Raw genomic sequence first — 54823 nt, 5'->3', positions numbered from 1 at the left:
CCGTGGATCGACTCGATCTGGCACGGCCCGCCAAAGTCTCGTCGTTCGCGCTCAGCGAGCGCAGTGGCACGCCGCCGGCCGTCGCTGTGGCGCCGTCTCCGGGCCTCAAGCCCGACAGTTGCCTGGCCCGCCCCGCTGCCACGGAAGGCGCGGGTGGCGCAGCAGAGCGCCAGGTGCAGTTGGTCGCGACGCCCCAGTTCTACCGCAGCGATGCCGATGGGCAGAAAGCCTATCGCCTGCTGACGTTCTCGCTGCCCGACTGGACGCTGCGCCAGCAGGCGGACCTGGGAATGTTCGACGTGCTCAACGGCACACCGCCGCGCATGGTGCGTGGTCCGCAGGCCGGCCAGTGGGTGCCCCGCCCATCTGAGGGGGCGCCTGATGCCACGGCCGAGTTGGCCGGGTATGCGGGCGGCCAGGGCCTGGCCTTTGCACGCTTTACCCAATGGTCGGGCGATGTGTCCTTGGTGGAGTTCGCGGGTCCCGGCCCGTCCCAAGGCACGCCGCAGGCCCAGGCGGGCTTTGCCGATCGCGCCGCGCGTCGCTTCGTGCGGCTGGCCGACCCCACCGATACGGACAGCGGCCCCGTGCGGCTGGCGCCGGGAGGGCGGTTTGCAGTGCGCGAGGTCCAGCGGCCGCAGGCCCCCGCCCCCTCCGCCCAAGGCGCTGCCGACACCGCCCCTTTGCGAAACACCGGCGAACTGCGCGTGTACCGCACCGCCGATGGGCAGCAGGTGGCCAGCGTGGCGGACGCGCGCATCGCCGGCGCCTGGCATGGCATTGCCATCACGCCCGGCGGCTGGGCCGTTTACACCGACGGTCGGGGCGCATACCGCTTCGTGGCATTGGGGCGCACCTTCGGCACGGAGCCGGTGCAGGACGGCGAGACCGACGACCTTGATGGAACGCGCCCCGGGCTGGTGTACAGCGCGCAGTGAGCGCGGGGGGCGTCCCTAAAATGCGCAGACCACCGCCACGCCGCCACCACCAACGCCTGCGCTTCTAAGACCATGACGCCCTTCCCCTATCCGGTCCGCACCGAATGCCCGCCCGGCGCATGCGTGTGCGACCGCGATGCGCTGCTGCAGGCGCCGAGCGGCGACTTGCGCGTGCTGCGCCTCACGCGAGACGAGGAAAAGCGGCTCATCGACCGGCTGGAGAACCTGGGCAGCCTGGGCGAACTGCGCCGCATGCAGGACCGGCTGGAAGCGCAACTGGGCATCCGCCTGAGCATCACCACCAGCCCCAACGAGGTCCGCAGCCTGCGCGGCATCGCCATCCTGGTGCTGGAGCAGCGGGGGCTGTGCCGCAAGACCCGGCAGGCCATTCCTGCCGCGATCAAGAAGAGCATGGACCGGCACCCCGACATCGCCTATGAGTTGCTCAACGAAGGGGGGCTGTTTTCGGGCGAGTGACTGGCGGCGGTGCCCCGGCTGCCGCCGCTTCGGCGCCGAAACGAAAGGAAACCGTCCAGCGCTGGAAGAACACGCCACCGCCCCCCACATCGACACCGTGCAGGGCGCGCATTCCTGCCTTCCGCGCGCCCGCTCATCGACTCCCTGCCCTCCATGCAAGACGATCTTTTCGGCGACCTGCCCGCTCCCCCCGAGCCGCCCGCTGCGGCGCCCACCAAACGCCCTGCCCCATCGGCCGAGCCCACCAAGGCCAAGGCCCCTGCCGTGCGCCGCAGCGGCACGGTGCAACCGGCGGCCTGGGACGACGACCTGCGCGCACTGGCCGCGCGGCTGCCGCCCCGCTTGCGCATGGGCACGTCGTCGTGGACCTACCCCGGCTGGAAGGGCTTGCTGTGGGAAGGCGAACATTCGGAGCAGACGCTTTCCAAGAACGGCCTGCCGGTGTATGCCCAGCACCCGCTGATGCGCACAGTGAGCATCGACCGCAGCTTCTACCGGCCGCTCACGGTGAGCCAGTACGAGCGCTACGCCTCGCAGGTGCCGCATGACTTCCGCTTCGTGGTGAAGGCGCCCAGCCTGGTGACCGATGCGCTGGTGCGCGGCGAGGACGGGCGCGGGCGCCAGGCCAACCCGGCGTTCCTGGATGCCGCGCTGGCCACGCAGGAGTTCGTGGCGCCCGCGCTCGAAGGCCTGGGCGCGAAGGTGGGTGCGCTGGTGTTCCAGTTGAGCCCCCTGCCGCTGGCGCAGCTCGACCGGCTGCCGCAGGTGCTGGAGCGCCTGCGCACGATGCTGCTCGCGCAACCGCTGCTGGCACCCACCGCGCCGGACGGTGTGCTGGCCGTGGAAGTGCGCGACCCCGAGTGGCTGTCGCCCGAGTTCATGCCGCACTTTGCCGCCGTACTGCGCGAAGCCGGCGCCACCTACTGCGTGGGGCTGCACGCCAAGATGCCGCCGCTGGCGGAGCAACTGCACCTGCTGCGCCGGCTGTGGCCCGGACCGCTGGTGTGCCGCTGGAACCTGAACCCGGTGCACGGCGCCTATGGGTACGAAGACGCCGAAAAGCTCTACGCTCCCTATGACCGCATCCTGCACCCGGCCCCCGAGGTGCACGAAGTGCTGGCGCGCACGATCGCGGGGGTGACCGGGGCGGGCCAGAATGCCTTCGTCACGGTCAGCAACCATGCCGAAGGGTGCGCGCCCCTCACCCTGCGCACGCTGGCGGAGCAGGTGGCGCCCCTGGGTTAGCGCGACGGGCCTCAAGCGACCGACCATGCCCCAAAGGGAATGCTATTAATTCAATAGCAACATGCCCTAGTATCAATTGCGCTGGCGGCCTAAAAGGCCAAAACCGGATTCAGGCATGCACCGTGGCGCCGTGCCGCAGCCGCATCACGCTGCACACGCCCGCCAACGCCGCACAGCCGGCCGCCGCCATCAGCGCCACCGATTCGCCCTGCCCGTCGTGCTGGCCCCAGACCGCGAAGATACCCGCCAGCAGCACGGCGCCCAGGGTCTGCCCGGTCAGGCGCGCGGTGCCCAGCATGCCGCTGGCCGCGCCCGAACGGTGCAACGGCGCCGAGGCGACGATGGTGTGGTTGTTGGGCGACTGGAACAGCCCAAAGCCCGCCCCGCACAAAAGCATGCGCCACGCCACGTCGAACACGCCCGGTTGAGGCGGCAGCACAGCCAGCGCGACCAGCCCGCAGGCGAACACCGCCATGCCGACACCGCCCAGCAGGCCGTCCGCGAAGCGGCCGATGAGCCGTCCCGCGAACGGCGCCACCACCACGATGGCCAGCGGCCAGGCGGTGATGAGCAGGCCCGCCTCGAAATGCGACCGGCCCTGCGCCTCCAGCAGCAGGAACGGAAGCGACAGAAAGGCCAGCATCTGCGCGCAGAAGGCCCCGACCGACGCGCCCATCGACAGCGCGAACACGGGGATGCGCAGCAGGTCCACCGGAAACAGCGGCACGGCCACGCGCCGCTGCCGCCGCAGATACACCCAGCCCACCGCGACGCCGGCCAGCAGCAGCGCCCAGCCCAGCGGGGCCGCCGCACGCGAGGCCTCGCCCCGCACGCTGAGCTGCTCGCCACCGATGAAGATCAGCGCGAACATGAGGATGTTCAGCGTGACGTCCAGCACCGTCAGCCGCGCGCCGGTGTGCGTGCTGGGCGGATTGAACGGCAGCGCGCGCCGCCCCAGCCACAGCGTGAACAGGCCCAACGGCAGGTTCAGCGCGAACAGCCAGGGCCACGATGCGAACGACAAGATGGCCGCCGCCACCGATGGCCCGGCCATTGACGAGGTGGCCACGACCAGCGAGTTGATGGCCATGCCCCGGCCCAGGTGTGCGCGCGGATAGGTCAGGCGCACCAGCGCGGCATTCACGCTCATGATGCCCGCCGCACCCAGCCCCTGCACCGCGCGCGCCACCACCAGCGCGGGGAGTGATGTGGCCAGCATGGCCCCGAGCGACGAAACGGCGAACAGCGCCATGCCCAGTAGGTACACGCGCCGGTAGCCGATGCGCTCGCCCAGCGAGGCGAGCGGCAGCAGCATGACCAGCGTGGCGATCTGGTAGGCGTTGACGACCCAGATGGCCTGCGCCGCGCCCGCGTTCAGTTCGCGCGCGATGCCGGGCAGCGCGAGGTTGACGATGCTGCCGTCCAGCACCGCCACGGTCAGCCCGAGGATGATGACCAGCATGGCCCGCGCGCGGTCGCGCGGAGGCAGCCCGTCGGAGGCGGTGGGCGCGCCCTGCCCCACGGCGGCGGCGCCCGGACCGGGGCTCAAACCCGCGCCTCCACCGGCCCGGCGTCATGCGGGCCCGCCAGCGTGATCCAGGTCAGCGCCACGCCCACCAGCGCGCCTGCGGCCATGCCGATCACCATGGGCAAGGGCTGTCCATTGGCGAACAGGCCGACGATGCCCATGGCGGCCGCACCCGTCAGCATCTGCAGCGTGCCCAGCAGGGCCGAGGCGGTGCCGGCGATGGCGCCGTGCTGCTCCAGCGCCAGCACCGACGTGGTGGGAATCACCAGCCCCATGAAGGCGCTGGACACGAAATACAGCGCGATCAGCACCGCCAGCTGGTCACCGCCCAGCAGGTAGTAGGCCAGCAACAGCACCATGACCACGCCGGCCGCGCTGGCCGCCACCTTGACGAGCGGCACCAGGCCGAACCGTTGGCCGAGCAGGCCGGTGAACTGGGACGAGCCGATGAAGGCCGCCGCGTTCAGCGAGAACGCCAGGCTGTACTGCGTGGGCGTGAGCCCGTAGTGGTTGATGAGCACGAACGGCGAGCCCGCCAGGTACACGAAGAAGCCCGACATGGCACAGCCGCCGATGAAGACCAGGCCCAGGTAATGGCGATCGCGCAGCAGCATGCCGTAGGCCCGCAGGGCGCCGCCCAGGCTGCTTTCCACCCGGTCGGCGGCAGGACGCGTCTCGCGCAGCGCGCCATAGACGAGCGCCAGCCCCGCGATGGCGGCCACCGCCACCACCCAGAACACGCCGCGCCAGCCGGTGAGTGCGATGACCCCGCTGCCCGCGAGCGGCGCGAGGATGGGCGAAACACTGAACACCAGCATCAGCAGCGCCATCAGGCGCGCGGCATCGGTGCCGGTGTGCAGATCGCGCACCACGGCGCGCGGAATGGCCATCCCCGCGGCGGCGCCCAGGCCCTGCAGGAAGCGCAGCGCCACCAGCGTCTCGATCTCGGTCGCCAGGGCGCAACCCACGCTCGCCGCGGTGAACAGCAACAGCCCGAAATACAGCGGCGGCTTGCGCCCCACCATGTCGGATACGGGGCCGTAGAACAGCTGCCCCGCCCCCAGCGCCAGGAAGAACGCCGTCAGGCTCCACTGCACGGCGCCGACCTGCGCGCCCAGGCTGCGCCCGATGTCGGGAAGCGCCGGCAGGTACATGTCGATGGCAAAGGGGCCGATGGCCGAAAGAAGGCCCAGAACGAGGGCGGCGCGGAGGAAGGGCGAAGGAAACATGGGCCCGATTGTCGCCAACGGCGGCATCCGCCGCTCGGGCGCCCGATTGGCCGGCGGCCGGGCGCGGTCTTGCCCGGCGCACCCGGCCTATTTGAGGTAGGAGCGCAGCGCCGAGGCCACCGCCGCCACGTCCTGCGCGCGCTGCTGCGCGGGAGCTGCGGGGTCACCCAGGTGCTGAACGATGTGGCCTTCCAGCACCTGCGCCATCAGGCCGTTCACCGCGCCGCGGATGGCCGCGATTTGTTGCAGCACCGCCATGCAGTCTGCTTCTTGTTCGAGCGCCCGCTCCAGGGCCGCGGCCTGGCCCTGGATGCGCCGCACGCGGGCCAGGAGCTTCTTTTTTCCGTGGATGGTATGGGCCATGGCCGGATTGTACGAAGGGTTGAAAATATACTGGGGTACAGTATCTCTCACCATGACGGTCATGACCCAAAACCCTTCCGCCAACGCCCCCCTCGCAGCCGGCTGGCAGCACCCCCATGTCTTCAGCCAGGGCAATCCCCTGGCCGAGCGCAACACCCGCTGGGCGGTGGCGCTGACGGTCGCCATGATGGTGGCGGAGATCGTCGGCGGCTGGGCCTTCGGCTCGATGGCATTGCTGGCGGACGGCTGGCACATGGGCTCGCATGCCCTGGCGCTCGGGCTGTCCGCCGTGGCGTATGCCGCGGCCCGGCGCCACGCGAGCGATGGCCGCTTCGCCTTCGGCACCTGGAAGATCGAGGTGCTGGGCGGTTACACCAGCGCCATCCTGCTGCTGCTCGTGGCCGGGCTCATGGTCTACCAGTCGGTGCAGCGGCTCGTGGCCCCAGCGCCCATCCAGTATGAGCAGGCCGTATTCACGGCCGCGCTCGGACTGGCGGTCAACCTGGCGTGCGCCTGGCTGCTGCGGGGCGGGCATGCGCACCACGCACACCACTCGCACCACGAACACCCTGCGCATGAAGGCCACGGCCACGGCCACAGCCATGGGATGACGCCAGCCGATCTGAACCTGCGGTCGGCCTACCTGCACGTGGTGGCCGACGCTGCCACGTCGGTGCTGGCCATCGCCGCACTGTGCGGGGGGCTGCTGTGGGGCGCCGACTGGCTCGACCCGGCCGTGGGCCTGCTGGGCGCGGCCCTGGTCGCGGGCTGGGCCTGGGGGCTGCTGCGCGATACCGGGCGGGTGCTGCTGGACGCGGAAATGGACGCGCCCGTGGTGCAGGAAATCCGCGATGCGATCGCCGCCAGCCCCATTCCCGCCAGCGTGTGCAACCTTCACGTGTGGCGCGTCGGGACGGGCCTGTATGCCTGCATCCTGTCGCTGTCCACGGCCCATCCGTCCGTGGCGCCCGACTTCTTCAAGCGCCTGCTGAGCGTGCACGAGGAACTGGTACACGTCTCCATCGAGGTGAACCGGGCCGACACCTCCGGCCGACCCCACTGACCCGGCTGCGCACCAACGCGGGCATCCGCGACGGCACCGCCCATGCTCAAAGGTACTTGAGCCAGGCGATGTCTCGCCGCCGCGCCTTGAAGGCCCCGAAGGCCTTCACCGCTGGGTACAGCGCCACGGCCAGGACGGCCGTGCACAGCCAAACGGCCCACATGGCGTCGAACCCGAAATACGCGCCCTGGGTCTTGCCCCACACGGCCACCGCCGCGAGGTAAAGCAGCTTGAGCACGTACAGGTGCAGCAGGTAAAAGAACATGGGCGCGGCACCGAACCCCGCCAACACCCGCAGCCCGGCCCCGGGCCGCGCCCGCTCGAACGCCCGCAGCACCAGCAGGCCGACGCCGAGCGTGAGCGCGACGAACAGCAGCGAAGGCGGGTATTTGGTCACGTTGAGAAACGACATCGCGGTGGCCAGGGCCGTGTCGCCCGCCACCCAGGGCTTGTCGCCGTACACGTTCCACCAGCGCAACACGGCAAACCCGGCCAGCAGGCCCGTGCCCCAGGCCAGCAGGCGGCGCTGCCGCGCGCCCGCATCCGTGGACGCCAGGAACCAGGGTCCGGCCGCATAGCCCAGCGCGATCACACCGATCCAGGGCAGCAGCGGATAGGAAGTGCGCAGGCGCAGCGATTCGCCCACTTCGATCCAGCCGCGGTCGTGCAGCACCGCCCAGGGAATGTGCAGCGCATGGCCGACCGGAAAATGCAGCCCGTCGAGCAGGTTGTGCCCGGCCACGATCACCACGCCCAGGGCGATCAACACGGTGCGCGGCAGCCACAGCAGCGCGGCCAGGGCCAGCATGCTCAGGCCGATCACCCAGATCACCTGCAGGTACACCACCTGGGGCGGCCACTGGAAGGTCCAGGCAAAGTTCACCAGCGTGAGTTCCAGCGCGACCAGGAAGAACCCACGCTGGAGCAGGAACACCGAGGCCGCCCCCCGGCCTCCGCCCTGCCGTGAACCATACAGGCAGGCGGACAGCCCCGTGAGAAACACGAACACCGGCGCGCACACGTGGGCCAGCAGCCGGCTTGCGAACAGGTCGGGCGAGGTGGCCGCGACGACCATGGGGTCGCTGACCTGGTGGTGCAGGAAAAAGGTTTCGCGCACGTGGTCCAGCAGCATGAACAGGATGACGAGCCCGCGCAGCGCGTCGATGGACTGCAACCGCGCGGAGGCGGGGCCAGCGTTGGGGGAAGGCAGGGAGCGGTCGATGGGCATGGAAGGGGTGGTGCGATGCCGGCATGGCCCTGGACTGCCGAGCGGTGGCGCTGTGGCGGCAGGAGCGATCCTTTGACGGCAAGTGGGCGAAAAGGCGCGATTGTGCCCGTTCGGGACAGGCCCGCTGCAATGCGCCTTCCCTCGGGGCCAAAACAAAGGTGCGTTCTGTGGGCTCATCTAAGGGGTCCATCCGGCGGCAGTGCGATGCGCACCCGGATCGACAACATGTAAAGCCCTTTTTCAGACCAGGCCATCCGCTGGCATTGCAGCATTCTTATGAAGAGCCACTATTGATTGGTCCGGGACGGGTGGACAGATCCCACGCAGCGAAGCCGCCTCTCGCCACCAAAAACCAAAGAAAAAGCCCTCGCAAGCATTGCTTGCGAGGGCTTCCATTTGGCGGAGTGGACGGGACTCGAACCCGCGACCCCCGGCGTGACAGGCCGGTATTCTAACCAACTGAACTACCACTCCTGGCAGGCAGCGTTTGCTTGTGAAAAGACACAAGCCAAGTGCTACAAACTTGGCGACCCTACGGGGATTCGAACCCCGGTACTCACCGTGAAAGGGTGATGTCCTAGGCCTCTAGACGATAGGGTCAAAACCTGGGAACTAACCGTTCTCTAACTCTCAGTGGTGGAGGTAAACGGGATCGAACCGATGACCTCTTGCATGCCATGCAAGCGCTCTCCCAGCTGAGCTATACCCCCACTTTCTTCGGCATTCACCAAAGAAAAACCCTTGCACATCCAAGACCTGCAAGGGCTTTGACTGGCGGAGTGGACGGGACTCGAACCCGCGACCCCCGGCGTGACAGGCCGGTATTCTAACCAACTGAACTACCACTCCTGGCAGGCAGCGTTTGCTTGTGAAAAGACACAAGCCAAGTGCTACAAACTTGGCGACCCTACGGGGATTCGAACCCCGGTACTCACCGTGAAAGGGTGATGTCCTAGGCCTCTAGACGATAGGGTCAAAACCTGGGAACTAACCGTTCTCTAACTCTCAGTGGTGGAGGTAAACGGGATCGAACCGATGACCTCTTGCATGCCATGCAAGCGCTCTCCCAGCTGAGCTATACCCCCACTGAATGACCACATTCACACTGTGACTGTCATCATTTCCTGAGCCTTGAATTATAGACAGGTTTTTAAGGCTTCAGCAATCTCGCTGCGATTTTTTCGCGGCCTACGAGTTCGAGCACCGCATCGACCGATGGCGTGTGGGCCGTTCCCACGGTCAGCACGCGCACCGGCATGGCCAGTTGCGGCATCTTGAGCGAATGGGCGGCCAGCACTTCCTTGAAGGCGGCAGCGATCGCCACCTTGTCCCACGTGCAGGTGGCCAGGGCCTGCGCCAACGCGCCGATGGCAGGCCACACGGCTTCGGTCACGTGCTTGGCGTACTCCTCGGGGTTGGGCGCCACATCGCCGTAGAAGACGAAAGCCCAGTCCGCCAATGCCACGGTCGTGTCGCAACGGTCCTTGAAAAGCGCGCAGATGCGCGGAAGGCGACCATCAGCCAACTCTGCCGCAGAAACGCCCCGCTGTTCCAGCCGCGGCGCCACGAGGGCGGCCAGGGCGTCGTCCGCCATGGCTTTGAGATGCTGCGCGTTCACCCACCGCAGCTTGGCTTCGTCGAACTGGGCGGCGCTGCGCCCCAGATGGTCGAGATTGAACCACTGCAAGAATTGCTCGCGGCTGAAGATCTCGTCGTCGCCGTGGCTCCAGCCCAGGCGGGCCAGGTAGTTCACCATGGCTTCGGGCAGATAGCCTTCGTCCCGGTACTGGGTCACGGGCTTGGCGCCATTGCGCTTGCTCATCTTCTCGCCCTGCTCGTTGAGCACGGTGGGCAGGTGGGCATACACCGGCGGCTGCTTTCCGAGGGCCTCGAAAATGTTGATCTGGCGCGGTGTGTTGTTGACGTGGTCGTCCCCACGGATCACGTGGGTGATCGCCATGTCGATGTCATCGACCACCACGCAGAAGTTGTACGTGGGCGTGCCATCGGGCCGCGCGATCACCAGATCGTCGAGCTCGTCGTTGCGGATCTCGATGCGCCCCTTGACCTTGTCGTCCCAGACGACGGAGCCGCCCAGCGGATTGCGAAAACGCAGCACCGGCTGCACGCCCTGCGGCACGTCCGGCAGGGTCTTGCCGGGCTCGGGGCGCCACGTGCCGTCGTAGCGCGGCTTTTCCTTGGCCTGCATCTGCCGTTCGCGCAGCGCGTCGAGTTCCGGCACGCTCATGTAGCAGGGATAGACATGGCCGGCCTCCTGCAACTGGGCCAGCACTTCCTTGTAGCGGTCCATGCGCTGCATCTGGTAGAACGGGCCTTCGTCGGGCTGCATGCCGAGCCATTCCATACCTTCCAGAATCACGTCCACGGCGGCCTGGCTGGACCGCTCCAGGTCGGTGTCCTCGATGCGCAGGATGAAGTCGCCACCCGTTGCGCGGGCGAACGCCCAGGGGTACAGGGCGGAGCGGATGTTCCCCAGATGGATGAACCCCGTGGGCGAGGGAGCGAAACGCGTGCGAACGCGCTGGGTCAGGTTGGCTTCGGTCATTGCAGGGTATCCAGGCCGCGCGCGAGGTCGGCCTTCAAATCTTCGATGTGTTCCAGCCCGACCGCCACGCGGATCAGGCCTTGCCCCAGGCCGGCGGCCTGGCGCTGCTCTTCGGTCAGGCGGCCATGCGAGGTGCTGGCGGGATGGGTGATGGTGGTCTTGGTGTCGCCGAGATTGGCCGTGATGCTGCACACCCGCGTGCTGTCGATCACATGGAATGCCTGTGCACGGGCCGAGGCCGGATCGCCCTCTTTCACCTTGACGTCGAACGACAGCACGGCGCCGCCGAGGCCGGATTGCTGGTGCATGGCCAGCGCATGCTGGGGATGGGACGCCAGGCCCGGGTAGTACACGCGCGCCACATGTGGATGCGATTCGAGCCAGTCGGCCAGCTGCAGCGCGTTGGCGCTCTGCGCCTTCATGCGGATGGACAAGGTTTCCATGCCCTTCAGAACCACCCATGCATTGAAGGGCGACAGGTTCATGCCCGCGCTGCGGATCATGGGCGCGAGCTTGTCGTCGATGAGCGCGCGGGGTCCGCACACGGCCCCCGCCATCACCCGGCCCTGTCCGTCGAGGAACTTGGTGCCCGAGTGCAGGACCAGATCCGCCCCCCATTTGGCGGGCTGCTGCAAGGCGGGAGAGGCAAAGCAGTTGTCCACGGCAAGCAGCACGCCGGCTTCATGGGCGATGTCGGCCAGCGCCTGGATATCGCACAGATCGGTCAGCGGATTGGTGGGGGTTTCCGCAAACATGAGCCGCGTTTCCGGGCGCAGCGCGGCCTTCCATGCGGCCGCATCGGTCTGCGGCACGAACGTGGTCTGCACGCCGAAACGCGATAGCTCTCCGCCGATGAGCTTGATGGTCGAGCCGAACATCGACCTGGAGCAGATCACATGGTCGCCGGTCTTGAGCAGTGCCAGGCACATGAGCAGGATGGCCGACATGCCGGTGGCGGTGCCGATCGCGGATTCGGTGCCTTCCAGGGCGGCCAGGCGCCGCTCGAAGCTCGTGACCGTGGGATTGCCGGTCCGGGTGTAGGTGTAGCCCTCTTCCTCGCCGGCAAACCGGCGCGCCGCCGTCGCCGCGTCGGGCTGCACGAAGCTGCTGCTCAGGTACAGCGCCTCGGAATGCTCGCCATACACGCTGCGGGGAATGGCTTCGCGCACCGCCAGCGTGTCGGGGTGCAGGCCTTCGGGAAGGGTTCGGGCATTCAAGGGGGAGTTCATGGCGTGAAGATCCAAGCGAATAGCGGTCAGGCGTCCTGCGCGTTGGGCAGGGCCAGGCGGGAAGTGTCTTCCTCCTGCGGCTCCTCCACGCCTACACGCCCTTCGTTCAGCCGCGCGATGTCCTGCGCGGTGATGTCGCCTGTGACGTACACGCCGTCGAAGCACGAGGCGTCGAAGCCTTCGATGCGCCCGTTCAGGGCGCCGACCGCCTTCTTCATGCCGTTGACGTCCTGATAGATCAAGGCATCGCAGCCGATGGACTGCCGCACTTCTTCGACCGTGCGGCCATGGGCCACCAGTTCATTGCTCGTGGGCATGTCGATGCCGTACACGTTGGGATAGCGCACCGGCGGCGCGGCGCTGGCCAGGTAGACCTTGCGGGCGCCCGCGTCGCGCGCCATCTGCACGATCTCGCGCGAGGTGGTGCCACGCACGATGGAGTCGTCCACCAGCAGCACGTTGCGGCCCTTGAACTCGCTGGCGATGACGTTCAACTTTTGCCGCACGGACTTCTTGCGAACGCCCTGCCCCGGCATGATGAAGGTGCGCCCCACGTAGCGGTTCTTCACGAAGCCCTCGCGGTACGGAATGCCCAGCAAATGCGCCAGTTGCGTGGCGCTCGGGCGGCTCGATTCCGGGATGGGAATGATCACGTCGATCTCGCTGGGCGGCACCGTGGAGACCACGCGCTTGGCCAATGCCTCGCCCAGGTTCAGGCGGGCCTGATACACCGAGATGCCGTCCAGCACCGAATCCGGACGCGCCAGATAGACGAACTCGAAGATGCAAGGGTTGAGCTGCGGCGCATCGGCGCACTGCTGCGCATGCACCGTGCCGTCGTCCGTGATGAACACAGCCTCGCCCGGCTGGATATCGCGTTCGAACACGTGGTTGGTGCCTTCCAGGGCCACCGACTCGCTGCCGACCATCACGGTGCCTTCCGGGCTGCGGCCCATGCACAGCGGGCGGATGCCGTGGGGATCGCGGAAGGCGACCAGCCCGTGGCCGGCGATCAGCGCGATCACGGCGTAGGAGCCCTTGACGCGGCGGTGCACGGCACGCACGGCCGCAAACACGTCTTCGGTCTGCAGCGGCACACCGCGGGTGGCGCGCTCCAGCTCATGCGCGAACACGTTAAGCAGCACTTCGGAGTCGCTCTCGGTGTTGGTGTGGCGGTGGTCGGTCGAAAACAATTCGGCGCGCAGCGATTGCGCATTGGTCAGGTTGCCGTTGTGCACCAGCACCAGGCCGAAGGGGGCGTTCACGTAGAACGGCTGGGCCTCTTCCTCACTGTAGGCATTGCCCGCCGTGGGGTAGCGCACCTGACCCAGGCCGACCGTGCCCGGCAACGCACGCATGTTGCGCGTGCGAAACACGTCGCGCACCATGCCCTTGGCCTTGTGCATGAAGAACTTGCGCCCCTGCTGGGTGACGATGCCCGCCGCATCCTGGCCCCGGTGCTGCAGGAGCAGCAGAGCGTCATAGACCAGTTGGTTGACAGGAGCCGTGCTGACCACGCCGACGATTCCACACATATTCGCGTTCCATCCAAAGGCGGGCGATCCCGCAATAAAAAATCAGTGCAGCGCCACCGGGGTGGCGCCGCGTCCCTGTCATGAAGGCAGATGCCTTCCCAGCGCTGGCGGCAAAGCCGGCTTCAAAACTTCCAGCACACCCGTCAATATGGGGGCGGCCTGCGACTCTTTCCACCACAGCCCCTCCTGCAAGGGGGTCCACAGCACCACGAGCGATGCCGCCAGCAGCAGCACCATGCCCCGCAGGGCCCCGAACGCGGCCCCGAGCGTGCGGTCCACGGGGCGCAGGCCCACCGCCTCGATCAATTTTTTGGCCAGCCAGGCCAGGAATCCACAGGCAAACAGCGTGCCGATGAACGCCAGCGCAAAGCCCGCCGCATGCCGCACGGACTCGGCCGAATCGGAAATCGGCAGCCACCGCCCCACGTCCTCGGCCCACCACTGGGCCATGAAAAAGGCCATGACCCAGCCCGCCAGCGACAACACTTCATAAATCAGCCCGCGCCAGGCCCCCAGCACCAGGGACCCCAGCAGCACCGCCAAGAAAATCCAGTCCAGCGATGCCATGCACGCACGCGAGCCGTCGGCCGGCTACAGCGCCAGGACCGAAGCCGACAGGCCCAGGCCCTTCACGCGCGCAGCCGCCTTGTCCGCTTCGGCGCGGGAGGCATAGGGGCCGACCCTGACGCGGGTGCGTTTACCGTCCTTGGTGTCCACCACCTGGGTGTAGGTCTTGAGGCCGGCGCGCTCCAGCGACTGGCGCACTTCGCGGGCCTTGTCGGCATCGGCGAAGGCACCCACCTGCACGATCAGCCGGCCCTCTTCGCTTTTGGAGGCCGCCGCAGCCGGCGCCGGGGTATCGCGCCCTTCGAGCAAGGCCCGCGCACGCGCCGCGTCTTCCGAGCGCTGCGGTTTGGCCTCGGGCTTGGGTTCGGGTTTGGGTTCCGGCTTCGATTCGTGGACCTGAGGCTTGGGCTCCGGCCGGGGGGCCGGCTTGGGCTCGGCCCGCACCTCAGGCTTGGACGCCGCCGCAGGCGCGGGCGCAGGGGCATGCACCGGCGCAGACGCCGCCGGCTTGGGCGCGTTGCGGCTGGACGGCACGACCTCTTCGCCTTCGGCCAGGCCCCCGGCCGACGCTATGGCCGGGGCCGACGCTGCCGGACGGGCCGGCGCAGCCTCGGGCACCACCAGGGGCGCCACCTTGTTGCGATCAGGAATGTCGATGGGAATATCGACCGGAATGGGGCGCGGCTGGGTGTCGAACAGGATGGGGAAACCCACCACCCCCAGCAACACCAGCACCGCTGCGCCGATCAGCCGGTGCCGTGCGCGCCGACGCATGGCCTCGATGCTCTCGGCCTGGGCATTGCGCGAACGCTTGCCCGCGGGTTTATCGGGTTGCTCCTTGCTGCCGGGCCACCGAAACTTGAAAAATGCCATGGAGTGCAGAATCGTGCGGACCTTATGCGCCCAGATGCTTGGCCTGCAGGCGAGGCGTCCCGTTGGTCAGAACGCCGCCCACCGTGTAGAACGAGCCAAAGACCACGATTCTATCAGCCGGCTCCGCGGCATCGACGGCCGCCTGCAGTGCCTGCTGGGGGTCCACGTGCAGGCTGGTGGGCACGGTGCGGCGCCCCCCGGCCACGATCTGCAGGGCGTTCCATTTCTGCTGCAGGCCCGCGGCGCTCTCGGCGCGGGGCGTGGGCAGATCGGTGAAATACCAGCGGTCCACCAGCGGGCCGATCTTGGCCAGCATGGGGCCGAGGTCCTTGTCGGCCATGGCGCCCAGCACGGCATGCGTGGTGGGGAAGAACCCCATCGCGTCCAGGTTGGCGGTCAGCGCCGCCACCGAATGGGGGTTGTGCGCCACATCCAGAACCAGGGTCGGCTGGCCGGGAACGATCTGGAAGCGCCCGGGCAGCTCCACCATGGCCAGCCCGTTGCGCACCGCCTGCGCGGTGACCGGAAGCCGGTCGCGCAGGGCCTCGAGCGCTGCCAGGGCGCCGGAGGCATTGACGAGCTGGTTGGCGCCCCGCAAGGAGGGGTAGGCCATGCCGGCGTAGCGGCGGCCCCGCCCGGCCCAGCTCCACTGCTGCTTGTCGCCCGAAAAGTTGAAGTCATGGCCGAAGCGCCACAGGTCGGCGCCGATCTCCAGCGCATGGTCGAGCACGCTCTGCGGCGCCATGGGATCGCTCACCACCACGGGACGGCCCGTGCGCATGATGCCGGCCTTCTCGCGCCCGATGGTTTCGCGGTCGGGCCCCAGGAATTCGGTGTGGTCGATGTCGATGCTGGTGATGACGGCGCAGTCCGTGTCGATCACGTTGGTGGCATCGAGCCGCCCGCCCAGGCCGACCTCGAGGATGGCCACATCCAGCCGCGACAGGCTCATGAGCCGCAGGATCGCCAGGGTGGTGAACTCGAAGTACGACAGCGAGATGTCCTCGCCGTCCAGGGTCCTGGCGCTTTCCACGGCGGCGAAGTGCGCGATCAGATCCGAAGCGGCGACGATTTCGCCGTGGATGCGGCACCGCTCCTCGAAGTGCACCAGGTGCGGCGACGTGTACACCCCGGTGCGGTAGCCCGACTGCAGCGCCACCGCTTCGAGCATGGCGCAGGTGGAGCCCTTGCCGTTGGTGCCGGCCACGGTGATGACCGGGCAGTCGAACCGCAGATCCATGCGCCGGGCCACGGCACGCACGCGGTCCAGGCCCATGTCGATGTTCTTCGGGTGCAGGCGCTCGCAATGGCCGAGCCAGCCTTCCAGGGTGTCGAAATTGGTGTGCATACGGGGCCGGATTGTCGCCGAGCGCGGCTTGCACGATGATCTGCGCCATGAGTACCCCCACCCGTACCCCCGCCCACGCCGCCGCCCGCCTGGACACCACCGTGCTCTACGGCATTCCCAACTGCGACACCGTCAAGAAGGCCCGCGCCTGGCTCGCCGCCCAGGGCGTTGCGCACCAGTTCCACGACTTCAAGAAGCAGGGCGTGCCGGCCGATCGCCTGCCGCATTGGGCCGATGCGGTGGGCTGGGAAAAGCTGCTCAACCGCCAGGGAACGACCTGGCGCAAGCTGGATGCGGACACCCAGGCCGCCGTGCACGACGCGGGCAGCGCCACCGAGGTGATGAAGGCGCAGCCCAGCGTCATCAAGCGCCCGGTCGTGGAATGGGCGGACGGCCGCATCACCGTGGGTTTCAACGAAGCCGATTGGAACGAAGCCGCCACCGCGCGCTCCAAGCCCTGAAACGGCACAAATCTTTACCCAGATTTACGGCCCCCGGCTGCAGGCTTGACACGGCGACCCTAAACTTTTTCTCAGCCTGATGCGTTGTACACCGACCGAAAGGAGCTTCTCCATGAAGAAAATCATCTTGTTGACCGCGCTGGCTGCCGTTGCAGCCAGTGCCAGCGCCCAGGAGCAGGGCCGCGTCCTCTCCGCCACCCCCATCACCGAGCAGGTGGCCATTCCCCAGCAGGTGTGCGGTAACGAAACCATCTACGGCGAATCCCGGCCGACCGGCGCCGGAGCCGTGCTGGGTGCCATCGCCGGCGGGGCCACCGGCAACGCGATCGGCAAAGGCAGCGGCCGCGCCGCCGCCACCGCCATCGGGCTGATCGGCGGGGCCGTGCTGGGCAACAACATCGAGGGCACCCGGCCCGAGTACCAGAACGTGCAGCGCTGCTCCACCCAGACGTACTACGAGAACCGCACCATGGGCTACAACGTGCTCTACGAGTACGCGGGCCGCCAGTACACCACCCGCACGCAGCACGACCCGGGCGCCTGGATTCCCGTGAGCGTGCAGCCCATCGCCAGCGCGCCGCCGGCCCCCGCCTACTCCGGCGGCTACGCCCAGCCGGGCGTGGTGGTCTCCACCTACCCTGGCCCGCCCGCCTACGTGACGCCCCCGTCCACCACGGTCATCGAATACCACGACAGCTACGGCCGCCCCTACTACCCACCCCGCCCGCGCGATCCCTACTGGCGCTGAAGGGACCACCGGCCGGACGGCCAACGCATCCAGCAGGGAGCCTTCGGGCTCCCTTTTTCGTGGGGCGCGCCTTCGGCACGGCGTTTTGGGGCGCCGCCTCGCACGGGGAACGGGGGCCGGCCGCAGCGTTCAACCTAGAATCTTCGGTTTTCCCCCTTCCTCTTCCTTTCAAGCGCATCCATGACCACCGAAACCATCGACGGCGTGTCCGTCACCACCCAAGCCAACGTGTATTTCGACGGCAAATGCGTGAGCCACAACATCACGTTTCCGGACGGCACGAAGAAATCGGTGGGCGTGATCCTGCCCGCCACGCTGACCTTCAACACCGGCGCGCCCGAGATCATGGAATGCGTGGGCGGCGAGTGCGAGTACAAGCTGGACGGCACCGACGCCTGGGTGAAGTCCGGCGCGGGCGAGAAATTCAGCGTGCCCGGCCAGTCGAAGTTCGAGATCCGCGTCGCCAGCGCCTACCACTACATCTGCCACTTCGGCTGAACCGCAAGGCACCGCACATGGCCACCATCCTCCAGAACCTGCCCCTGAACCAGAAGGTCGGCATCGCCTTCTCCGGCGGTCTCGACACCAGCGCAGCGCTGCGCTGGATGAAGAACAAGGGCGCCCTGCCCTACGCCTACACGGCCAACCTGGGCCAGCCCGACGAGCCGGACTACGACGCCATCCCCGCCAAGGCGATGGAATACGGCGCCGAAAAAGCCCGCCTGGTGGACTGCCGCACGCAGCTCGCCCATGAAGGCATCGCCGCGCTGCAGGCCGGCGCCTTCCACATCAGCACGGCCGGCATCACCTACTTCAACACCACGCCGCTGGGCCGCGCCGTCACCGGCACCATGCTGGTGGCAGCCATGAAGGAAGACGACGTCCACATCTGGGGCGACGGATCGACCTTCAAGGGCAACGACATCGAGCGCTTTTACCGCTACGGACTGCTCACCAACCCTTCGCTCAAGATCTACAAGCCCTGGCTGGACCAGCTGTTCATCGACGAGCTGGGCGGTCGCGCCGAAATGTCGGCCTTCATGACGAAGGAAGGCTTCGGCTACAAGATGAGCGCCGAAAAGGCCTACAGCACCGACAGCAACATGCTGGGCGCGACGCACGAGGCCAAGGACCTGGAGTTCCTGAACAGCGGCATCCGCATCGTGAACCCCATCATGGGGGTGGCGTTCTGGAAGGACGATGTTCAGGTCAAGTCCGAGGAAGTGTCCGTGCGCTTCGAGGAAGGCCAGCCCGTCGCCCTGAACGGCGTCGAGTACAACGACCCCGTGGCGCTGATCCTGGAAGCCAACCGCATCGGCGGCCGCCATGGCCTGGGGATGAGCGACCAGATCGAGAACCGCATCATCGAAGCCAAGAGCCGCGGCATCTACGAAGCCCCGGGCCTGGCGCTGCTGCACATCGCCTACGAGCGTCTGGTGACCGGCATCCACAACGAAGACACCATCGAGCAGTACCGCATGAACGGCCTGAAGCTGGGCCGCCTGCTGTACCAGGGCCGCTGGTTCGACCCGCAGGCCATCATGCTGCGCGAGACCGCCCAGCGCTGGGTGGCGCGCGCCGTGACCGGCACGGTGACGCTGGAGCTGCGCCGCGGCAACGACTACTCGCTGCTCAACACCGAATCGCCCAACCTGACCTATGCGCCCGAGCGCCTGTCGATGGAAAAGGTGGAAGACGCGCCATTCAGCCCCGCCGACCGCATCGGCCAGCTGACCATGCGCAACCTGGACATCATCGACACGCGCCACAAGCTGGGCGTCTACGCCCAGTCCGGCCTGCTGTCGCTGGGCGGCAATGCCGCGCTGGCGCAACTGGGCGACGGCAGCGAGAAAAAGTAACGCCAGGCATCGAAAGGCCTCCAGCGCTACTGCCACATGCGCTGGCAGCTATGAAAACAAGAGCAACCGCCCCGCCACCCGGCCGGGCGGTTTTCTTTTTTTGGCAGGCGGCGCGGATTCCCGTCACAAACCGGCCCGGCCACCCGTCTTGAAGGCATGAACGCCGACACACCCCTCGCCCCGGACCCGCACATCGCCACGTTCCTTCAGCACCGCCCGCGCCTCATGGGCGTGGCCTACCGCATGCTGGGCAGCCGCGCCGATGCGCAGGACGTGCTGCAGGACGCCTGGCTGCGCTGGCAGTCCACGCCGGCCGAGCGCGTGCAGACGGCCGAAGCCTGGCTGGTGACCACCGTCACCCGCCTGTGCCTGGACCGGCTGCGCGCCACCCGCACCGAGCGCGAGGCCTACAGCGGCCCGTGGCTGCCCGAGCCCTGGCTGGACCGCGACGCCACCGCGCCGGCGGCCGATGCGCGCGCCGAACTGGCGTCCGATCTTTCCATCGCGCTGCTGGTAGTGCTGGAGCGCCTGTCGCCCGACGAGCGCGCCGCCTTCCTGCTGCACGACGTGTTCGACAGCGACTACGCCGAGATCGCCACCGTGCTGGACCGCAGCGAGGCCGCCTGCCGCCAACTGGTGCACCGCGCCCGCACCCAGGTGCGCCGCGAGAAGGTGCGCTTTTCGGCCACGCCGGACGCCGCGCGGGCCCTGCTGCACCGCTTCATGGACGCAATGCGCGCCCAGGACCACGGCGCCCTGCTCGCCCTGTTCGCGCCGGGCGCCACCTGGACGCCCGATGCGGGCGGCAAGGTCCAGGCCGCCACCAAGGTGGTGCGCGGCCCCCGGGCCCTGGCCCGGCTGGCGGCGGGCCTGTGGCGCGTGTACCTGGGCCACCTCGCCGTGCAGGAAGTGCAGATCAACGGCACGCCGGGCCTGGTGCTGCGTGAGGGCGGCACGCCGCGCGTGGCGCTGGCCTTGCAGACCGACGGCACGCACATCCACGGCATCTATGCCGTGCTGAACCCGGACAAGCTGCGCGGGCTGTAGGCCCCGCCGCCGCCCGGTCCCCTTTTCCCGCTCCGTTCCCGATGGCATGGCACCCGCGCCGGGTGCGGGCCGCGCCATGGGCCACGGTTTTCCCACCCGCTCCTTCCTTCAACCACCCACCGCCACGAAAGGCATCCCATGTCCCACGCCCGCATCGACCTCATGACAAACCATCCCGCCACCGCGAACGCCATGATGGCGCTGGAGAACCAGCTGCGCGCCGGCGCGCTGCCCCTCGCCCTCAAGGAACTGGTGAAGATGCGCGTGTCGCAGATCAACGGCTGCGCGTTCTGCATCGACCTGCACGTGGGCGTGGCCCGCCGGCATGGCGAGACCGACCGGCGCCTGCACCTGCTGGCGGCCTGGCGCGAGGCCGGCCTGTTCGATGCCCGCGAACGCGCGGCGCTGGCCTGGGCCGAATCGCTGACCCGCCTGGCCGCCACGCAGGACGTGCCGGACGCGGTCTATGACCTGGTGGCGGCGCAGTTCTCGGAGGCGGAGATCGTCGAGCTGTCGCTGGCCGTCGTCGCCATCAACGGCTGGAACCGGTTCCAGGTCGCCTTCCGCGCGCCACCGGCGGGCGGCGCCGGCGTCTGAGCGCCCCGTTCGGGCTTCCGCACCGGAAATCAGAGCCAAATCGGCTTGATGCCCTAGTCAAATATGCCACCAGTGCTATCAATAACATAGCAATTTCTCTGCGGCGGCCTTGCAGCCGCTTCGCGGCAGAACCGGCCGCACGCGCCGGGCCTAGACCACCACCGGCTCCGGCTCCAGCCGGATGCCGAAGCGCTCGTACACGCTGGTCTGGATGGCCTTGGCCAGCGTCATCACCTCGCCGCCGGTCACGCTGTCGGCGCCCCGGCCGCGGTTGACCAGCACCAGCGCCTGCTTTTCGTACACGCCGGCCTTGCCCACGCTCTTGCCCTTCCAGCCGCAGGCATCGATCAGCCAGCCCGCCGCCAGCTTGATGGTGCCGTCGGGCATGGGGTAGTGCACGATGCGCGGCTCGCGGGCGATGATGTCCGAGCACTGGTCGGGCGTCACCGTGGGGTTCTTGAAAAAGCTGCCGGCATTGCCCACCACGGCCGGGTCGGGCAGCTTGGCGCGGCGCACCTCGCACACCCATTCGAAGATCTGTTGCGCCGTGGGCTCGGCCACCCCGGCCTCGGCCCGCTTGCGCTCCAGGTCCAGGTAACCCAGCTCGGGCTTCCAGGGCTTGGGCAGGCGAAAGCGCACGTGCGTGATGGCCGCGCGCCCCGCCAGGCCCATGCCGCGCGGCGCGCTGCCCTCGGCGGCGCCCGCGGGGGCGGCGGGGGCCTGGTGCTTGAAGACGGAATCGCGGTAGCCGAACGCGCACTGGGCGGCATCGAGCGTGAACGGCTGGCCCGTCGCCAGGTCGATGGCATCCAGGGAATCAAAGCGGTCCTGCAGTTCGACGCCGTAGGCGCCGATGTTCTGCACGGGCGCCGCGCCCACGGTGCCGGGAATGAGCGCCAGGTTTTCCAGGCCGGGAAAGCCGTGCGCCAGGGTCCAGGCGACGGCGTCGTGCCAGGACTCGCCGGCACCGGCCTCCACGATGAAGGCCTGGGCGGTTTCCTGCACCAGCCGCAGGCCCTTGATCTCCATCTTGAGGACCACGGGCTTCACGTCGCCCGTGAGGACGATGTTGCTGCCGCCGCCCAGCACGAAGACGGGCGAGCCCGCCAGCTGCGGGTCGGACACCAGGGCGCGCACGTCCTCGACCGCGCGGGCGCGCACCAGCGTGTGGGCGCGGGCCACGATGCCGAAGGTATTGCAGTGCTGCAGGGGAGCGTTTTTCTCGACTAACATCGACCGGATTGTCGCACCCGGCCCCTTTTCGCGGCCGGGTTCTCCCCCAGTTTCCGAGAGTGATGCCATGCCTTCTTTTGACACCGTTTGTGAAGCCAACCTCGTAGAAGTGAAGAACGCGGTCGAAAACACCGCCAAGGAAATCGGCACGCGCTTCGACTTCAAGGGCACGTCCGCCGCCATCGAGATCAAGGACAAGGAGATCACGCTGTTCGGCGATGCCGACTTCCAGCTCACCCAGGTGGAAGACATCCTGCGCAACAAGCTCACCAAGCGCAACGTGGACGTGCGCTTTCTCGACATGGAAAAGCCGCAGAAGGTCGGCGGCGACAAGGTCAAGCAGGTCGTGAAGGTGCGCAACGGCATCGAGAGCGAGCTGGCCAAGAAGATCCAGAAGCTCATCAAGGAAAGCAAGCTCAAGGTGCAGGCCGCCATCCAGGAAGAGAAAGTGCGCGTGACCGGCGCCAAGCGCGACGACCTGCAGGCGGCCATGGCCCTGCTGCGCAAGGAAGTGGTGGACATTCCTCTGTCGTTCGACAACTTCCGCGACTGACATCCCGCCGCCCGCTCCCCCGTCACCCGTCACCGCCTCGCCCCCGGCTTTCCTGCGATGCTCCTGCGCGCCATCCCGCTCGCTGCCGCCCTGGCGCTTGCGCCATGGCAGGCGCACGCCCAGGCGGTGGCGCTCACCGGCATCCTGGGAGCCAAGGCGCTGCTCGTGGTCAACGGCGGTGCGCCGCGCGGCGTGGGGCCGGGCGAGAGCCACCAGGGTGTGAAGGTCGTCTCGGTGGGGCGCGACGAGGCCGTGGTCGAGCTGGCCGGCGTGCGCCGAACGCTCGTGCTGGGCGAGGCCCCGGTGAGCGTGGGCAGCCGGGGCGCCGCCCCGGGGCGGCGCGTGGTGCTCACGGCGGACAGCCGGGGGCATTTCGTGAACAGCGGCACCATCAACGGCCGACCGATGCAATACCTCGTGGACACCGGCGCCAGTACGGTGGCCATCGGCCAGCCCGAGGCGGACCGCATGGGCCTGGCGTACCGGGGCGGGCAGCCCGTGATGCTGGGCACCGCCAACGGCACGGCCCAGGGCTGGCGCATCAAGCTCGATTCGGTGCGCATCGGCGATGTCGAGGTGCTCGGCGTGGACGCGGTCGTCACGCCCCAGGCCATGCCTTTCGTGCTGCTGGGCAACAGTTTCCTGAACGAGTTCCAGATGAGCCGCGTCAACGACCAGATGGTGCTGGAAAAGCGCCCCTAGCCCGCGCCCCATGTCCCTCAGCCATCCCACCGCCGGCGAGCCGTCCGACAGCGAATACGAAGACCTGCTCGGCCTGTGGTCGGACCTGGAATCCGCCCTGGCGGTGATCCTCTCGCGGCCCCTGCAGGTGCACGACTTCCCCGCCAAGGTGCGCCAGTGCGACCGATGGCTGCAGGAGCTGGTCGAGCACGACATCGACGCCGCCCTGTACCTGATGTTCCAGCTGGCCTCCACTTCCACGGTGGGCTACAGCGCATCGCATGCGCTGGTGTGCGGCACCCTGTGCCACATCCTCGCACGCGAGCTGCAGTTGCCCTCCCTGGAGCGCGACAGCCTGGTGCGGGCCGCGATCACCATGAACATCGGCATGACCGCGCTGCAGGACGAGCTGGCCAGCCAGCGCGAGCGGCCCAGCCCCGCGCAGCAGGAGGCCATCGAGGCGCACCCGCTGCGCAGCATGACCCTGCTGGAGCAGCTGGACGTGAAGGATCCGCTGTGGCTGGACGTCGTGGGCCAGCACCATGCGCCGTTGGCCGAGACGCAGCCGCTGGCGGGCATGCCCGCCGAGGACCGGCTCAGCCGCATCCTGGGGACGATCGACCGCTACGCCGCGATGATCAGCCCGCGCAAGTCGCGTGCGGGCCGCAGCGCCACGGATTCGGTGCGCGCCATCGTGGGCCAGGACGTAGACCGGCGCGACGAAGTCACCTATGCGCTCGTGCGCGCCGTCGGACTGTGCCCGCCTGGCACCTTCGTGCGGCTGGACAACGGCGAGACCGCACTGGTGCTGCGCCGCAGCGAGAAGGTCAACTCCCCCTTGGTGGCCAGCCTGCTCGACCGCGATGGCGAGCACCTGGCCCAGCCCCGGCTGCACCAGACGGCCAGTGGCCGGCCGCGCATCCAGTCGGCGCTGGCTCGGCCCGCGGTGAAGGTGGAGATCAACCATCGCACGCTGGTGCGCCTGGGCCACTATGCGGCCCAGCACAGCAGCGGGCTGATGGGGTTGGTGAGCACGGCGGGCCGGCCCTGACCGGGGCCCCGCCCTGCTCCGTTCGATCAGGGCTTTTTCTTCTTCTGGCCCAGCCGGGATTCGGTGCCGGCCATGAGGCGGCGGATGTTTTCGCGGTGCCGCCACACCAGCAGCGCCGACATGGCGGCGATGGCCACGCCGATGGTCGCGTCGGTGTACCAGAGCACGCCGCCGAACATCACGTAATACAGCGGCGCGAACACCGCCGCCGCGAGCGACGCGCCCGACGAGTAGCGAAAGAAGAACGCGATGATGACCCAGGTCAGCAGCGTGGCCAGTCCCAGCCATGGGCTGATGCCGACCAGCACGCCCAGCGCCGTGGCCACGCCCTTGCCGCCCTCGAAGCGAAAGAACACGGGCCACAGATGCCCGAGGAATGCCGCCAGGCCCACCAGCGCCACGGTGCCGTCCTCCAGGCCATAGGGCTTGCCGAAGGCCTGCACCAGCACCACGGGCAGCCAGCCCTTGACCGCATCGAGCAGCAGCGTGATCACGGCCGCGGCCTTGGAACCGGAGCGCAGCACGTTGGTGGCGCCGGGGTTCTTGCTGCCATAGGTGCGGGGATCGTTCAGGCCCATGGTGCGGCTCACGATGACGGCGAACGACAGCGAGCCCAGCAGGTAGGCGGCCACGGTGGCCAGGAGGCAATAGACGGTGGTCAAGGTAGGAATTCCTTCAGGATGCGGGCGCTACGAGAAGCCGGTGGCCGGCGCCCCGAAGGCGCGGCCCCGGTTCGGCGGGGCGGCCTATTCTGCCAGCGCGCACTGCACCGGCTTGGCACCGAGCTGCTGCACGCACACCTGCGGATCGATCTGCACCAGAAAGCCCCGGCGCCCGCCGTTGATGGCGATGTGCGGCAGCGCAAGGATGCTTTCCTCGATGTACACCGGCATGTCGCGCCGCGTGCCGAACGGCGAGGTGCCGCCCAACAGGTACCCGCTGTGGCGGTTGGCCACCTCGGGCTGGCAGGGCTCGACCGACTTGGCGCCGATCTGGCGGGCCAGGTTCTTGGTGGACACCTTGCGGTCGCCATGCATGAGCACGATGAGGGGTTTCGCATCCTGGTCCTGCATCACCAGCGTCTTGACGACGACGTGCTCGTCCAGCCCCAGGCTGGCCGCGCTGTGCGCGGTGCCGCCGTGCTCCACGTAGTCGTACGGATGCTCGGTGAAGGGCACGCCCTGGCGCCGCAGCCACTGGGTGGCCGGGGTTTCGCTCACATGGGCGGCCTTGGCGGCCTTCTTGCTCACAGTGCCGGGTCTCGCAGTTCCCAGCGCACCGCGTCGATGGCCGCGAGCAGGTCGGGCGAGAGCACCGTGCCCCAGGCATCGAGGTCTTCGTCCAGCTGGGCCAGCGAGGTCACGCCGATGATGGTGCTGGCCACCTGCCACTTGGTGTAGCAGAACGCCAGCGCCATCTGCGTGGGCGTGAGGCCGTGCTCGCGCGCCAGCGCGTTGTAGCGGCGCGAGGCCTCCAGCGCCTCGGGCCGGCCCCAGCGCTGCTTGCGCACCGATTCGTAGCTGGCGATGCGCGCGCCCTTCGGCGCATCGGCGCCGGTCGTGCCGCTGGCGTCGTACTTGCCCGTCAGCAGCCCGAAGCCCAGGGGCGAATACGCCAGCAGCGACACGCCCAGGCGGTGGCAGGACTCGTCCATGCCGTTTTCCCAGGTGCGGTTGATGAGGCAGTACGGGTTCTGCACCGTGGCCACGCGCGGCAGGCCGTGCTGCTCGGCCAGCCGCACGAACTCGTGCACGCCGTAAGGCGTTTCGTTGGACAGGCCGATGGCGCGCACCTTGCCGGCCTGCACCAGCCCGGCCAGCGCCTGCAGCTGGTCGTGGATGGGCGTGGCCGAGGTTTCCTTGGCGGGGTCGTAGTAGACCGTGCCGAACGCGGGCACGTGGCGCTCGGGCCAGTGGATCTGGTAGAGGTCGATCACGTCGGTCTGCAGGCGGCGCAGGCTGGCGTCGCACGAGGCCACGATGTCGGCCGGGGTCATTCCCTTGCCTTCGCGCACCCAGGGCATGCCGCGCGAGGGGCCCGCCACCTTGGTGGCCAGCACCGTCTTTTCGCGGGCGCCGGGGCGGCTGGCGAACCAGCGGCCGATGATGGTCTCGGTGGCGCCGTAGGTCTCGGCGCGCGCCGGCACGGCGTACATCTCGGCGGTGTCGATGAAGTTCACGCCCCGCTCCAGCGAGCGGTCGAGAATGGCATGGGCCGTGGCTTCGTCCACCTGTTCGCCGAACGTCATGGTGCCCAGGCAGATGGGCGTGACCTGGAGCGCGCTGGCGCCCAATGGGATTTTTTGCATGGGGAGAGGACCTACAAGCTGCGGATGGGCTGGGCAGAATAATGGATTTTTCCCGTTCCCGCAGCGAGCGCACCGCATGCCCGAAGGCCCCGCAGTCAGGGCCCCGAACGAGTGGCCGCCCGCTTGTCCCAGCCTTGACTGACGCCGCCGCGCCCTGCACGAATAATCGCCCGATGTACCAGCCCGCCCGCGCCTCCCAGAGCGAATTCGTCCCCGTCCGCACCCTGCAGTACCACGTTCGCCGCTGGAACGGCGAGGCGTCGCCCGCCTCCGCTTCCCCGTCTTCACCGTCTTCCCCTTCTCGGCCCCCGCTGGTGCTGATGCACGGCTGGATGGACGTGGGCGCCTCCTACCAGTTCGTGGTGGACGCGCTGTCTCAGGCGTTCTTCGCCGGCCGCACGGTCATCGCGCCCGACTGGCGGGGCTTCGGCCTGAGCCGCCTGCCGGCGCCCTGCGACCACTACGTGTTCGCCGACTACCTGGCCGACCTGGACCACCTGCTGGACCACTACGCGCCCGGCCAGCCGGTCGATCTGGTGGGCCACAGCATGGGCGGCAACGTGTGCATGGCCTATGCCGGCGTGCGGCCCGCGCGCATCCGCCGGCTGGTGAACCTGGAAGGCTTCGGCCTGCCGGCCACCACGCCCGACCAGGCCCCCCGGCGCTACGCGCAGTGGATGGACGAGATCCGGGCGCTGGAGCGCGGCGAGAAATCGCTCAAGGCCTACGACAGCGCCGACGGCGTGGCCCAGCGCCTCATCAAGACCAATCCGCGCCTGTCCGCCGACAAGGCCGCCTGGCTGGCCCGCCAGTGGGCCGCGCCCGACGCGCAGGGCCGCTGGCGCATCCTGGGCGATGCGGCGCACAAGATCACCAGCTCGCAGATCTACCGCGTGGAGGAAGCGCTGGCCCTGTACGACGGCATCACCGCGCCCACCCTCGCGGTGGAGGCCAGCGACGACAGCATGGGCCTGTGGTGGAAGGACCGCTACGACCTGCCCGAATACCACGCCCGCCTGCGCCACGTGCGCGATTGCCGCACCGCCGTGGTCCAGGACGCCGGGCACATGCTGCACCACGACCAGCCCGGCGCGGTGGCGGCGCTGATCGAGTCGTTCCTGAGCACTCCTGAATGAAACAGGCCGCCAGCGCATATTCCACTAGGGCATCTTGCTATCATTTTTGAAATAACGGCCCGTTTTGCGCCCCGGCAACGGGGCCGGCCGGCAGCGCCCTGCGCCCCGTGGAAGGGCATTGGGGGCGTGCGGCGCATCGCGTGAGAAAATCGCCGGTTATTCCACCGAACACTCAGGACACGCACCATGGACGCAGAACGCATCAACCTCATCGGCAACACCCTCTCCGACCTGACCGTGCGCACGCAAGAGTTACGGAGGTATCTTTGACTTCGATGCCAAATTCGAACGCCTGCGCACGGTAAACGCCTCGCTGGAAGACCCCACGGTCTGGAACGACCCCAAAAAGGCCCAGGAACTGGGCAAGGAAAAGAAGAGCCTGGACGGCGTGGTGCTCACGCTGGAGCGGCTCACGCGCGAGCTGGCCGACAACACCGAGCTCTTCGACATGAGCAAGGAAGAAGGCGACGACGACGGCCTGATGACCATCGAGGCCGAGACCGCCAAGCTCAAGCCCGAGATCGAGATGCTCGAGTTCCGCCGCATGTTCAGCAACGAGGCCGATCCGCTCAATTGCTTCGTGGACATCCAGGCCGGCGCCGGTGGCACCGAGGCCTGCGACTGGGCGGGCATGCTGCTGCGCCAGTACCTCAAGTACGCCGAGCGCAAGGGCTTCAAGACCACGGTGGAGGACGAAACCCCGGGCGACGTGGCCGGCATCAAGAGCGCCACGATCAAGATCGAGGGCGAATACGCCTATGGCCTGCTGCGCACCGAGACCGGCGTGCACCGGCTGGTGCGCAAGAGCCCGTTCGACTCGTCCGGCGGGCGCCACACCAGCTTCGCCAGCCTGTTCGTCTATCCGGAGATCGACGACTCGATCCAGATCGACATCAACCCGGCCGATGTGCGCACCGACACCTTCCGCGCCAGCGGCGCCGGCGGCCAGCACATCAACAAGACCGATTCGGCCGTGCGTTTGACGCACATTCCAACCGGCATCGTCGTTCAGTGCCAGGATGGCCGCAGCCAGCACAGCAACCGCGACGTGGCATGGCAGCGCCTGCGCTCGCGCCTGTATGACTTCGAGATGCGCAAGCGCCAGGAAGAGCAGCAAAAGCTGGAAGATACCAAGACCGATGTCGGCTGGGGCCACCAGATCCGCAGCTACGTGCTGGACAACAGCCGCATCAAGGACCTGCGCACCAACGTCGAAATCTCCGCCACCCAGAAAGTGCTGGACGGCGATCTCGACGCCTTCATCGAAGCCTCCCTCAAGCAGGGCGTGTAACGCGCCCGGAAAGCCCCAAGCCATGATGAGAGAAGGACACGCCACGGCCATCCACCGTGCCGACTACACCGCCCCCGCGTTCTGGATCGACACGGTGGACCTCACGTTCGACCTGGACCCGGCCAAGACCCGGGTGCTCAACAAGATGCGGCTGCGCCGCAATGCGGACGTGCCCGCGGGCGCGCTGCGGCTCGATGGCGACGAGCTGAACCTGGCGCGCGTGCTGGTCAACGGCGCAGGCACCTCGTTCAAGATGGAAAACGGCCAGCTGGTGCTGGAGAACCTGCCCGAGGGCCACGAGCCCTTCGACCTGGAGATCTTCACCACCTGCTCTCCGACCAAGAACACGCAGCTGTCGGGCCTGTACGTGAGCCAGGGCACCTTCTTCACCCAGTGCGAGGCCGAGGGCTTTCGGCGCATCACCTACTTCCTGGACCGGCCGGACGTGATGGCCAGCTTCACCGTGCTGCTGCGCGCCGACAAGGCCGCCTACCCGGTGCTGCTGTCCAACGGCAACCTGATCGACCATGGCCCGCTGGACGACGGCCCCAACGGCGCGCGACATTTCGCCAAGTGGCAGGACCCGCACAAGAAGCCCTGCTACCTGTTCGCGCTGGTGGCCGGCAAGCTCGTGGCGCGCGAGCAGCGCATCCGCTCGCGCTCCGGCGCCGACCACCTGCTGCAGGTGTACGTGCGCCCGGGCGACCTGGAGAAGACCGAGCACGCCATGAACTCCCTCATGGCCAGCGTGGCCTGGGACGAGGCGCGCTTCGGCCTGCCGCTGGATCTGGAGCGCTTCATGATCGTCGCCACCAGCGACTTCAACATGGGCGCGATGGAGAACAAGGGCCTGAACATTTTCAACACGAAGTACGTGCTGGCCAGCCAGGCCACGGCGACCGATGTGGATTTCGGCAACATCGAAAGCGTGGTGGGCCACGAGTACTTCCACAACTGGACCGGCAACCGCGTCACCTGCCGCGACTGGTTCCAGCTGTCGCTCAAGGAAGGCCTCACGGTCTTTCGGGACCAGGAGTTCAGCCAGGACCTGTCGGGCAGCCCCTCGGCCCGCGCCGTCAAGCGCATCGAGGACGTGCGCGTGCTGCGCACCGCGCAGTTCCCGGAAGACGCCGGCCCCATGGCGCACCCGGTGCGGCCCGACAGCTACGTCGAGATCAACAACTTCTACACCGTCACCATCTACGAAAAGGGTGCCGAGGTCGTGCGCATGATGCACACGCTGGTGGGCCGCGAAGGCTTCGCGCGCGGCATGAAGCTGTACTTCGAGCGCCACGACGGACAGGCGGTCACCTGCGACGATTTCGCGCAGGCCATCGCCGATGCCAACCCGGACAGCGACCTGGCCCGCCTGCTGCCGCAGTTCAAGCGCTGGTATTCGCAGGCCGGCACGCCGCGCGTGCAGGCCACGGGCGTGTACGACGCCGCCGCGCGCACCTACACGCTCACGCTGTCGCAAAGCCTCGCGCCCACGCCCGGCCAGCCGCTCAAGGAGCCCGCCGTGATCCCGGTGGCCCTGGGCCTGCTGGGCGCGGACGGCAACGCGCTGCCGCTGCAACTGGAGGGCGAAGCCGCCGCGGGCGGCGCGGACCGCACCGTGGTGCTGACCGAGGCCACCCATGCGTTCACCTTCGTGAACGTGGGCTCCCAGCCCGTGCCGTCGCTGCTGCGCGGGTTCAGCGCCCCGGTGGTGCTGGACATCGACTACAGCGATGCCGAGCTGCTCGCCCTGCTGGCGCACGACACCGACGCCTTCAACCGCTGGGAGGCCGGCCAGCGCCTGGCCCTGCGCATCGCTATTAAAACAATAGCGGACGAGGCAATCAATCCGCCGGCAGGCACACCTATTGAGCAACAGATCGTGCCCGACAGCTTCGTGGAGGCCATGCGCGGCGTGCTGCGCCACCCCGCGCTGGACGCGGCCTTCAAGGAACTGGTGCTCAGCCTGCCCTCCGAGGGCTACATCGCCGAGCACCTGGACGTGGTGGACCCGCAGCGCGTGCACGCCGTGCGCGAAGCGATGCGCGCGCAACTCGCCGTCGCGCTGCAGCCGGAGTGGGAAGCCATCTGGGCGCAGCACCACGACACGGGCGCCTACCGCCCCGATGCGATCTCGGCCGGCCGCCGCGCGCTGTCCGGCCTGGCGCTTTCCATGCTGTGCCTGGCGGCCCGCACCACGGGCGACAGCGTGTGGCCGGGCAAGGCGTACCAGCGCTTCAAGGACGCCGGCAACATGACCGACCGCTTCAACGCCCTCACGGCGCTGGTGTACAGCGGCCATGCCCTGGCCGAGCCGGCACTCGCGCGCTTTCACGCCCTGTTCAAGGACGAGGCCCTGGTGCTGGACAAATGGTTCTCGCTGCAGGCGGGCGCGCCCGACCGCGGCGGGCAGGTGCTGGCCGCCGTGCAGCAGCTCATGAAGCACGCGGACTTCAGCCTCAAGAACCCGAACCGCGCGCGCAGCGTGATCTTCAGCTACTGCAGCGCCAACCCCGGGGGCTTTCACCGCCTGGACGGCGCGGGCTACCAGTTCTGGGCCGACCGCGTGCTGGAGCTGGACACGCTCAACCCGCAGGTGGCGGCGCGCCTGGCCCGGGCGCTCGACCGCTGGAAGAAGCTGGCCGATCCCTACCGCGGCGCAGCGCGTGACGCCATCGCCCGCGTGGCGGCCAAGCCCGACCTGTCCAACGACGTGCGCGAGGTGGTCACCCGCGCGCTGGCCGACTGATCACGTCCAAAAATAGGAAACCCCCTCCATGGCAAAAACCATCAGCCTCACCCGCTACCTCGTCGAACAGCAGCGGGTGGACGGCCTCATCCCCTCGCAGCTGCGCCTGCTGCTCGAAGTGGTCGCCCGTGCCTGCAAGAGCATCAGCCACGCCGTGAACAAGGGCGCGCTGGGCGGCGTGCTGGGCACGGCCGCCAGCGAGAACGTGCAGGGCGAGATCCAGAAGAAGCTGGACATCATCGCCAACGAAGTGCTCATCGAAGCCAACGAATGGGGCGGCCACCTCGCCGCCATGGCGTCCGAAGAGATGGACAGCATCTACGTGGTGCCCAACCGCTATCCGCAGGGCGAGTACCTGCTGCTGTTCGATCCACTCGACGGCTCATCCAACATCGACGTGAACGTGAGCATCGGCACCATCTTCAGCGTGCTGAAAAAGCCCGAAGGCCACCCCGGCGTCATGACCGAGGACTTCCTGCAGGCCGGCACCCAGCAGGTGGCCGCGGGCTATTGCATCTACGGCCCCCAGACCACGCTGGTGCTGACCGTGGGCGACGGCGTCGCCATGTTCACGCTGGACCGCGAGCAGGGCTCGTTCGTGCTGGTGGAAGAGAACGTGCGCATTCCCGAGGACACCAAGGAATTCGCCATCAACATGAGCAACATGCGCCACTGGGACACCCCGGTCAAGCGCTACATCGACGAATGCCTGGCCGGCACCGAAGGCCCGCGCGGCAAGGACTTCAACATGCGCTGGATCGCCAGCATGGTGGCCGACGTGCACCGCATCCTCACGCGCGGCGGCGTGTTCCTGTACCCCTGGGACAAGCGCGAACCCAACAAGCCCGGCAAGCTGCGCCTGATGTACGAGGCCAATCCCATGAGCTGGCTCGTCGAGCAGGCCGGCGGCGCCGCCACCAACGGCAAGCAGCGCATCCTGGACATCCAGCCCACGCAGTTGCACGAGCGCGTCAGCGTGGTGCTGGGCTCAAAAAATGAAGTGGAACGCGTGACACGCTACCATTCCGATATATAATTCGAGTCTTCGCCGGTGTAGCTCAGTCGGTAGAGCAGCTCATTCGTAATGAGAAGGTCGGGTGTTCGATTCATCTCTCCGGCACCAAATGGAAACCCCTGATTCGCAAGAGTCAGGGGTTTTTCTTTTGGGGCTTGCATTGCGTGTGCCGGCGCTGCACAGCATCCCGGCATCGAGCGGCTGAACGGCGGCGACCAACGCGCGTTGCCAGCACGATCCCCGCAGCCAATCCAATGATCGATGGGCCCGATATGGCCGCCCCAGCGGCGTGTCCGCCGAAGGCGAACCCGCGCAGGTCCGTGGCTTGGCGTCCTACGGCAGGGGGTAGACCACCCGTGCAGCATGGCCTTCCCCACACACACCATCGACAAGGAAATCCCATGACCACCCGTGCACCCCGAGACGCCTGCTCCCTGCTCGATGCGGACCATCGCGCCGTCAAGAAAATGTTCAAGGAATACGAATCGCTGATGGAGTCCCGCTCCAAGGCGGCCGCCACCCAGCGGTTCGAGCTGGCGCGCCAGATCTGCCGCGAGTTGGCCGTGCATGCGCAGATCGAAGAAGAGATCTTCTACCCCGCCCTGCGCGATGCCATCAAGGACACCGACCTCCTCGCCGAAGCCGAAGTGGAGCACGCCAGTGCCAAGGACCTGATCGCGCAGATCGAGGCCGCCAGCGCCGCCGATGAAATGTTCGATGCCAAGGTGACAGTGCTGGGCGAGTACATCGACCACCACGTGAAGGAAGAGCGCAACGAGATCTTTCCGAAGGCACGTGCCGCCCGCAAGCTCGACCTCGTGGCCATGCGCGAAACGCTCGAAGCCCGCAAGGAAGAGCTGCTGGCGGGTGAAGAAGCAATGGCCTGACGACCCTGGCGGACCGCCCTCCCTCAGGGCGGCCTTGCCGCGAAACGCAGGGTCGGCGCTGCGAGGCGCTTACCGCCCTCTCTCTCGCCGCCGCCCTGACCAGCGTCTGCTGAAAGCCTGTGGGCCAGGCCGTCAGGTGCGGCCCGTCTCCGCCACCGCAGCGCTCGCATGCAGGCATATCGCGGCCGCCGCACCCACATTCAACGATTCTTCCCCGCCCGGCTGGGCAATGCGGATCAGGCGGCTCGCGCGCTCCTGCAGCGCTGGCGACACGCCCTGCCCTTCATGCCCCATGACCCACCCACAAGGCCAGGGCAGTTGCGCCCGGTGCAGGAATTCCCCGCCGTGCGAACTGGTCGCCAGCAGGGGCAGGCCGAGCGCATCGATGTCCGTCGCATCGAGCCCCTCCACCAGCCGCAGGCCAAAGTGGGCCCCCATGCCGGCCCTCAGCACCTTGGCGCTCCACAGCGCCGCCGTGCCCTTGATGGCCGCGATCTGTCCGAAACCGAATGCCGACGCGCTGCGCAGGATGGACCCCACGTTGCCGGCGTCCTGCAGGCGGTCGAGCACCACGGTGGACACGCCCGGCACCAACGCGGCGGCCGCCGGCATCTCCAGCACGAAGCCCATGCGCGCCGGCGATTCGAGGCCGCTCACGTCCGCCCAGAGGGGATCGGCAATCACTATGTTTTTGATAGCAGTATGCCGGTAGCTTTCTTGCGCTTCAGACCAAAAAGACTCCGCATACACGGCCACCGCCGGCTGCAGCCCCCGGGCCAGCGCCGCACGGCACAGGTGGTCGCCTTCCAGCCATACCCGGCCCTGCTTGCGGTAAGCGCTGCTGTCCTGCGCCAGGCGCCGCAGGTCCTTGACGAACGCGTTGTCGCGCGACTGAACGAAGGTGACGTTGTCCGAGGTCATGCCGGCTGCCATTCCGCCCGCACCAGGCCCTGCGGCGCCGGCAACGCGTGCGACCCATTCACGGTAGGCACCGCAGGCAGTGGGAGTACCGCCGCGTTGCCCCGGACGAGGGTCGCAGCCACGGGCGAAAACGAGCGGCGGTGGTGCGGGCAAGCGCCATGCTGCTGCAGCGCCGCCATGTGTTCGGCCGTCCCATATCCCTTGTGGCCGGCAAAGCCGTATTGGGGATATTCCAGGTGCAATTGCGCGCACCAGCGGTCGCGTGTGACCTTGGCCAGGATCGACGCCGCAGAAATGGCCTGCACCAGTGCATCGCCCTTGACGATGGCGTCCGCGGGCACTTCCAGCACGGGCAGCCGGTTGCCATCCACCAGCACACGCACGGGCTTCAGGCGCAGCCCCTGCACCGCGCGCTGCATGGCCAGCATGGTCGCCTGCAGAATGTTGATGGTGTCGATCTCTTCCACGCTGGCCTCGGCCACCGCGCAGCACAGGGCCTTGGCGCGGATCTCGTCGTACAGCGCTTCGCGGCGCGCGGCGGTCAATGTCTTGGAATCGGCCAGACCGGCGATCGGATTCAGATCGTCGAGGATCACGGCGGCGGCCACCACCGGGCCGGCCAGCGGCCCGCGCCCGGCTTCGTCCACCCCGGCCACCAGGCCCGGGGGATGCCATGGCAGGGCCGCCTGCTCAGGCGGCAAGGATTTTCTGGATCGCATCGGCGGCCAATCGAGGGGTGTCGCGGTGCAGGGTTTCGTGCAGCGCGGTGAAGCGCTGCTCCAGCGCCGCCAGCGTGTCGGGGGATTGCGTGGGCGCGTCGAGCCACTGCGTGACGGCCGCGGCCAGCGCCTCGGGGGTGGCGGCATCCTGGATCAGCTCGGGCACGACGAATTCGCCGCAAAGGATGTTGGGCAGCCCCACCCACGGCTGCAGCTGCTTGCGCCGCATGAGGCGCCAGCTGATGGGGTGCATGTGGTAGCCGATCACCATGGGCCGCTTGAACAGGGCTGCCTCGAGGGTGGCCGTGCCGCTGGCGATCAGCGTGCAGTCGCAGGCCGCCAGCACGGTGTGCGACTGGCCTTCGACGACCTGCACCGCCTCGGCCATGCCGCATTCGCGCACCACCTGCTCGATGCGTGCGCGCAGCGCCGGTACGGCCGGAATGACCATGCGCAACGCGGGGCGCGCCTGGCGCAGCAAGGCCGCCGCCCGCAGGAACGGTGCGGCGATGTAGTCCACCTCGGCCGAACGGCTGCCCGGCAGGATGGCCAGCACCTCGTCGCCGGGGGCCAGCCCCAGCCGGGCCCGCGCCGCCTCGCGGTCCGGCTGCATGGGAATCACATTGGCCAGCGGATGGCCGACGTAAGTGGCGGCAATGCCATGGCGGGCCAGGAGCGCGGGCTCGAACGGGAAGATGCACAGCACGTGGTCGGCGCTGCGCTTGATTTTCTCGATGCGTTCGGCACGCCAGGCCCAGATCGAAGGGCACACGAAATGCACCGTCTTGATGCCGGCCGCGCGCAGGTCGGATTCGAGCCCCAGGTTGAAGTCGGGCGCATCCACGCCGATGAAGACCTGCGGCGGGTCCGCGAGCAGCCGCCGCCTCAATTGCTTGCGGATCTGCACGATGCCCCAGAGCCGGCGAAGCAGCTCGACGCTGTAGCCATGCACGGCCAGGCGCTCGCTCGGCCACCAGGCTGTGAAGCCCCGCCGCTGCATCTGCGGCCCGCCGATGCCCTGCCCGGTCACGCCCGGCCATTGCGCCTGCAGGCCTTCGAGCAGCAGGCCCGCCAGCAGATCGCCGGAGGTTTCGCCTGCCACCATCGCGATGCGCGGTGCCGGTTGGAGGGAGGGCACCATCGCGGTCAGCGCGCGATGCCGCGCGAAGAGTTGGCGATGAAATCCAGCAGCAGCGCGATGTCGGGCGCGGCCTCGCCGTGGACCGACGGCAACTCGGCAATCGCCTGCCGCGCCGCGTCCAGCGTGAGGCCCTGGCGATACAGCAGGCGGTGCGCCTGCTTGATCGCGGCGAGCCGGTCGGCCGAGAACCCGCGCCGGCGCAGTCCTTCAAGGTTCAACCCGCGCACGGACAGCGGATTGCCGTCCACCATCATGAAGGGGGGCACGTCCTGCGAGATGTGGCTCGCGAACCCGGCCATGACGTGCGCGCCCACCTTGGTGAACTGGTGCACGCCCGTGAGGCCGCCGATGATGGCGTGGTCACCCACGTGCACATGGCCGGCCAGCGTGGCGTTGTTGGCCAGCACGGTGTGGTGGCCGACCGCGCAGTCGTGGGCGATGTGCACATAAGCCATGACCCAGTTGTCGTTGCCGATCGTGGTCACGCCCCGGTCCTGCGCCGTGCCGGTGTTGAACGTGCAGAACTCGCGGATCGTGTTGCGGTCGCCGATGCGCAGCTCGGTGGTCTCGCCGGCGTACTTCTTGTCCTGCGGCGCGGCGCCCAGGGACGCGAACTGGAAGATCCGGTTGTCTTCGCCGATCGTGGTGCGCCCTTCGATGACGCAGTGCGCGCCCACCGAGGTGCGCGCACCGATCGTCACGTGCGGGCCGATCACCGCATAGGGGCCGATGGCCGCGGAGGCGTCGATCCGCGCTGCGGGGTCGACGATGGCTGTGGAGTGGATGCTGCTGGTCACGTGCCGCCCTGCCCTCGCAGCGTCAGCCCACAGTGCGCATGGTGCACATGATCTCGGCCTCGCAGGCCACGCTGTCGCCCACGCGCGCCAGGCCCTTGAACTTGTAGATGCCGCCCTTGATGCGGTCCAGATCCACTTCCAGGATGAGCTGGTCGCCCGGCTCCACGGGGCGCTTGAAGCGCGCGCCGTCGATGCCGACGAAATAGAACACCTTGTCGTCGCCGGGCGCCTCGCCCATCATGTCGAACGACAGCAAGCCCGCGGCCTGCGCAAGGGCCTCGAGCATAAGCACGCCGGGCATCACGGGCCGGCTCGGGAAATGCCCCGTGAAAAAAGGCTCGTTGATCGTGACGTTCTTGAGCGCCTGGATGCGCTTGCCCCTTTCGAGTTCGACCACGCGGTCCACCAGCAGAAACGGATAGCGGTGCGGCAAGAGCTTGAGAATTTGGTGGATATCCATCATTGGAAGATGCGGTCTAACCGTCTTTTCGAGTTTGTTCGAGGGCCTTGATCCGTTCGCGCAGGCTGTGAAGCTGCTTGAGCGTGGCCGCGTTTTTTTCCCACTTCGCATTTTCGTCGATGGGGAACATGCCGGTGTATTGACCCGGCCGGGTCAGCGATCGCGTGACCACCGTGGCCGCCGACACGTGCACGTGGTCGGCCAGTTCGAGATGCCCCAGCACGATGCCTCCGCCCCCCACCGTGCAATGCGCGCCGATGGTCGCGCTGCCCGCCACCCCCACGCACCCCGCCATGGCGGAATGCCGGCCGATGCGCACGTTGTGGCCGATCTGGATGAGGTTGTCGAGCTTCACGCCATCTTCGATGACCGTGTTTTCCAGTGCGCCGCGGTCGATGCAGGTGTTGGCGCCAATCTCGACGTCGTTGCCGATGTGCACGGCCCCCAGCTGTTCGATCTTGACCCATTCGCCGCCCTGCGGCGCGAAGCCGAAGCCGTCGGCCCCGATCACCACGCCGGCATGCACGATGCAGCGCTCGCCGATGTGGCAGTCCTCGCCCAGCGTCACCCGCGATTTGAGCACCGTGCCCGCGCCCACGCGCGCACCGCGCTCCACCACGCACAGCGGGCCGATGAAGGCCGTGGGATGCACCGTGGCGTCCGGGTCCACCACTGCGCTGGGATGGATGCCCTGCGGCACCGCCACGGCATGCGCGCGCTTCCACAGCTGCGTGGCACGCGCGAAATACACGTACGGCTCGTCCGCGACGATGCACGCCCCCCGGGCCAGCCCGGCCTCGCGCATCGATGGCGCCACAATGACACAGGCCGCCCGGGAGGCGGCCAGTTGCTGCTGGTAGCGCGGATGGCTTAAAAAAGCCAGGTCACCGGGACCTGCAGACTCCAGGGGAGCGATGCGGCGGATTTCTCCGTCCCTCTCGCCCCCCTCCAGCGTGCCGCCCAGCGCATCGACGATCTGCCCCAGAGAGAGGCTCACGCCGCGCGCCCCGTCAGCCGACGGCCATCACTTGGCGGGCGTGGCAGCAGCGGCATTCAGTGCCTTGATCACTTTGTCGGTGATGTCGTGCTTGGGGTTGATGTAGACGGCTTCCTGAAGGATCACGTCGTACTTCTCGGCCTCGGCGACTTGCTTGACGACCTTGTTGGCGCGTTCCAGCACCTGGCCCAGCTCTTCGTTCTTGCGGGCGCCCAGGTCTTCCTGGAACTCGCGGCGCTTGCGCTGGAAGTCGCGGTCCTGGTCGACCAGCTGGCGCTGGCGGGCCGTGCGCTGGCTCTCGGCCATCGTGGGCGCTTCGCGCTCGAACTTCTCGGTGGCGGACTTCAGGCTGTTGCCCTGCTCCACGAGATCCTTCTCACGACGGGAGAACTCCTGCTCCAGCTTGGCCTGGGCTGCCTTGGCAGTGCTGGCCTCGCGGAAGATGCGGTCGGTGTTGACGAAGCCGGCCTTGAACTCCTGCGCCTGTGCAGGCACGGCTGCACCGAGCGTGCCCAGCAAGAGAACGAGGGGAATATGGCGGGAGAGAGATTTCATTAGAAAGACGTTCCGATCTGGAATTGCAGTTTCTGGATTCTATCGCCGGCGAACTTGCGCACCGGTTGCGCAAAAGCGAGGCGAAGCGGACCGAGCGGAGAAATCCAGCTCAGGCCCAGGCCGGCAGAGACACGCATGTCGCTGAGGGTGACCTTTTCATCTTCGCCGTACACGTTGCCCGCATCCACGAAAGTGAACACGCGCAGCGTGCGGTCGTTGCCCGCACCTGGGAACGGTGCGATCAACTCGGCATTGAGCGTGACCTTCTTCGGTCCGCCCAGCGACGCCCCCGTCACGTCGCGAGGACCCAGCGTGCCCTGGTCAAAGCCGCGCACAGAGCCCAGACCGCCCGAGTAGTAGTTCTTGAACACCGGGAACGGCCGACCGTTCATGCCCTTGCCCCAGCCGAACTCGCTGTTGAAGGCCATGGTGAACTTCTTGTTCAGCGGCACATACTGCTGGAACTGGTAATTGCCGCGGACATAGCGCGCATCGCCGGCCACCGACCATTCGGTGTTCAGGCGCTGGTAGCGGCCCGAATTGGGCGCCAAGGCGCTGTCGCGGTCATCGCGCGACCAGCCGATCGTGAGCGGAATCGCGGTGCTGCTGGAGCCGTAGGTCGTGGCATACGACAGGTACGCGGCGGGAATGTTGGTGCCCAGCTTGATCCGCGTCTGCTCGAGGCCGCCCCCGAAGAACACGGTATCGGTTTCGCTGAAGGGGATGCCGAAGCGCACGCTGGTACCGGCGGTGATCAACTCGTAGTTGCCGCCCTGGTCCTCGTACGGCTTGTCGGTGCGGTAGTACAGATCAAGCGTTCGCGAGATGCCGTCCCGCGTGAAGTACGGGTTGGTGGTGCTGAACACCAGCGTGCGGCGGTACTTGCTGGTGTTGACGTCCACCCCGAGGTAGTTGCCTGAACCGAACACGTTCTCCTGCTTGATGCTGAACGACAGCGAGACCTTTTCCGCACTCGAGAAGCCCGCGCCCAACTGCAGCGAACCGGTGGGCTTTTCGGCCACGTTCACCACCAGGTCCACCTGGTCGGCGGAGCCCGGCACTTCCTGCGTTTCCACATTGACTTCGGTGAAGAAGCCCAGGCGGTCCACCCGGTCGCGGGACAGCTTGATCTTGTCGCCGTCGTACCAGGAGGCTTCGTACTGGCGGAACTCGCGGCGGATCACTTCGTCGCGCGTGCGGTTGTTGCCGCTCACGTTGATGCGGCGCACATAGGCACGGCGGGCCGGCTCGGCGCGCAGGACCAGGGCCACGCGGTTGTTCTCGCGGTCCACTTCGGGCACCGCTTCGACGCGCGCGAACGCGAAGCCGAAATTGCCGAAGTAGTCGGTGAATGCCTTGGTGGTTTCAGCCACCTTGTCGGCGTTGTAGGGCTCGCCGGGCTGGATGGTGATCAGCGACTTGAACTCGTCTTCGCGGTCCAGGTAATTGCCTTCGATCTTCACACCAGAGACCACGTAGCGCTGGCCTTCGGTCACGTTGACGGTGATCGTGATGTCCTGCTTGTCCGGGGAGATCGCCACTTGCGTGGAGTCGATGCGGAACTCGAGGTAGCCGCGTGCCAGATAGTAGGAACGCAGGGTTTCCAGGTCGGCGTTCAGCTTGGTGCGGGAATAGCGGTCCGACTTGGTGTACCAGCTGAGCCAGCCGCCCGTGTCCTGGTCAAACAGCCCCTTCAGCGTCGATTCGCTGAAGGCCTTGTTGCCCACCAGGTGGATTTCCTTGATGCGCGCGGGCTCGCCTTCGGTCACGGTGAAGGTGAGGTTGACGCGGTTGCGCTCGATGGGAGTGACCGTGGTCACGACCTCGGCGCCGTACAGGCTCTTGTTGATGTACTGGCGCTTGAGCTCCTGCTCCGCGCGGTCGGCCAGGGCCTTGTCGAAAGGCCGGCCTTCGGTCAGGCCCACATCGCGCATGGCTTTCTTGAGCGTGTCCTTGTCGAATTCGCGGGCACCGGCGAAGTCCACGTCGGCGATGGTCGGACGCTCTTCCACGACCACCACGAGCACGTTGCCGCTGGCCTCCAGGCGCACATCCTTGAACAAGCCCAGTGCGAACAGCGCACGGATCGCCGCAGCGCCCTTCTCGTCGTTGTAGTCGTCACCCACCCGCAGCGGCATCGACGCGAAGATCGTGCCCGGCTCGACGCGCTGCAAACCCTCCACCCGGATATCCTGCACCTTGAACGGCTCCAGGGCCCATGCCGCATTGGCAGCAAAAACCATGGCGGCCACGGCACATGCCTTGCGCACGCCCAAGCGATTGAATTGTTTTTTCATGAGTGAACTGGTACCGCACGGTGAACGCGCGCGGCAAAAAGGTTAGCCAAAAAGCCGGGTGATATCGTTGAACAGGGCGATGGACATCATCAGGAGGAGCACCGCCACGCCGCCGCGCTGCAATCGCTCCATCCAGGCGTCGGACACGCCCTTGCCGGTCACGCCTTCCCAAAGATAATACATCAGGTGTCCACCGTCCAAAACCGGTAGCGGAAGCAGGTTCAGCACGCCCAGGCTCACGCTGATGAGGGCCAGAAACACCAGGTACTGGGTCAGCCCCATGCTGGCCGAACGACCCGCGTAATCGGCGATGGTGAGCGGGCCGCTGAGGTTCTTGAGCGAGGCCTCGCCGATCACCATGCGCCCCATCATGCGCAGGGTCAGTGCCGACACCTCCCAGGTGCGGACCACCCCATTCCACAGTCCTTCAAGCGGCCCGTGCCGCACGGTCACGAACTCCGGCTGGGCGCCCACGAAGGCCCCCACGCGGCCGACCGGGCCCGAAGGCTCGCTGTGCAAATCCGGCAGTACATCCAGCGTCAAGGTCTGGCCGCCGCGTTCGATGCGCCACGGCTGGGATACGGCCACCCCGCCACTGACCGATGCACGGATGAGCTCCCGCAGCTGCTGGCCATCCACCACATTGGTCGCACCGAGCCTGACGACCAGGTCCCCTTGCCGCAATCCCGCGCGTTGCGCCGCCCCCCCCTGGACCACCTCGCCGAGCACGGGCCGCGTCCACGGACCCACGATGCCGATCTTGCGAAAGAGCTGCGCATCCGCCTCCCGCGCGTCAAATTGCGCGAGTTCCAGCACCATCTGGCGCTGCGGCGCACCGGGCGACGGCTGCACCTGCAGGCGGACGTCGGTGCCGTCGAGCGCGCCGCGGGTCAGGAGCCAGCGCAGGTCCTCGAAGGATCGCACCGGCTCGGATTCTTCGTTGCCGAGGGCCGCTTCCAGCACGAGCTCGCCGCCTTGCAGGCCGGCTTTCTGGGCCACGGACCCGGGCACGGGGCTAGCGAGAACCGCCTTCGGCTCCTCCACGCCCATCCAGTTCACTGCCGCGTACAGCAGCACGGCGAGCAGCAGATTGGCCGCCGGACCCGCTGCCACAATCGCAGCGCGGGATCGCAACGGCTTGGCATTGAACGACAGGTGGCGCTCATGGGCATCGACGGGGGCCTCGCGCTCGTCCAGCATGCGCACGTACCCGCCCAGGGGAAACGCGCCGATGACGAACTCCGTGGGCGATCCCTTGGGCTGCCAGCGCAGCAGGGGTTTGCCGAAACCCACCGAAAAACGAAGCACCTTCACGCCGCAGGCGACCGCTACGCGGTAGTGGCCGTATTCATGGACGGCGATGAGCACGCCCAGCGCGACGATGAAGGCAATGACGGTCAGCAACATGGTGTCTTTCTGCCCGGAGGCGATCGCTCAGGCGGCCAGCCGCTGCGCACTGCGCAGAGCGACGGACCGTGCTTCGGCATCCAGCGCCAGCAGGGCCCCGAGCGATTCGGGGTTGGAGGGCGTCACCGCCTCCAGAGTTGCAAGGTTCAGCCGATGAATCTGATCGAAACGGATGCGGCGCTCCAGGAACGAGGCCACAGCCACCTCGTTGGCGGCATTGAGCACCGCCGTGGTGCCGCTTTGCGCGCGCAGCGCCTGCCAGGACAGGTGCAGCCCCGGGAAGCGGGTGGCATCGGCTTCCTCGAAGGTGAGCGCGGACAGCGTGGAAAAATCCAGCCGCGGCGTTCCGCTCTCGATGCGCTCCGGCCAGGCCAGCCCGCAGGCGATCGGAACGCGCATGTCCGGCGTTCCCAGTTGCGCCAGCACCGACGCATCCACGAACTGGACCATGGAATGGATGATCTGCTGCGGATGGATCACCACCTTGATCTGCTCCGGCGCCAGATCGAAGAGCCAGCGCGCCTCGATGACCTCCAGGGCCTTGTTCATCATGGTGGCCGAATCGACCGAGATCTTTCGCCCCATCGAGAAATTGGGATGGGCGCAGGCCTGCTCCGGCGTGACATCGCGCAGCGTGGCCGGCGCCCGGTTGCGAAACGGCCCGCCGGATGCGGTCAGCAGAATGTGGTCCACGCGGCGGGCCCAGGTCTGCGGGTCTTCCGGCAGGCACTGGAAGATGGCCGAATGCTCGCTGTCGATCGGCAGCAGCGTGGCCCCGCCCTCCCGGACGGCGGACATGAAGACCTCGCCGCCCACCACCAGCGCTTCCTTGTTGGCGAGCAGCAGGCGCTTGCCGGCCCGGGCCGCCGCAAGGCAGGGCCCCAGGCCCGCAGCGCCGACGATGGCCGCCATCACCACGTCCACCTCTTCGTGGGAGGCAATGGTGTCCAGCGCGTCCGGGTCCTGCAAGACCCGCGTTGCCAGGCCATGCGCCGCGAGCCGCTCCTCGAGCAGCCGCGCATGCGGCGCGCTGGCCATCACGGCGAAGCGGGGCTGGAAACGGACACACTGCGCCAGCAGGGCGTCGACCTGCGTGGCAGCGCTCAGGGCAAACACCTCGTAGCGCTCGGGATGGCGTGCCACCACATCCAGGGTGTTGGTACCGATGGACCCCGTGGATCCCAGGACCGTGATGCGTTGTTTCATGCGGAAGCGAAGTGAGTCAACATCATGGCCAGCGGCAAGGTGGGCAGCAGCGCATCCACGCGATCGAGCACGCCGCCGTGGCCCGGAAGCAAACCGCTGCTGTCCTTGGCGCCGATGCTGCGCTTGACGAGGGACTCGGTCAGGTCGCCCACCACGCTCATGGCCGCCATGAACACGGCACCCAGCAACAGCAGCCACCAGCCGCGCGCGAACAGGTGGGTATAGAAACTCGCGACCGATGCACTGGCGGACGCGTCGGCGACCACCCAGCCCACCGCCAGAACCACCACACCGGCCATGCCGCCCCACACGCCTTCCCAGCTCTTGCCGGGGCTGATCGAGGGGGCCAGTTTGTTCTTGGTGAAGCGCAGGCCGAAGGCCCGGCCTGCGAAGTACGCAAAGATGTCGGCCACCCAGACCAGAACCAGGATCGACATCAGAAAATTGATGCCCGCCATGCGCGCCTGCACCGCGGCCAGCCACGCCAGCCACAGCACGAACACGCCGCCGACCAGCCGCACGGCCTTGGGAACCTGGGGCCAGCCCTGGACACCCGCGCGCAGCATCCACGCACCGACAAGCACCCATGCGGCGCCACCCAGGGTCCACAGCCAGGCCAGCGGTTGCTGCAACCAGCCCAGTGACCAGCTCGCCGCGCAAAGCGCGACGCAAGCGGCCCCCACCCCCACGGCCGCGCCAGAGCCCAGCCCTTGAAGCCGACCCCACTCCCAGGCACCCGCAGCCATCAAGACCAGGATGACCGTGGCAAAGGGCCACGGAGACGGGTAAAAAAGCGCCGGCAGCAAAATGGCCAACAGGACGATGGCAGTGATGACGCGCTGTCGAAGCATGGGAAAGCCCTTTCAGACCTGCAGCGAGGCAGGTGACGACGCCAGTATTTGCTCGGATGTCTTGCCGAAACGGCGCTCTCGGGCATTGAAGGCGGCAATGGCCTCATCCAGGGCCTTGCCGTCGAAGTCCGGCCAGAGCCGGTCACTGAAGTAGAACTCGGAATAGGCCGACTGCCACAGCAGGAAATTGCTGATGCGCATTTCGCCACCCGTGCGGATCACCAGGTCCGGATCCGGCACGTGCGCCAGGCCCATGGCCGCATGCAGGCTGGCCTCGGTGATGGGCTCGCCCCGCGCCGCGACGGCCGCAGCGGCCTGCGCGATGTCCCAACGGCCGCCGTAGTTGAAGCAGACGTTCAGGACCAGGCGGGTATTGTGCGCGGTGTCCAGTTCGGCCTGGCGCAGGCCCGCCCGCACCTTCTCGGACAACCCAGCCTTCTCACCGACGAAATGCAGGCGCACTCCGTCCTTTTGCAACTGGGGGACTTCCCGGGACAGCGCCTTGGCCAGCAAGTCCATGAGGCCCGACACTTCATCGGCAGGCCGGTTCCAGTTTTCCGAAGAGAAAGCAAACACCGTCAGCACGGCCACGCCCCGCTCCACGCAGGCCTGCGCGCAGCGTTTGAGAGACTCCACGCCCTGCTTGTGCCCTGCCAGCCGCGGCAGGAAACGGCGCGTGGCCCAGCGGCCATTGCCGTCCATGACGATGGCAACGTGGTGCGGAATGGCCGAAGAGGCGGGCATGCAGGGCAACGATCGATTTCCGGAACCGGGGATCAGACCGCCATGATTTCCTGTTCCTTGCCGGACACCAGCGCATCGACTTCGGCGATGTGCTTGTCGGTGACTTTCTGGATCTCGGTTTCCGAACGCTTCTGATCGTCTTCGGAGGCCAGCTTGTCCTTGACCAGCTTCTTGACGGCTTCGTTGGCGTCACGGCGCAGATTGCGCACGGCGATCTTGGCGCTCTCGCCTTCGTTGCGCGCGAGCTTGGTCATTTCCTTGCGGCGCTCTTCGCTCATGGGAGGCATGGGCACGCGGATCAGGTCGCCCATGGAGGCCGGGTTCAAGCCCAGATCGCTTTCGCGGATGGCTTTCTCGATCTTGGCGCCCATGCCTTTTTCCCAGGGCTGGACGCTGATGGTGCGCGAGTCGATCAGGGCCACGTTCGCCACTTGCGACAACGGCACGAACGAGCCGTAGTACTCGACCTGCACGGAATCGAGCAGCGCTGGATTGGCGCGGCCGGTGCGGATCTTGGACAGATTGTTCTTGAACGCCACGATGGACTGGTCCATCTTGGTTTCTGCATTCTTCTTGATATCGGCAATGGTCATGTTTTTCTCCTCAGCATGAAGCCGGGCGCGCCGGGGCGCGCCCAACGCTCAAGCGTACACCAGCGTGCCTTCGTCCTCACCCATGACCACGCGCTTGAGCGCGCCGTGCTTGATGATGGAAAACACGCGGATCGGCAACTTCTGGTCACGGCACAGGGCAAACGCCGTCGCATCCAGAATCCCCAGATTGCGCGACATGGCCTCGTCGAACGTGAGCTTGGTGTAGCGGGTCGCCGTCGGGTCCTTCTTGGGATCGGCGGTGTACACACCGTCCACCTTGGTCGCCTTCAAAACCACCTCGGCGCCGATTTCGGCACCCCGCAGCGCTGCCGCGGTGTCGGTGGTGAAGAAGGGATTGCCGGTACCGGCGGCGAACACCACCACCTTACCCTCTTCCAGATATTGCAGGGCCTTGGGGCGCACGTAGGGCTCGACGACCTGCTCGATGGCGATCGCCGACATCACGCGGGCCGTCAGTCCCTGCTTGTCCATGGCGTCGGCCAATGCCAGCGCGTTCATGACCGTGGCCAGCATGCCCATGTAATCGGCGGTGGCGCGGTCCATGCCGACCGAGCCGCCGGCCACGCCGCGAAAGATGTTTCCACCACCGATCACCACGGCCACCTGCACACCCATGCGGGTGACCTCAGCGATCTCCTCCACCATCCGGACGATGGTGGCACGGTTGATGCCGAAGGCATCGTCCCCCATGAGCGCCTCGCCAGACAACTTGAGCAAAATGCGCTTGTGGGCTGGTGCAGCGATGGACATGGGGACTTCTCCGTGGGGCAATGGAATGGCGGGTGAGGTGGCGATCGGGTCTGCGATCAAGCGGCAGACTTGGCGGCTGCCACCTGGGCGGCCACTTCGGCAGCGAAGTCGTCCACCTTCTTTTCGATGCCTTCGCCGACCACGTACAGCGTGAACGCCTTGACCGTGGTGTTGGCGCCCTTGAGCATCTGGCCCACGGACTGCTTGCCGTCGGCGGCCTTCACGAAGACCTGGTCGAACAGGGACACTTCCTTGAGGTACTTCTGCACGCCGCCTTCGATGCGCTTGCTAACGATTTCGTCGGACTGGACGGCCTTGCCCTCGGCTTCCGCCTTGGCCTTGTCTTCCGCGGCCTTGGCAGCGGCGACCGAGCGTTCCTTCTCGATCAGGTCGGCAGGCACGTCGGCGCTGGTCAGCGCGACGGGCTTCATGGCAGCGATGTGCATGGCCACGTCCTTGGCAGCGGTTTCGTCGCCTTCGAACTCGACCACCACGCCGATGCGGGTGCCGTGCAGGTAGGAGGCCAGCTTGTTGCCGGAGAAGTGCTTGAAGCGGCGGAACGACATGTTCTCGCCGATCTTGCCGATCAGGCCCTTGCGCACTTCTTCCAGGGTGGGGCCGAAGCCATCCTGGCTGTAAGGCAAGGCACCCAGCGCTTCCACGTTGGCGGGATTGTGCTTGGCCACCAGTTCGGCAGCGGCCTTGGCCAGCGCGAGGAAGCTGTCGTTCTTGCTCACGAAGTCGGTTTCGCTGTTCACTTCGATCAGCCCGCCGGTCGTGCCGTCGATGTAGCTGGCGACCACGCCTTCCGCGGTGATGCGGGCGGCGGCCTTGCCGGCCTTGGTTCCCAGCTTCACGCGCAGGAGCTCTTCCGCCTTGGCCAGGTCGCCTTCGGCTTCCGTCAGGGCCTTCTTGCATTCCATCATGGGGGCATCGGTCTTTGCGCGCAGTTCGGCGACCATGCTTGCGGTAATTGCAGCCATCTTTTTCTCCAGTCTCAGTTCAGTTCGTTACAGCATTCGGGCTAAAAAAAAGGGGGCTAACCAGGAGCCCCGCTTTCATTCGCGACAGGTCGCGCGGCCGGGAATCAGGCAGCGGTTTCTTCCACTTCCACGAATTCGTCAGAGCCTTCGGCAGCCACGGCCTTGACCACGTCGTTCACGGCATTGGCACGGCCTTCGATGATCGCGTCGGCGATACCGCGGGCATACAGGGCCACGGCCTTGGCCGAGTCGTCGTTGCCGGGGATCACGTAGTCGATGCCTTCGGGGGAGTGGTTGGAGTCCACCACGCCGATCAGCGGAATGCCCAGCTTCTTGGCTTCAGCCACGGCGATCTTGTGAAAGCCCACGTCGATGATGAAGATGGCATCGGGCAGTGCATTCATTTCCTGGATGCCGCCGATGTCCTTTTCCAGCTTTTCCATTTCGCGGGTGAAGGTGAGCTGTTCCTTCTTGCTCATGGCGTCGAGGCCGCCTTCTTGCTGGGCCTTCATGTCCTTCAGGCGCTTGATGGAGGTCTTGACCGTCTTGAAGTTGGTCAGCATGCCGCCCAGCCAGCGCTGGTCGACATAGGGCACACCGGCGCGCTGCGCTTCGGTGGCAAGGATTTCGCGGGCCTGGCGCTTCGTGCCGACCATCAGGATGGTGCCGCGGTTGGCGGTGAGCTGCTTGGCGAACTTTTGGGCGTCCTGGAAGAGCGGGAGCGACTTTTCCAGGTTGATGATGTGGATCTTGTTGCGATGGCCGAAGATGTACGGGGCCATCTTGGGGTTCCAGAAACGGGTTTGGTGACCGAAGTGGACACCGGCTTCCAGCATTTCGCGCATGGTGACGGACATGAGAATTTCTCCGAAGGTTGGGTCTAAAATCCAGCCCCAATAACTGCCGGCTTGCAAGAAGAAGGCAGCACCTTGAAAGGGCTGGTTTGCGATTTGTCTTGCCAAGTTGTCGGCCACGCACTGCGCAGCCACCAGCAAAACCCAAAGATTCTAGCATGGCAGATTGACCGAGCCCAAACGGACCCTTGCGCCATCGGCGCGGCCGGCGCCGGCAGGGCCCGCCTGGAAACAGGCCCTTGGAAAACACAAAAACAGTAGCAGCCAGCGCAGTGTCCATTAGCGCCGGTGCCTGAAAGAGCTCAGAAACCAAATGCACATCGCCATCGTGGGCGCCGGGATCGTCGGCGTCACCACTGCTTACGAACTGACGTGCGACGGCCACGAGGTTTCGGTTTTCGAACAACGCAGCGCCGCGGCCGAGGAATCGAGCTTCGCCAATGCCGGCCTGTCCTCGCCCGCCCTCCTCATTCCCCTGGCGGCCCCCGGCATCGGCGGCCCGCAAAGCAACCGGCTCTGGGGACGCCATGCGGCGGTGCGGCTCGCTAAGGGGGTGACGGCATCCGAGCTGCGATGGCTCTGGCGGTGGCGCAAGGCCGGTCGTTCGCCGGCCCTTCCGATGGCCCTTTCCGCGCTGGAGCAACTGGGCCGCTACAGCCAGGCGCGCATGCGGTGGGTGTCGGAGCAGCTGCAGGTGGACGCGGAAACCGGCCGCGGCGCGCTGGTCCTGCTGCGTACGGTCGAAGACCTGGCGCACGTGCAGCCGGCCCTGCAACTGCTGCGGGAGGCGGGCATGGCCATCCACGACGTGGATGCCGAGACCGCCCGCCAGATCGAGCCGGGCCTGTCGCCCGACACCCCCCTGATCGGCGCTCTGCACATTCCCGATGGCGAGTCCGGCAACTGCCGCCTCTTCGCCCAGATGCTGCGCTATGCCGCGCAGGAGCGCGGGGCGCAATTCCATTTCAATGCCCAGGTCACCGGGCTGGATGCGGCGCCTGCGGGTCTGCGCATCGCCGGCGAGACGCTGCCGCGCCGGTTCGATGCCGTCGTCGTCTGCGCCGGCGTGGCAGCGGCGGCGCTGTTGCGCCCCTTGGGTGCCGAACTGCCGATGGCCGCGCTCCACGGCTACTCGATCAGCGCCCCGGTGCGCGAAGACTCCCATGCCCCGCAAGGATCGGTCGTGGACCCGCTCCATCGGGTGACGATCACGCGCCAGGGCCAACGCGTGCGCATCGCGGGTGGCACAGAACTCGGCCGGGGCGATGGCGCGCACCATGCGCCCACGCTGCAAACGCTCTACCAAGCCATCTCCGGCTGGTTTCCCGGCGGGGTGCAGGTTTCGTCGGGCCAGGTGCAGGTGTGGCGCGGTGCCCGCCCCACCCTGCCGGACGGTGCCCCGATCGTGGGTCCGAGCGGCCTGCCGGGGGTGTGGGTCAACGCCGGCCATGGCGGCTGTGGCTATGCGTTCGCCAGTGGCAGCGCGCGGGCCTTGGCCGACCTGATGGCCCAACGCGCGCCCGAGGTGGATCTGCAGCATTTCGCGCTGCGCCGCTTCTGAGCCGGACCCGACGCCATGCGCTCCGAGCCGCCTGCAGCAACAGCGCCGAAGCCCGCCCTTCGCCGGATCACGGCCGATCGGCCCCATCCTCTGTTCGACACGCTGGCCACGCGCCGGATCGAACAGGCCCTGGCAGCGCAGTACCCCCCGCACACCCTGATGCAGCGGGCCGGTTGGGCGGTGGCCCGGCTGGCGCAGGCCATCGCCCCGCACGCACGCAACGCATGGGTGGTCTGCGGCGCGGGCAACAACGGCGGCGACGGCCTGGAAGCGGCGTTTCACCTGCACCGGGCGGGGTGCATCGCCACGGTGACCTGGCTGGGCCGGCCGGACACGGTGCCACCCGATGCGCTCGCGTCCTATCGGCGCGCTGCGGCCGCAGGTGTCGTTTTCTCCGATGGCCCGCCGCCCGACATGGGGCCCGATGACGTGTGCGTGGACGCGCTGCTGGGCATCGGCCTGGCGGGCAGCGGCAAGCCCCGTGCGGCCGACCCGCGCATGCAGCACCTGCTGGCCCAACTGTATGCCACACCGGCGCCGGTGCTGTGCGTCGATACGCCCTCCGGCCTGTCGGGCGACACGGGCCAGTTCGCGGCCGGACTGACGCCGCCGGGCGCCGCGGTATCTGCGCGGCACACCCTGGCCCTGCTCACCTTGAAGCCCGGGCTGTTCACCGGGAACGGGCGCGACGTGGCCGGACAGGTCTGGTTCGACGACCTGGGCTGTGGCGCGAAGGACGTGGCGCCCTGCGCCTGGCTGGCGGCAGCGCCACCGCCCGCCCACCGCGCCCATGCCAGCCACAAAGGCAGCTATGGCGATGTGGCGGTGGTGGGCGGAGAAGGGCTGCGGGCCCGGGGCATGGGCATGGCGGGCGCAGCGCTGTTGGCGGCATCGGCGGCACTGCACGCGGGCGCCGGGCGGGTGATGGTGGCCCTGCTGGACGGGGGCGACCTGTCCCTCGACCCCATGCAGCCGGAATGCATGTTCCGTCGCTTCGACGCGCTGCATCTGGAGCAAGGCACCGTGGTCTGCGGGTGCGGCGGGGGCGAGGCCATCCGGGCGGTGCTGCCGAAGGTCCTGGCCGAGGCGCACCGCCTGGTGCTGGATGCGGATGCGCTCAATGCCGTGGCCGGCGACCCGTCCTTGGCGAAGGCGCTGCGCGATCGCGCGGCGCAGCCGGGCCGGCACACCGTGCTGACACCCCACCCGCTGGAAGCGGCCCGGCTCCTGGCGGTGGACACGCCAGGCGTGCAGGCCGACCGGCTGGCCGCGGCCTCCCGGCTGGCGGAGCAATTCGGCTGCGCCGTGGTGCTCAAGGGCTCGGGCAGCGTGATCGCGGCCCCGGGGCAAACGCCCCGCATCAATCCGACCGGCAACGCACGCTTGGCGACGGGCGGCACGGGGGATGTGCTGGCGGGACTGGTGGGTGCGCGGCTGGCCGCGGCGTCCGACGTGCCGAACGCCGCCTTCGATGCGGCCATGGCAGCCTGCTGGATGCACGGCGAGGTGGCGGACCAATGGCCTGACGGCACCGCCTTGACGGCTTTGGCGCTCGCCCGGCGGCTGACGCCCGGCTGAACCCAGCCCAAAACGGTTGATTTGCGTCAACGGATCGCAACCAACCGTAACTGTCGTCGCAACAGCCTTCCAAAAGGCCTTGTCTGACAGACCGGGCCAGAACGCAAGCGGTTTAATGCGTTCACTCTACCCGCCGTGCAGGCCCCCACCCCTCTTGAAGGACATCTGTCATGAAACGCAAAATCCATTCCGGAACCCGCGCTTTCGCAGCCTTTACGGTGACAGTGCTTCTCGCGGTGGCTGCCACCGCCATGACGCTGGTGCCGGACGAGGCGGTGCAGGCCGCCGACTCGCTGGTGAATCTGCCGGGCAACCTCGAGCAGATTCTTCCCGCGGAATCGTTCCTCAACTGAGTCCGACGTCCCGGCACGGCGCGGGCCGGGGCCGTCCCCTGAACCTCCGCGCCACCCTCTCCCCCTTGAGTTTCTGCATCAACGCTTTTCAGCGCTGAGCCCCTGCTCCAGCACCGACAACCGCCTGTGGGCGGCGGCAGCGGCGGGCCCATCGCCCCTTTGATCGGCACGCTGCGCCGCCAGGGCCAGCCAAGCCAGCAACGGCCGTCGCCACCCCTGCGCAGAGGCGGCCTCCACGGCGGAGTCGACCACCTGCGGCGTCTCCCGGCCGGTTTTCACCCACACCCCCGCGGCCACCAGGCGCGACAGCGGATCGTCCAGGCCGGCTTGCGCAGCCGGGCCGGCCGCCCAGGCGCTGCGCTGCGGCTCGGGCAGGCGGGCAGCGGCGGTGCTGTCGATGGTGCCGGCCAGGTAATCGGCATAGGCCTGGTCCTGCGGCGCTGCGTCAGCACGCAGGGCCTCGAAGGCCGTGCACGGTTCCACCACCAGGCTGGCGACCTGGGCGGCGCAGCGCATGAGTTCCACGCGTGCCAGCAGGTCGGGCCGCCCCGTGCGGGCGACTTCCGCCCGGGCCCGATCCCACTCCAGCTGCGCGATGCGGGGCTCGCCCGACAGGTATGCCTCGGTGGCCTTGCGGGCCGCGCCGTGGGCATTCATCTGCCATTCCGGCGTGGGCGGCTTGGCCGAGCACGCCCACAGTGCCAGGCAGGGGAGCAGCGCGGCGGCACGCAGCAACGATGTGCGCAGCGGGGAAGACAGCAGGGGTTTCATGGCAGCTTGAGTTCCGTGTCGCGCGCAAACGGCCATTTGCGCTGGATGTCGTTGACCAGGCCCTCCACCTTGCGCAGGTTGCTCTCCACTTCGGCCCGCAAGGTGCCCAGATCGGTGGTGGCTTCGCGCGCGTTGGCGCCGATGGCCTGGGCTTCGGCCAGCACGGCATCGACCTTTTTCAGGCTCTGGCGCGTGTCGGCCAGCAGGCCGTTGAGCTGCACCACCGTGGCCCGCACCTCGGGCACGAGCCCCGGATCGCCCGCCGCCCCGAACACCTGCCGGTCGGCCTTGGCGGCCATGCCGTCGATGCGCGCCAGCAGCTGGTTGGTGCGGTCCAGCGTGGCAGTGATCTTTTTGGCATCCGCCTCGCTGCCCATGAGCACGTTGAGCGCGCCGCCCGGCGCGTTCAGCCGCTCGGTCAGCGTGCGCACGTTGGATAGCGTGCCGCCCAGCGCGGCGTCCTGGGCCGTCATGGCCTGCAGGTTGGACAGCAGTTCGCGCGCCGAGGCCATGAGCTGCGGGATCTCGGCCGTGGCATCGCCGCGCAGCACCGGGCGCTCGGCGCCGTCGGCCAGCAGCGGGTCGGTGAGGATGCCGCTGTAGGCCTTGATGGTGGTGCCGCCCACGATGCCGCGCACCAGCGTGAACACGCTGGACTCGCGCAGCCAGTGCGCGTCCTTGCGCGGCACGTCGATCAGGATGCGCACGTTGCCGTCGGGCGACAGCTCGATGCCGCGCACGCGGCCGATCGGGAAGCCCGAAAACGTCATGTCCATGCCGACCACCACGCCCTCGGAGTCGTCGGCCGTAAGCACCAGGCGCTGCGTGGGCTCGAAGACGCCCCGCGCATACAGCAGGTAGAACGCCGAGCCCACGATGAGCGCCAGCGTGAACAAGAGCAGCGCCGCGGCCTTGCGCTCCAGGTTCGCCACCGGGCGCTGGGCTTCGAGCAGCGCCTCGCTAGCGGCATCGTCCGCCTCGTGGGAAGGGGGCCGCTCAGCCATGGCGCGCACCGCCGTGGGCCCGAGGTCCGAAAGCGCCGGCGGGGAAGGTGTCTGGGTCGGACATGAAAGCGTTTCCTCGGTGAGGCCACGGCGCGCAGCGCGGGCCATGGCCAGTGTCGTTCGTCATATGGGTCACGCAACGAGTTAGTAGTAATTGCCCAGCAGGGACGCGACTTCGATCAGCAGCAGCACGGCGAACATGCGCGCGAGCCCACCCAGTTCGGAGCCGTGGCGGCCCCGGCCGTCGCCGTTTTCGTAGAGCCCCGCTGCCATGGGAATGAGGGCCACGGCCAGGCTGAAGAACAGGGTTTTCAGCACGAACACCAGCGTGACGGCCGGCGTGAACACCTGGCCGAACATGCGCGTGTAGCTCGGCAGCCCCGCGGTGTTGAGCCCATACACCCCGAAATAGGCCATGGCGAGCGCGACCACGCACGACAGCGCCGCGAGCGTGATGC

Annotated in this window: 54 protein-coding genes and 7 tRNA genes (2 of these 61 only partly in view); 22 read left to right on the top strand and 39 right to left on the bottom strand. The window is 67.7% G+C overall.

Features of this window, described 5'->3' with window-relative positions:
* The 3 genes from AVKW3434_RS13200 to AVKW3434_RS13190 form a co-directional block, all read left to right on the top strand.
* Window positions 1–938: the 3' portion of a hypothetical protein gene (locus AVKW3434_RS13200; RefSeq protein ID WP_284406198.1), read on the top strand. 139 nt of this gene lie to the left of the window's left edge; only the last 938 of its 1077 coding nucleotides appear in the window; the start codon falls outside the window, past its left edge; the stop codon is at window positions 936–938.
* A 72-nt stretch (window positions 939–1010) separates the two neighbouring features.
* Window positions 1011–1415: a hypothetical protein gene (locus AVKW3434_RS13195; protein ID WP_284406197.1), complete on the top strand. Its 405-nt coding sequence runs from the start codon at window positions 1011–1013 to the stop codon at window positions 1413–1415.
* 153 nt (window positions 1416–1568) lie between these two features.
* Entirely contained in the window at window positions 1569–2660 is a 1092-nt protein-coding gene (locus AVKW3434_RS13190; RefSeq protein WP_284406196.1) for a DUF72 domain-containing protein, read from the top strand.
* Window positions 2661–2769: 109 nt separating this feature from the next.
* Here AVKW3434_RS13190 and AVKW3434_RS13185 read toward each other — a convergent pair whose 3' ends face one another.
* From AVKW3434_RS13185 to AVKW3434_RS13175, 3 genes are all read right to left on the bottom strand, one after another.
* A complete protein-coding gene (locus tag AVKW3434_RS13185) occupies window positions 2770–4122 on the bottom strand; it encodes an MFS transporter (protein ID WP_284406285.1) in 1353 nt (450 codons plus the stop codon).
* Window positions 4123–4205: 83 nt separating this feature from the next.
* A complete protein-coding gene (locus tag AVKW3434_RS13180; RefSeq protein WP_284406195.1) occupies window positions 4206–5417 on the bottom strand; it encodes a multidrug effflux MFS transporter in 1212 nt (403 codons plus the stop codon).
* 87 nt (window positions 5418–5504) lie between these two features.
* Window positions 5505–5780, bottom strand: a complete 276-nt coding sequence (locus tag AVKW3434_RS13175; RefSeq protein ID WP_284406194.1) for a metal/formaldehyde-sensitive transcriptional repressor — start codon at window positions 5778–5780, stop codon at window positions 5505–5507.
* A 61-nt stretch (window positions 5781–5841) separates the two neighbouring features.
* Between AVKW3434_RS13175 and dmeF the strand changes: the two genes are divergently transcribed.
* Entirely contained in the window at window positions 5842–6843 is a 1002-nt protein-coding gene (gene dmeF, locus AVKW3434_RS13170) for a CDF family Co(II)/Ni(II) efflux transporter DmeF (protein ID WP_284406193.1), read from the top strand.
* A gap of 46 nt (window positions 6844–6889) precedes the next feature.
* On the opposite strand, the gene AVKW3434_RS13165 is transcribed toward dmeF, so the two are convergent.
* The 13 genes from AVKW3434_RS13165 to folC form a co-directional block, all read right to left on the bottom strand.
* Window positions 6890–8071 (bottom strand): acetyltransferase domain-containing protein, encoded by a 1182-nt coding sequence (locus AVKW3434_RS13165; RefSeq protein WP_284406192.1) that lies wholly within the window; start codon window positions 8069–8071, stop codon window positions 6890–6892.
* Window positions 8072–8468: 397 nt separating this feature from the next.
* A tRNA-Asp gene (locus tag AVKW3434_RS13160) sits at window positions 8469–8545 on the bottom strand.
* A 50-nt stretch (window positions 8546–8595) separates the two neighbouring features.
* Window positions 8596–8671 (bottom strand) — tRNA-Glu (locus AVKW3434_RS13155).
* A 34-nt stretch (window positions 8672–8705) separates the two neighbouring features.
* Window positions 8706–8781 (bottom strand) — tRNA-Ala (locus AVKW3434_RS13150).
* A 62-nt stretch (window positions 8782–8843) separates the two neighbouring features.
* Window positions 8844–8920 (bottom strand) — tRNA-Asp (locus tag AVKW3434_RS13145).
* Between the two features lie 50 nt (window positions 8921–8970).
* Window positions 8971–9046 (bottom strand) — tRNA-Glu (locus AVKW3434_RS13140).
* Between the two features lie 34 nt (window positions 9047–9080).
* A tRNA-Ala gene (locus AVKW3434_RS13135) sits at window positions 9081–9156 on the bottom strand.
* 65 nt (window positions 9157–9221) lie between these two features.
* Window positions 9222–10637: a glutamate--tRNA ligase gene (gltX, locus tag AVKW3434_RS13130; RefSeq protein WP_284406191.1), complete on the bottom strand. Its 1416-nt coding sequence runs from the start codon at window positions 10635–10637 to the stop codon at window positions 9222–9224.
* Complete coding sequence (locus AVKW3434_RS13125) at window positions 10634–11866, bottom strand: O-succinylhomoserine sulfhydrylase (protein WP_284406190.1); 1233 nt, start codon at window positions 11864–11866, stop codon at window positions 10634–10636. The genes gltX and AVKW3434_RS13125 overlap by 4 nt, the downstream gene beginning before the upstream one ends.
* 26 nt (window positions 11867–11892) lie before the next feature.
* Entirely contained in the window at window positions 11893–13401 is a 1509-nt protein-coding gene (gene purF, locus AVKW3434_RS13120) for an amidophosphoribosyltransferase (RefSeq protein WP_284406189.1), read from the bottom strand.
* Between the two features lie 78 nt (window positions 13402–13479).
* The gene (locus tag AVKW3434_RS13115; protein WP_272568564.1) at window positions 13480–13968 is read right to left on the bottom strand and encodes a CvpA family protein; all 489 of its coding nucleotides are present in this window, start codon (window positions 13966–13968) and stop codon (window positions 13480–13482) included.
* Between the two features lie 24 nt (window positions 13969–13992).
* Window positions 13993–14841 (bottom strand): SPOR domain-containing protein, encoded by an 849-nt coding sequence (locus AVKW3434_RS13110; protein WP_284406188.1) that lies wholly within the window; start codon window positions 14839–14841, stop codon window positions 13993–13995.
* 22 nt (window positions 14842–14863) lie between these two features.
* A complete protein-coding gene (gene folC / locus AVKW3434_RS13105; RefSeq protein ID WP_284406187.1) occupies window positions 14864–16189 on the bottom strand; it encodes a bifunctional tetrahydrofolate synthase/dihydrofolate synthase in 1326 nt (441 codons plus the stop codon).
* A gap of 47 nt (window positions 16190–16236) precedes the next feature.
* Here folC and AVKW3434_RS13100 point away from each other — a divergent pair, with 47 nt between their 5' ends.
* From AVKW3434_RS13100 to AVKW3434_RS13075, 6 genes are all read left to right on the top strand, one after another.
* A complete protein-coding gene (locus tag AVKW3434_RS13100) occupies window positions 16237–16650 on the top strand; it encodes an ArsC family reductase (RefSeq protein ID WP_284406186.1) in 414 nt (137 codons plus the stop codon).
* A gap of 112 nt (window positions 16651–16762) precedes the next feature.
* The gene (locus tag AVKW3434_RS13095; RefSeq protein WP_284406185.1) at window positions 16763–17398 is read left to right on the top strand and encodes a glycine zipper 2TM domain-containing protein; all 636 of its coding nucleotides are present in this window, start codon (window positions 16763–16765) and stop codon (window positions 17396–17398) included.
* Between the two features lie 180 nt (window positions 17399–17578).
* Entirely contained in the window at window positions 17579–17896 is a 318-nt protein-coding gene (ppnP, locus tag AVKW3434_RS13090; RefSeq protein ID WP_284406184.1) for a pyrimidine/purine nucleoside phosphorylase, read from the top strand.
* A 17-nt stretch (window positions 17897–17913) separates the two neighbouring features.
* A complete protein-coding gene (gene argG / locus AVKW3434_RS13085; protein WP_272568543.1) occupies window positions 17914–19257 on the top strand; it encodes an argininosuccinate synthase in 1344 nt (447 codons plus the stop codon).
* Window positions 19258–19413: 156 nt separating this feature from the next.
* Entirely contained in the window at window positions 19414–20304 is an 891-nt protein-coding gene (gene sigJ, locus AVKW3434_RS13080) for an RNA polymerase sigma factor SigJ (RefSeq protein WP_284406183.1), read from the top strand.
* Window positions 20305–20442: 138 nt separating this feature from the next.
* Window positions 20443–20901: a carboxymuconolactone decarboxylase family protein gene (locus tag AVKW3434_RS13075; RefSeq protein WP_284406182.1), complete on the top strand. Its 459-nt coding sequence runs from the start codon at window positions 20443–20445 to the stop codon at window positions 20899–20901.
* A 150-nt stretch (window positions 20902–21051) separates the two neighbouring features.
* Here AVKW3434_RS13075 and murB read toward each other — a convergent pair whose 3' ends face one another.
* Window positions 21052–22134, bottom strand: a complete 1083-nt coding sequence (gene murB, locus AVKW3434_RS13070; protein WP_284406181.1) for a UDP-N-acetylmuramate dehydrogenase — start codon at window positions 22132–22134, stop codon at window positions 21052–21054.
* A 67-nt stretch (window positions 22135–22201) separates the two neighbouring features.
* Between murB and AVKW3434_RS13065 the strand changes: the two genes are divergently transcribed.
* Genes AVKW3434_RS13065 through AVKW3434_RS13055 form a run of 3 tightly spaced genes read left to right on the top strand, consistent with a single transcriptional unit; the run spans window position 22202 to window position 24419 of the window.
* Window positions 22202–22687: a YajQ family cyclic di-GMP-binding protein gene (locus tag AVKW3434_RS13065; protein ID WP_284406180.1), complete on the top strand. Its 486-nt coding sequence runs from the start codon at window positions 22202–22204 to the stop codon at window positions 22685–22687.
* A gap of 57 nt (window positions 22688–22744) precedes the next feature.
* Complete coding sequence (locus AVKW3434_RS13060) at window positions 22745–23389, top strand: retropepsin-like aspartic protease family protein (RefSeq protein ID WP_284406179.1); 645 nt, start codon at window positions 22745–22747, stop codon at window positions 23387–23389.
* 10 nt (window positions 23390–23399) lie between these two features.
* Window positions 23400–24419 (top strand): HD-GYP domain-containing protein, encoded by a 1020-nt coding sequence (locus AVKW3434_RS13055; protein ID WP_284406178.1) that lies wholly within the window; start codon window positions 23400–23402, stop codon window positions 24417–24419.
* Window positions 24420–24445: 26 nt separating this feature from the next.
* Here the strand turns inward: AVKW3434_RS13055 and plsY are convergent, their stop codons facing one another.
* The 3 genes from plsY to AVKW3434_RS13040 form a co-directional block, all read right to left on the bottom strand.
* A complete protein-coding gene (gene plsY / locus AVKW3434_RS13050; RefSeq protein ID WP_272568532.1) occupies window positions 24446–25081 on the bottom strand; it encodes a glycerol-3-phosphate 1-O-acyltransferase PlsY in 636 nt (211 codons plus the stop codon).
* Window positions 25082–25165: 84 nt separating this feature from the next.
* A complete protein-coding gene (locus AVKW3434_RS13045; RefSeq protein WP_284406177.1) occupies window positions 25166–25669 on the bottom strand; it encodes an aminoacyl-tRNA deacylase in 504 nt (167 codons plus the stop codon).
* Window positions 25666–26727 (bottom strand): aldo/keto reductase, encoded by a 1062-nt coding sequence (locus AVKW3434_RS13040; RefSeq protein ID WP_284406176.1) that lies wholly within the window; start codon window positions 26725–26727, stop codon window positions 25666–25668. Before AVKW3434_RS13040 ends, AVKW3434_RS13045 begins: the two co-directional genes overlap by 4 nt.
* A gap of 173 nt (window positions 26728–26900) precedes the next feature.
* Between AVKW3434_RS13040 and AVKW3434_RS13035 the strand changes: the two genes are divergently transcribed.
* The 6 genes from AVKW3434_RS13035 (at window position 26901) to AVKW3434_RS13010 (ending at window position 33802) form a co-directional block, all read left to right on the top strand.
* Window positions 26901–27863 carry an alpha/beta fold hydrolase gene (locus AVKW3434_RS13035; protein ID WP_284406175.1) on the top strand — a complete coding sequence of 321 codons (963 nt, stop codon included), beginning with the start codon at window positions 26901–26903 and terminating at the stop codon, window positions 27861–27863.
* A 186-nt stretch (window positions 27864–28049) separates the two neighbouring features.
* Window positions 28050–29154 (top strand): peptide chain release factor 2 gene (prfB, locus tag AVKW3434_RS13030; RefSeq protein WP_272552141.1). Its coding sequence is split into 2 segments (ribosomal slippage): window positions 28050–28130 and window positions 28132–29154, totalling 1104 coding nucleotides; the frame shifts between segments, so codons are not numbered across the junction.
* A 25-nt stretch (window positions 29155–29179) separates the two neighbouring features.
* Window positions 29180–31900 carry an aminopeptidase N gene (pepN, locus tag AVKW3434_RS13025; RefSeq protein WP_284406284.1) on the top strand — a complete coding sequence of 907 codons (2721 nt, stop codon included), beginning with the start codon at window positions 29180–29182 and terminating at the stop codon, window positions 31898–31900.
* Between the two features lie 28 nt (window positions 31901–31928).
* Complete coding sequence (locus AVKW3434_RS13020) at window positions 31929–32936, top strand: class 1 fructose-bisphosphatase (protein ID WP_272568522.1); 1008 nt, start codon at window positions 31929–31931, stop codon at window positions 32934–32936.
* 11 nt (window positions 32937–32947) lie between these two features.
* A tRNA-Thr gene (locus tag AVKW3434_RS13015) sits at window positions 32948–33023 on the top strand.
* A 293-nt stretch (window positions 33024–33316) separates the two neighbouring features.
* Window positions 33317–33802: a hemerythrin domain-containing protein gene (locus AVKW3434_RS13010; protein ID WP_284406174.1), complete on the top strand. Its 486-nt coding sequence runs from the start codon at window positions 33317–33319 to the stop codon at window positions 33800–33802.
* A gap of 132 nt (window positions 33803–33934) precedes the next feature.
* Here AVKW3434_RS13010 and AVKW3434_RS13005 read toward each other — a convergent pair whose 3' ends face one another.
* The 16 genes from AVKW3434_RS13005 to rpsB all read right to left on the bottom strand — a co-directional run bounded on the left by AVKW3434_RS13005 (window position 33935) and on the right by rpsB (window position 49101).
* Complete coding sequence (locus AVKW3434_RS13005) at window positions 33935–34723, bottom strand: TrmH family RNA methyltransferase (RefSeq protein WP_284406173.1); 789 nt, start codon at window positions 34721–34723, stop codon at window positions 33935–33937.
* On the bottom strand, window positions 34720–35442 hold the full coding sequence (rnhB, locus tag AVKW3434_RS13000; protein WP_284406172.1) for a ribonuclease HII: 723 nt from the start codon (window positions 35440–35442) through the stop codon (window positions 34720–34722). The genes AVKW3434_RS13005 and rnhB overlap by 4 nt, the downstream gene beginning before the upstream one ends.
* Window positions 35414–36583, bottom strand: coding sequence for a lipid-A-disaccharide synthase (lpxB, locus tag AVKW3434_RS12995; RefSeq protein ID WP_284406171.1), 1170 nt, complete (start codon window positions 36581–36583; stop codon window positions 35414–35416). The genes rnhB and lpxB overlap by 29 nt, the downstream gene beginning before the upstream one ends.
* A gap of 5 nt (window positions 36584–36588) precedes the next feature.
* On the bottom strand, window positions 36589–37380 hold the full coding sequence (gene lpxA / locus AVKW3434_RS12990) for an acyl-ACP--UDP-N-acetylglucosamine O-acyltransferase (protein ID WP_284406170.1): 792 nt from the start codon (window positions 37378–37380) through the stop codon (window positions 36589–36591).
* 22 nt (window positions 37381–37402) lie between these two features.
* A complete protein-coding gene (gene fabZ / locus AVKW3434_RS12985; protein ID WP_092744676.1) occupies window positions 37403–37843 on the bottom strand; it encodes a 3-hydroxyacyl-ACP dehydratase FabZ in 441 nt (146 codons plus the stop codon).
* Window positions 37844–37856: 13 nt separating this feature from the next.
* Complete coding sequence (gene lpxD / locus AVKW3434_RS12980) at window positions 37857–38837, bottom strand: UDP-3-O-(3-hydroxymyristoyl)glucosamine N-acyltransferase (RefSeq protein WP_284406169.1); 981 nt, start codon at window positions 38835–38837, stop codon at window positions 37857–37859.
* A 27-nt stretch (window positions 38838–38864) separates the two neighbouring features.
* Complete coding sequence (locus AVKW3434_RS12975; RefSeq protein ID WP_272568495.1) at window positions 38865–39392, bottom strand: OmpH/Skp family outer membrane protein; 528 nt, start codon at window positions 39390–39392, stop codon at window positions 38865–38867.
* The gene (gene bamA, locus AVKW3434_RS12970) at window positions 39392–41689 is read right to left on the bottom strand and encodes an outer membrane protein assembly factor BamA (protein ID WP_284406168.1); all 2298 of its coding nucleotides are present in this window, start codon (window positions 41687–41689) and stop codon (window positions 39392–39394) included. Before bamA ends, AVKW3434_RS12975 begins: the two co-directional genes overlap by 1 nt.
* A 42-nt stretch (window positions 41690–41731) precedes the next feature.
* Window positions 41732–43096: an RIP metalloprotease RseP gene (gene rseP / locus AVKW3434_RS12965; protein ID WP_284398743.1), complete on the bottom strand. Its 1365-nt coding sequence runs from the start codon at window positions 43094–43096 to the stop codon at window positions 41732–41734.
* Window positions 43097–43123: 27 nt separating this feature from the next.
* On the bottom strand, window positions 43124–44302 hold the full coding sequence (ispC, locus tag AVKW3434_RS12960) for a 1-deoxy-D-xylulose-5-phosphate reductoisomerase (RefSeq protein ID WP_284406167.1): 1179 nt from the start codon (window positions 44300–44302) through the stop codon (window positions 43124–43126).
* A complete protein-coding gene (locus AVKW3434_RS12955) occupies window positions 44299–45153 on the bottom strand; it encodes a phosphatidate cytidylyltransferase (RefSeq protein WP_284398750.1) in 855 nt (284 codons plus the stop codon). The genes ispC and AVKW3434_RS12955 overlap by 4 nt, the downstream gene beginning before the upstream one ends.
* 12 nt (window positions 45154–45165) lie before the next feature.
* Window positions 45166–45897 (bottom strand): polyprenyl diphosphate synthase, encoded by a 732-nt coding sequence (gene uppS / locus AVKW3434_RS12950; protein ID WP_284406166.1) that lies wholly within the window; start codon window positions 45895–45897, stop codon window positions 45166–45168.
* Between the two features lie 32 nt (window positions 45898–45929).
* On the bottom strand, window positions 45930–46490 hold the full coding sequence (gene frr, locus AVKW3434_RS12945) for a ribosome recycling factor (RefSeq protein WP_272568485.1): 561 nt from the start codon (window positions 46488–46490) through the stop codon (window positions 45930–45932).
* A 48-nt stretch (window positions 46491–46538) separates the two neighbouring features.
* Entirely contained in the window at window positions 46539–47261 is a 723-nt protein-coding gene (pyrH, locus tag AVKW3434_RS12940) for a UMP kinase (protein WP_272568484.1), read from the bottom strand.
* Between the two features lie 56 nt (window positions 47262–47317).
* A complete protein-coding gene (gene tsf, locus AVKW3434_RS12935; protein WP_284398757.1) occupies window positions 47318–48244 on the bottom strand; it encodes a translation elongation factor Ts in 927 nt (308 codons plus the stop codon).
* A gap of 104 nt (window positions 48245–48348) precedes the next feature.
* Window positions 48349–49101, bottom strand: coding sequence for a 30S ribosomal protein S2 (gene rpsB, locus AVKW3434_RS12930; protein ID WP_272568482.1), 753 nt, complete (start codon window positions 49099–49101; stop codon window positions 48349–48351).
* A 310-nt stretch (window positions 49102–49411) separates the two neighbouring features.
* Between rpsB and AVKW3434_RS12925 the strand changes: the two genes are divergently transcribed.
* The 3 genes from AVKW3434_RS12925 (at window position 49412) to AVKW3434_RS12915 (ending at window position 52590) form a co-directional block, all read left to right on the top strand.
* Entirely contained in the window at window positions 49412–50659 is a 1248-nt protein-coding gene (locus AVKW3434_RS12925; protein ID WP_284406165.1) for an FAD-dependent oxidoreductase, read from the top strand.
* 15 nt (window positions 50660–50674) lie between these two features.
* The gene (locus tag AVKW3434_RS12920; RefSeq protein WP_284406164.1) at window positions 50675–52237 is read left to right on the top strand and encodes an NAD(P)H-hydrate dehydratase; all 1563 of its coding nucleotides are present in this window, start codon (window positions 50675–50677) and stop codon (window positions 52235–52237) included.
* A 170-nt stretch (window positions 52238–52407) separates the two neighbouring features.
* Complete coding sequence (locus AVKW3434_RS12915; protein WP_272568478.1) at window positions 52408–52590, top strand: hypothetical protein; 183 nt, start codon at window positions 52408–52410, stop codon at window positions 52588–52590.
* A gap of 78 nt (window positions 52591–52668) precedes the next feature.
* Here AVKW3434_RS12915 and AVKW3434_RS12910 read toward each other — a convergent pair whose 3' ends face one another.
* The 3 genes from AVKW3434_RS12910 to AVKW3434_RS12900 all read right to left on the bottom strand — a co-directional run.
* On the bottom strand, window positions 52669–53361 hold the full coding sequence (locus AVKW3434_RS12910) for a hypothetical protein (RefSeq protein ID WP_284406163.1): 693 nt from the start codon (window positions 53359–53361) through the stop codon (window positions 52669–52671).
* Entirely contained in the window at window positions 53358–54365 is a 1008-nt protein-coding gene (locus tag AVKW3434_RS12905) for an MlaD family protein (protein ID WP_284406162.1), read from the bottom strand. Before AVKW3434_RS12905 ends, AVKW3434_RS12910 begins: the two co-directional genes overlap by 4 nt.
* A gap of 144 nt (window positions 54366–54509) precedes the next feature.
* Window positions 54510–54823: the end of an MlaE family ABC transporter permease gene (locus AVKW3434_RS12900; RefSeq protein ID WP_284398774.1), read on the bottom strand. 490 nt of this gene lie beyond the right edge of the window; 314 of the gene's 804 nt are visible here — the last part of the coding sequence; its start codon lies off the right edge, out of view; the stop codon is at window positions 54510–54512.

Source organism: Acidovorax sp. SUPP3434, assembly GCF_030159015.1.
Lineage (GTDB): Bacteria > Pseudomonadota > Gammaproteobacteria > Burkholderiales > Burkholderiaceae_C > Paracidovorax.
The sequence above is the reverse complement of the archived record's forward strand: the minus strand, read 5'-3'. Positions and strand labels throughout refer to the sequence as shown.

Bases quoted from the DNA above. Each gene is read 5' to 3' on its own strand.
- AVKW3434_RS13040 (WP_284406176.1), bottom strand. From the start codon at position 26,727: ATGCAAAAAATCCCATTGGGCGCCAGCGCGCTCCAGGTCACGCCCATC.
- frr (WP_272568485.1), bottom strand. From the start codon at position 46,490: ATGACCATTGCCGATATCAAGAAGAATGCAGAAACCAAGATGGACCAG.
- AVKW3434_RS13180 (WP_284406195.1), bottom strand. From the start codon at position 5,417: ATGTTTCCTTCGCCCTTCCTCCGCGCCGCCCTCGTTCTGGGCCTTCTT.
- rpsB (WP_272568482.1), bottom strand. From the start codon at position 49,101: ATGTCCGTCACCATGCGCGAAATGCTGGAAGCCGGTGTCCACTTCGGT.
- uppS (WP_284406166.1), bottom strand. From the start codon at position 45,897: ATGCCCGCCTCTTCGGCCATTCCGCACCACGTTGCCATCGTCATGGAC.
- murB (WP_284406181.1), bottom strand. From the start codon at position 22,134: ATGTTAGTCGAGAAAAACGCTCCCCTGCAGCACTGCAATACCTTCGGC.
- AVKW3434_RS13035 (WP_284406175.1), top strand. From the start codon at position 26,901: ATGTACCAGCCCGCCCGCGCCTCCCAGAGCGAATTCGTCCCCGTCCGC.
- AVKW3434_RS13175 (WP_284406194.1), bottom strand. From the start codon at position 5,780: ATGGCCCATACCATCCACGGAAAAAAGAAGCTCCTGGCCCGCGTGCGG.
- folC (WP_284406187.1), bottom strand. From the start codon at position 16,189: ATGCACACCAATTTCGACACCCTGGAAGGCTGGCTCGGCCATTGCGAG.
- AVKW3434_RS13190 (WP_284406196.1), top strand. From the start codon at position 1,569: ATGCAAGACGATCTTTTCGGCGACCTGCCCGCTCCCCCCGAGCCGCCC.
- AVKW3434_RS13115 (WP_272568564.1), bottom strand. From the start codon at position 13,968: ATGGCATCGCTGGACTGGATTTTCTTGGCGGTGCTGCTGGGGTCCCTG.
- dmeF (WP_284406193.1), top strand. From the start codon at position 5,842: ATGACCCAAAACCCTTCCGCCAACGCCCCCCTCGCAGCCGGCTGGCAG.
- AVKW3434_RS13100 (WP_284406186.1), top strand. From the start codon at position 16,237: ATGAGTACCCCCACCCGTACCCCCGCCCACGCCGCCGCCCGCCTGGAC.
- rseP (WP_284398743.1), bottom strand. From the start codon at position 43,096: ATGTTGCTGACCGTCATTGCCTTCATCGTCGCGCTGGGCGTGCTCATC.
- AVKW3434_RS12925 (WP_284406165.1), top strand. From the start codon at position 49,412: ATGCACATCGCCATCGTGGGCGCCGGGATCGTCGGCGTCACCACTGCT.
- AVKW3434_RS13075 (WP_284406182.1), top strand. From the start codon at position 20,443: ATGTCCCACGCCCGCATCGACCTCATGACAAACCATCCCGCCACCGCG.
- rnhB (WP_284406172.1), bottom strand. From the start codon at position 35,442: ATGCGATCCAGAAAATCCTTGCCGCCTGAGCAGGCGGCCCTGCCATGG.
- AVKW3434_RS13195 (WP_284406197.1), top strand. From the start codon at position 1,011: ATGACGCCCTTCCCCTATCCGGTCCGCACCGAATGCCCGCCCGGCGCA.
- AVKW3434_RS12915 (WP_272568478.1), top strand. From the start codon at position 52,408: ATGAAACGCAAAATCCATTCCGGAACCCGCGCTTTCGCAGCCTTTACG.
- tsf (WP_284398757.1), bottom strand. From the start codon at position 48,244: ATGGCTGCAATTACCGCAAGCATGGTCGCCGAACTGCGCGCAAAGACC.
- AVKW3434_RS13125 (WP_284406190.1), bottom strand. From the start codon at position 11,866: ATGAACTCCCCCTTGAATGCCCGAACCCTTCCCGAAGGCCTGCACCCC.
- argG (WP_272568543.1), top strand. From the start codon at position 17,914: ATGGCCACCATCCTCCAGAACCTGCCCCTGAACCAGAAGGTCGGCATC.
- AVKW3434_RS13020 (WP_272568522.1), top strand. From the start codon at position 31,929: ATGGCAAAAACCATCAGCCTCACCCGCTACCTCGTCGAACAGCAGCGG.
- AVKW3434_RS12955 (WP_284398750.1), bottom strand. From the start codon at position 45,153: ATGCTTCGACAGCGCGTCATCACTGCCATCGTCCTGTTGGCCATTTTG.
- AVKW3434_RS13055 (WP_284406178.1), top strand. From the start codon at position 23,400: ATGTCCCTCAGCCATCCCACCGCCGGCGAGCCGTCCGACAGCGAATAC.
- AVKW3434_RS12910 (WP_284406163.1), bottom strand. From the start codon at position 53,361: ATGAAACCCCTGCTGTCTTCCCCGCTGCGCACATCGTTGCTGCGTGCC.
- AVKW3434_RS12905 (WP_284406162.1), bottom strand. From the start codon at position 54,365: ATGGCTGAGCGGCCCCCTTCCCACGAGGCGGACGATGCCGCTAGCGAG.
- purF (WP_284406189.1), bottom strand. From the start codon at position 13,401: ATGTGTGGAATCGTCGGCGTGGTCAGCACGGCTCCTGTCAACCAACTG.
- pepN (WP_284406284.1), top strand. From the start codon at position 29,180: ATGAGAGAAGGACACGCCACGGCCATCCACCGTGCCGACTACACCGCC.
- lpxB (WP_284406171.1), bottom strand. From the start codon at position 36,583: ATGGTGCCCTCCCTCCAACCGGCACCGCGCATCGCGATGGTGGCAGGC.
- ppnP (WP_284406184.1), top strand. From the start codon at position 17,579: ATGACCACCGAAACCATCGACGGCGTGTCCGTCACCACCCAAGCCAAC.
- gltX (WP_284406191.1), bottom strand. From the start codon at position 10,637: ATGACCGAAGCCAACCTGACCCAGCGCGTTCGCACGCGTTTCGCTCCC.
- bamA (WP_284406168.1), bottom strand. From the start codon at position 41,689: ATGAAAAAACAATTCAATCGCTTGGGCGTGCGCAAGGCATGTGCCGTG.
- AVKW3434_RS13185 (WP_284406285.1), bottom strand. From the start codon at position 4,122: ATGCTGGTCATCATCCTCGGGCTGACCGTGGCGGTGCTGGACGGCAGC.
- AVKW3434_RS13165 (WP_284406192.1), bottom strand. From the start codon at position 8,071: ATGCCCATCGACCGCTCCCTGCCTTCCCCCAACGCTGGCCCCGCCTCC.
- AVKW3434_RS13060 (WP_284406179.1), top strand. From the start codon at position 22,745: ATGCTCCTGCGCGCCATCCCGCTCGCTGCCGCCCTGGCGCTTGCGCCA.
- pyrH (WP_272568484.1), bottom strand. From the start codon at position 47,261: ATGTCCATCGCTGCACCAGCCCACAAGCGCATTTTGCTCAAGTTGTCT.
- AVKW3434_RS12975 (WP_272568495.1), bottom strand. From the start codon at position 39,392: ATGAAATCTCTCTCCCGCCATATTCCCCTCGTTCTCTTGCTGGGCACG.
- AVKW3434_RS13110 (WP_284406188.1), bottom strand. From the start codon at position 14,841: ATGGCATTTTTCAAGTTTCGGTGGCCCGGCAGCAAGGAGCAACCCGAT.
- fabZ (WP_092744676.1), bottom strand. From the start codon at position 37,843: ATGATGGATATCCACCAAATTCTCAAGCTCTTGCCGCACCGCTATCCG.
- AVKW3434_RS13005 (WP_284406173.1), bottom strand. From the start codon at position 34,723: ATGACCTCGGACAACGTCACCTTCGTTCAGTCGCGCGACAACGCGTTC.
- sigJ (WP_284406183.1), top strand. From the start codon at position 19,414: ATGAACGCCGACACACCCCTCGCCCCGGACCCGCACATCGCCACGTTC.
- ispC (WP_284406167.1), bottom strand. From the start codon at position 44,302: ATGAAACAACGCATCACGGTCCTGGGATCCACGGGGTCCATCGGTACC.
- AVKW3434_RS13095 (WP_284406185.1), top strand. From the start codon at position 16,763: ATGAAGAAAATCATCTTGTTGACCGCGCTGGCTGCCGTTGCAGCCAGT.
- AVKW3434_RS13065 (WP_284406180.1), top strand. From the start codon at position 22,202: ATGCCTTCTTTTGACACCGTTTGTGAAGCCAACCTCGTAGAAGTGAAG.
- AVKW3434_RS13010 (WP_284406174.1), top strand. From the start codon at position 33,317: ATGACCACCCGTGCACCCCGAGACGCCTGCTCCCTGCTCGATGCGGAC.
- AVKW3434_RS12920 (WP_284406164.1), top strand. From the start codon at position 50,675: ATGCGCTCCGAGCCGCCTGCAGCAACAGCGCCGAAGCCCGCCCTTCGC.